The organism is Bdellovibrio sp. ZFWA1 (genome assembly GCF_056175665.1).
In genome coordinates this window covers 113343-170382 of the sequence record NZ_JBJKJH010000004.1, presented here as the reverse complement: position 1 = coordinate 170382, position 57040 = coordinate 113343, and the positions used below count along the sequence as shown (strand labels likewise).

General features: G+C 42.7%; 56 protein-coding genes, 1 tRNA gene and 1 pseudogene (2 of these 58 only partly in view). 33 read left to right on the top strand and 25 right to left on the bottom strand.

The genetic code is table 11. The features are described 5' to 3' along the window. Nucleotides 1–233, top strand: the 3' end of a protein-coding gene (locus AC04MN_RS15590) for a hypothetical protein (protein ID WP_475384132.1). The gene continues 469 nt to the left of window position 1, outside the view; 233 of the gene's 702 nt are visible here — the last part of the coding sequence; its start codon lies beyond the left edge, outside the window; its stop codon occupies nucleotides 231–233. Nucleotides 234–297: 64 nt separating this feature from the next. Then, nucleotides 298–1485 (top strand): ISL3 family transposase, encoded by a 1188-nt coding sequence (locus AC04MN_RS15585; protein WP_475381257.1) that lies wholly within the window; start codon nucleotides 298–300, stop codon nucleotides 1483–1485. A 333-nt stretch (nucleotides 1486–1818) separates the two neighbouring features. Here the strand turns inward: AC04MN_RS15585 and AC04MN_RS15580 are convergent. Next, nucleotides 1819–1903, bottom strand: a tRNA-Leu gene (locus tag AC04MN_RS15580). A gap of 152 nt (nucleotides 1904–2055) precedes the next feature. Between AC04MN_RS15580 and AC04MN_RS15575 the strand changes: the two genes are divergently transcribed. The 9 genes from AC04MN_RS15575 to AC04MN_RS15535 all read left to right on the top strand — a co-directional run bounded on the left by AC04MN_RS15575 (nucleotide 2056) and on the right by AC04MN_RS15535 (nucleotide 10473). Further along, on the top strand, nucleotides 2056–2196 hold the full coding sequence (locus AC04MN_RS15575; protein ID WP_475384131.1) for a hypothetical protein: 141 nt from the start codon (nucleotides 2056–2058) through the stop codon (nucleotides 2194–2196). A 172-nt stretch (nucleotides 2197–2368) separates the two neighbouring features. Next, nucleotides 2369–3406 carry a tRNA preQ1(34) S-adenosylmethionine ribosyltransferase-isomerase QueA gene (gene queA / locus AC04MN_RS15570; protein ID WP_475384130.1) on the top strand — a complete coding sequence of 346 codons (1038 nt, stop codon included), beginning with the start codon at nucleotides 2369–2371 and terminating at the stop codon, nucleotides 3404–3406. 30 nt (nucleotides 3407–3436) lie between these two features. Next, nucleotides 3437–4552, top strand: coding sequence for a tRNA guanosine(34) transglycosylase Tgt (tgt, locus tag AC04MN_RS15565; protein WP_475384151.1), 1116 nt, complete (start codon nucleotides 3437–3439; stop codon nucleotides 4550–4552). Between the two features lie 171 nt (nucleotides 4553–4723). Then, entirely contained in the window at nucleotides 4724–5062 is a 339-nt protein-coding gene (yajC, locus tag AC04MN_RS15560) for a preprotein translocase subunit YajC (RefSeq protein ID WP_475384129.1), read from the top strand. Beyond that, a complete protein-coding gene (secD, locus tag AC04MN_RS15555) occupies nucleotides 5062–6753 on the top strand; it encodes a protein translocase subunit SecD (protein ID WP_475384128.1) in 1692 nt (563 codons plus the stop codon). The genes yajC and secD overlap by 1 nt, the downstream gene beginning before the upstream one ends. 9 nt (nucleotides 6754–6762) lie before the next feature. Continuing rightward, a complete protein-coding gene (gene secF, locus AC04MN_RS15550; protein WP_475384127.1) occupies nucleotides 6763–7710 on the top strand; it encodes a protein translocase subunit SecF in 948 nt (315 codons plus the stop codon). A gap of 9 nt (nucleotides 7711–7719) precedes the next feature. Further along, entirely contained in the window at nucleotides 7720–9447 is a 1728-nt protein-coding gene (recJ, locus tag AC04MN_RS15545; protein ID WP_475384126.1) for a single-stranded-DNA-specific exonuclease RecJ, read from the top strand. Nucleotides 9448–9454: 7 nt separating this feature from the next. Further along, complete coding sequence (gene queC / locus AC04MN_RS15540) at nucleotides 9455–10144, top strand: 7-cyano-7-deazaguanine synthase QueC (RefSeq protein WP_475384125.1); 690 nt, start codon at nucleotides 9455–9457, stop codon at nucleotides 10142–10144. Beyond that, nucleotides 10144–10473, top strand: a complete 330-nt coding sequence (locus tag AC04MN_RS15535) for a DMT family protein (protein ID WP_475384124.1) — start codon at nucleotides 10144–10146, stop codon at nucleotides 10471–10473. Before queC ends, AC04MN_RS15535 begins: the two co-directional genes overlap by 1 nt. A 48-nt stretch (nucleotides 10474–10521) precedes the next feature. On the opposite strand, the gene AC04MN_RS15530 is transcribed toward AC04MN_RS15535, so the two are convergent. The 3 genes from AC04MN_RS15530 to AC04MN_RS15520 are packed head-to-tail and all read right to left on the bottom strand — an operon-like array spanning nucleotide 10522 to nucleotide 13420. After that, nucleotides 10522–11088 carry a DUF366 family protein gene (locus tag AC04MN_RS15530; RefSeq protein WP_475384123.1) on the bottom strand — a complete coding sequence of 189 codons (567 nt, stop codon included), beginning with the start codon at nucleotides 11086–11088 and terminating at the stop codon, nucleotides 10522–10524. 2 nt (nucleotides 11089–11090) lie between these two features. Further along, nucleotides 11091–12695 (bottom strand): Na/Pi cotransporter family protein, encoded by a 1605-nt coding sequence (locus tag AC04MN_RS15525; protein ID WP_475384122.1) that lies wholly within the window; start codon nucleotides 12693–12695, stop codon nucleotides 11091–11093. Beyond that, entirely contained in the window at nucleotides 12692–13420 is a 729-nt protein-coding gene (locus tag AC04MN_RS15520; RefSeq protein ID WP_475384121.1) for a YoaK family protein, read from the bottom strand. The genes AC04MN_RS15525 and AC04MN_RS15520 overlap by 4 nt, the downstream gene beginning before the upstream one ends. 88 nt (nucleotides 13421–13508) lie before the next feature. Between AC04MN_RS15520 and AC04MN_RS15515 the strand changes: the two genes are divergently transcribed. Further along, a complete protein-coding gene (locus AC04MN_RS15515; RefSeq protein ID WP_475384120.1) occupies nucleotides 13509–13961 on the top strand; it encodes a (deoxy)nucleoside triphosphate pyrophosphohydrolase in 453 nt (150 codons plus the stop codon). On the opposite strand, the gene AC04MN_RS15510 is transcribed toward AC04MN_RS15515, so the two are convergent. The 3 genes from AC04MN_RS15510 to AC04MN_RS15500 all read right to left on the bottom strand — a co-directional run bounded on the left by AC04MN_RS15510 (nucleotide 13944) and on the right by AC04MN_RS15500 (nucleotide 15807). Then, a complete protein-coding gene (locus AC04MN_RS15510; protein WP_475384119.1) occupies nucleotides 13944–14345 on the bottom strand; it encodes a thiol-disulfide oxidoreductase DCC family protein in 402 nt (133 codons plus the stop codon). The two genes, AC04MN_RS15515 and AC04MN_RS15510, sit on opposite strands and share 18 nt — an antisense overlap. 131 nt (nucleotides 14346–14476) lie before the next feature. Beyond that, entirely contained in the window at nucleotides 14477–15436 is a 960-nt protein-coding gene (locus AC04MN_RS15505; protein WP_475381333.1) for a DDE-type integrase/transposase/recombinase, read from the bottom strand. Nucleotides 15437–15495: 59 nt separating this feature from the next. Next, nucleotides 15496–15807 carry a helix-turn-helix domain-containing protein gene (locus AC04MN_RS15500; RefSeq protein ID WP_475381332.1) on the bottom strand — a complete coding sequence of 104 codons (312 nt, stop codon included), beginning with the start codon at nucleotides 15805–15807 and terminating at the stop codon, nucleotides 15496–15498. Between the two features lie 152 nt (nucleotides 15808–15959). On the opposite strand from AC04MN_RS15500, the pseudogene AC04MN_RS15495 reads away from it, so the two are divergent. Continuing rightward, a pseudogene (locus AC04MN_RS15495) lies at nucleotides 15960–16526 on the top strand (LON peptidase substrate-binding domain-containing protein); the annotation flags it as partial. Here the strand turns inward: AC04MN_RS15495 and AC04MN_RS15490 are convergent. Beyond that, nucleotides 16515–17453 (bottom strand): COX15/CtaA family protein, encoded by a 939-nt coding sequence (locus tag AC04MN_RS15490; RefSeq protein WP_475384118.1) that lies wholly within the window; start codon nucleotides 17451–17453, stop codon nucleotides 16515–16517. The pseudogene AC04MN_RS15495 and the gene AC04MN_RS15490 sit on opposite strands and share 12 nt — an antisense overlap. 54 nt (nucleotides 17454–17507) lie before the next feature. Between AC04MN_RS15490 and AC04MN_RS15485 the strand changes: the two genes are divergently transcribed. Next, nucleotides 17508–18485: a cation diffusion facilitator family transporter gene (locus AC04MN_RS15485; protein WP_475384117.1), complete on the top strand. Its 978-nt coding sequence runs from the start codon at nucleotides 17508–17510 to the stop codon at nucleotides 18483–18485. A 3-nt stretch (nucleotides 18486–18488) separates the two neighbouring features. Here AC04MN_RS15485 and AC04MN_RS15480 read toward each other — a convergent pair whose 3' ends face one another. Continuing rightward, nucleotides 18489–18953: a TlpA family protein disulfide reductase gene (locus AC04MN_RS15480; RefSeq protein ID WP_475384116.1), complete on the bottom strand. Its 465-nt coding sequence runs from the start codon at nucleotides 18951–18953 to the stop codon at nucleotides 18489–18491. Nucleotides 18954–18956: 3 nt separating this feature from the next. Beyond that, the gene (locus AC04MN_RS15475; protein ID WP_475384115.1) at nucleotides 18957–20372 is read right to left on the bottom strand and encodes an ABC1 kinase family protein; all 1416 of its coding nucleotides are present in this window, start codon (nucleotides 20370–20372) and stop codon (nucleotides 18957–18959) included. A gap of 63 nt (nucleotides 20373–20435) precedes the next feature. Between AC04MN_RS15475 and AC04MN_RS15470 the strand changes: the two genes are divergently transcribed. The 4 genes from AC04MN_RS15470 (at nucleotide 20436) to AC04MN_RS15455 (ending at nucleotide 24284) form a co-directional block, all read left to right on the top strand. Then, nucleotides 20436–21749, top strand: a complete 1314-nt coding sequence (locus AC04MN_RS15470) for a cryptochrome/photolyase family protein (RefSeq protein WP_475384114.1) — start codon at nucleotides 20436–20438, stop codon at nucleotides 21747–21749. Next, nucleotides 21746–23116 carry a TIGR01777 family oxidoreductase gene (locus AC04MN_RS15465; RefSeq protein WP_475384112.1) on the top strand — a complete coding sequence of 457 codons (1371 nt, stop codon included), beginning with the start codon at nucleotides 21746–21748 and terminating at the stop codon, nucleotides 23114–23116. Before AC04MN_RS15470 ends, AC04MN_RS15465 begins: the two co-directional genes overlap by 4 nt. Before the next feature lie 201 nt (nucleotides 23117–23317). Then, nucleotides 23318–23806 carry a response regulator gene (locus AC04MN_RS15460; RefSeq protein ID WP_475384111.1) on the top strand — a complete coding sequence of 163 codons (489 nt, stop codon included), beginning with the start codon at nucleotides 23318–23320 and terminating at the stop codon, nucleotides 23804–23806. Nucleotides 23807–23870: 64 nt separating this feature from the next. Then, nucleotides 23871–24284, top strand: a complete 414-nt coding sequence (locus tag AC04MN_RS15455; protein WP_475384110.1) for a (2Fe-2S)-binding protein — start codon at nucleotides 23871–23873, stop codon at nucleotides 24282–24284. A gap of 17 nt (nucleotides 24285–24301) precedes the next feature. Here AC04MN_RS15455 and AC04MN_RS15450 read toward each other — a convergent pair whose 3' ends face one another. Next, the gene (locus AC04MN_RS15450; RefSeq protein WP_475384109.1) at nucleotides 24302–24568 is read right to left on the bottom strand and encodes a (2Fe-2S)-binding protein; all 267 of its coding nucleotides are present in this window, start codon (nucleotides 24566–24568) and stop codon (nucleotides 24302–24304) included. A gap of 1 nt (nucleotide 24569) precedes the next feature. Next, nucleotides 24570–25505 carry a DHH family phosphoesterase gene (locus AC04MN_RS15445; protein WP_475384150.1) on the bottom strand — a complete coding sequence of 312 codons (936 nt, stop codon included), beginning with the start codon at nucleotides 25503–25505 and terminating at the stop codon, nucleotides 24570–24572. Between the two features lie 201 nt (nucleotides 25506–25706). Between AC04MN_RS15445 and greA the strand changes: the two genes are divergently transcribed. From greA to AC04MN_RS15430, 3 genes are all read left to right on the top strand, one after another. Next, a complete protein-coding gene (gene greA, locus AC04MN_RS15440; protein ID WP_475384149.1) occupies nucleotides 25707–26183 on the top strand; it encodes a transcription elongation factor GreA in 477 nt (158 codons plus the stop codon). Nucleotides 26184–26255: 72 nt separating this feature from the next. Next, on the top strand, nucleotides 26256–28277 hold the full coding sequence (locus tag AC04MN_RS15435) for a hypothetical protein (protein ID WP_475384108.1): 2022 nt from the start codon (nucleotides 26256–26258) through the stop codon (nucleotides 28275–28277). Beyond that, nucleotides 28274–29041: a glycerophosphodiester phosphodiesterase gene (locus AC04MN_RS15430; protein ID WP_475384107.1), complete on the top strand. Its 768-nt coding sequence runs from the start codon at nucleotides 28274–28276 to the stop codon at nucleotides 29039–29041. The genes AC04MN_RS15435 and AC04MN_RS15430 overlap by 4 nt, the downstream gene beginning before the upstream one ends. 9 nt (nucleotides 29042–29050) lie before the next feature. Here AC04MN_RS15430 and AC04MN_RS15425 read toward each other — a convergent pair whose 3' ends face one another. Together AC04MN_RS15425 and AC04MN_RS15420 are read right to left on the bottom strand one after the other, a co-directional pair. Next, nucleotides 29051–29263, bottom strand: coding sequence for a twin-arginine translocase TatA/TatE family subunit (locus tag AC04MN_RS15425; protein WP_475384106.1), 213 nt, complete (start codon nucleotides 29261–29263; stop codon nucleotides 29051–29053). Between the two features lie 35 nt (nucleotides 29264–29298). Beyond that, nucleotides 29299–29769 (bottom strand): hypothetical protein, encoded by a 471-nt coding sequence (locus AC04MN_RS15420; RefSeq protein ID WP_475384105.1) that lies wholly within the window; start codon nucleotides 29767–29769, stop codon nucleotides 29299–29301. A 198-nt stretch (nucleotides 29770–29967) separates the two neighbouring features. Between AC04MN_RS15420 and AC04MN_RS15415 the strand changes: the two genes are divergently transcribed. Together AC04MN_RS15415 and AC04MN_RS15410 are read left to right on the top strand one after the other, a co-directional pair. Beyond that, nucleotides 29968–30534, top strand: a complete 567-nt coding sequence (locus AC04MN_RS15415; RefSeq protein WP_475384104.1) for a hypothetical protein — start codon at nucleotides 29968–29970, stop codon at nucleotides 30532–30534. Nucleotides 30535–30575: 41 nt separating this feature from the next. Further along, nucleotides 30576–30914 carry a hypothetical protein gene (locus AC04MN_RS15410; RefSeq protein ID WP_475384103.1) on the top strand — a complete coding sequence of 113 codons (339 nt, stop codon included), beginning with the start codon at nucleotides 30576–30578 and terminating at the stop codon, nucleotides 30912–30914. Between the two features lie 86 nt (nucleotides 30915–31000). Here AC04MN_RS15410 and AC04MN_RS15405 read toward each other — a convergent pair whose 3' ends face one another. Next, nucleotides 31001–31876, bottom strand: coding sequence for an IS3 family transposase (locus AC04MN_RS15405; RefSeq protein WP_475384148.1), 876 nt, complete (start codon nucleotides 31874–31876; stop codon nucleotides 31001–31003). 17 nt (nucleotides 31877–31893) lie between these two features. Beyond that, on the bottom strand, nucleotides 31894–32307 hold the full coding sequence (locus AC04MN_RS15400) for a transposase (protein WP_475384102.1): 414 nt from the start codon (nucleotides 32305–32307) through the stop codon (nucleotides 31894–31896). A gap of 251 nt (nucleotides 32308–32558) precedes the next feature. Here AC04MN_RS15400 and AC04MN_RS15395 point away from each other — a divergent pair, with 251 nt between their 5' ends. From AC04MN_RS15395 to AC04MN_RS15370, 6 genes are all read left to right on the top strand, one after another. Further along, the gene (locus AC04MN_RS15395; protein WP_475384101.1) at nucleotides 32559–32828 is read left to right on the top strand and encodes a hypothetical protein; all 270 of its coding nucleotides are present in this window, start codon (nucleotides 32559–32561) and stop codon (nucleotides 32826–32828) included. Between the two features lie 2 nt (nucleotides 32829–32830). Then, nucleotides 32831–41287, top strand: coding sequence for an RHS repeat-associated core domain-containing protein (locus AC04MN_RS15390; protein WP_475384100.1), 8457 nt, complete (start codon nucleotides 32831–32833; stop codon nucleotides 41285–41287). Further along, nucleotides 41284–41745 (top strand): hypothetical protein, encoded by a 462-nt coding sequence (locus tag AC04MN_RS15385; RefSeq protein WP_475384099.1) that lies wholly within the window; start codon nucleotides 41284–41286, stop codon nucleotides 41743–41745. The genes AC04MN_RS15390 and AC04MN_RS15385 overlap by 4 nt, the downstream gene beginning before the upstream one ends. A 247-nt stretch (nucleotides 41746–41992) precedes the next feature. Beyond that, the gene (locus tag AC04MN_RS15380; protein ID WP_475384098.1) at nucleotides 41993–42451 is read left to right on the top strand and encodes a hypothetical protein; all 459 of its coding nucleotides are present in this window, start codon (nucleotides 41993–41995) and stop codon (nucleotides 42449–42451) included. A gap of 491 nt (nucleotides 42452–42942) precedes the next feature. Further along, nucleotides 42943–43299 (top strand): hypothetical protein, encoded by a 357-nt coding sequence (locus AC04MN_RS15375; RefSeq protein ID WP_475384097.1) that lies wholly within the window; start codon nucleotides 42943–42945, stop codon nucleotides 43297–43299. Then, nucleotides 43277–43735 carry a hypothetical protein gene (locus AC04MN_RS15370; protein WP_475384096.1) on the top strand — a complete coding sequence of 153 codons (459 nt, stop codon included), beginning with the start codon at nucleotides 43277–43279 and terminating at the stop codon, nucleotides 43733–43735. The genes AC04MN_RS15375 and AC04MN_RS15370 overlap by 23 nt, the downstream gene beginning before the upstream one ends. 15 nt (nucleotides 43736–43750) lie before the next feature. On the opposite strand, the gene AC04MN_RS15365 is transcribed toward AC04MN_RS15370, so the two are convergent. From AC04MN_RS15365 to sohB, 6 genes are all read right to left on the bottom strand, one after another. After that, the gene (locus tag AC04MN_RS15365; protein ID WP_475384095.1) at nucleotides 43751–44917 is read right to left on the bottom strand and encodes an ABC transporter permease; all 1167 of its coding nucleotides are present in this window, start codon (nucleotides 44915–44917) and stop codon (nucleotides 43751–43753) included. A 14-nt stretch (nucleotides 44918–44931) separates the two neighbouring features. After that, nucleotides 44932–45903, bottom strand: a complete 972-nt coding sequence (locus AC04MN_RS15360) for an ABC transporter permease (protein WP_475384094.1) — start codon at nucleotides 45901–45903, stop codon at nucleotides 44932–44934. A gap of 117 nt (nucleotides 45904–46020) precedes the next feature. Continuing rightward, nucleotides 46021–47706 carry a peptide ABC transporter substrate-binding protein gene (locus AC04MN_RS15355; RefSeq protein WP_475384093.1) on the bottom strand — a complete coding sequence of 562 codons (1686 nt, stop codon included), beginning with the start codon at nucleotides 47704–47706 and terminating at the stop codon, nucleotides 46021–46023. 13 nt (nucleotides 47707–47719) lie between these two features. Beyond that, nucleotides 47720–48697 carry an ABC transporter ATP-binding protein gene (locus AC04MN_RS15350; protein ID WP_475384092.1) on the bottom strand — a complete coding sequence of 326 codons (978 nt, stop codon included), beginning with the start codon at nucleotides 48695–48697 and terminating at the stop codon, nucleotides 47720–47722. After that, entirely contained in the window at nucleotides 48694–49665 is a 972-nt protein-coding gene (locus AC04MN_RS15345) for an ABC transporter ATP-binding protein (protein ID WP_475384091.1), read from the bottom strand. Before AC04MN_RS15345 ends, AC04MN_RS15350 begins: the two co-directional genes overlap by 4 nt. An 11-nt stretch (nucleotides 49666–49676) precedes the next feature. Further along, nucleotides 49677–50687: a protease SohB gene (gene sohB, locus AC04MN_RS15340; protein ID WP_475384147.1), complete on the bottom strand. Its 1011-nt coding sequence runs from the start codon at nucleotides 50685–50687 to the stop codon at nucleotides 49677–49679. A gap of 85 nt (nucleotides 50688–50772) precedes the next feature. On the opposite strand from sohB, the gene AC04MN_RS15335 reads away from it, so the two are divergent. After that, nucleotides 50773–51555, top strand: coding sequence for a hypothetical protein (locus tag AC04MN_RS15335; protein WP_475384090.1), 783 nt, complete (start codon nucleotides 50773–50775; stop codon nucleotides 51553–51555). A 27-nt stretch (nucleotides 51556–51582) separates the two neighbouring features. Here the strand turns inward: AC04MN_RS15335 and AC04MN_RS15330 are convergent, their stop codons facing one another. Both AC04MN_RS15330 and infA read right to left on the bottom strand, forming a co-directional pair. Further along, nucleotides 51583–52290 (bottom strand): VC0807 family protein, encoded by a 708-nt coding sequence (locus AC04MN_RS15330; protein ID WP_475384089.1) that lies wholly within the window; start codon nucleotides 52288–52290, stop codon nucleotides 51583–51585. Between the two features lie 74 nt (nucleotides 52291–52364). Beyond that, the gene (gene infA / locus AC04MN_RS15325) at nucleotides 52365–52592 is read right to left on the bottom strand and encodes a translation initiation factor IF-1 (RefSeq protein ID WP_475384088.1); all 228 of its coding nucleotides are present in this window, start codon (nucleotides 52590–52592) and stop codon (nucleotides 52365–52367) included. 188 nt (nucleotides 52593–52780) lie between these two features. Here infA and mutM point away from each other — a divergent pair, with 188 nt between their 5' ends. The 3 genes from mutM (at nucleotide 52781) to AC04MN_RS15310 (ending at nucleotide 56630) form a co-directional block, all read left to right on the top strand. Continuing rightward, nucleotides 52781–53596 (top strand): bifunctional DNA-formamidopyrimidine glycosylase/DNA-(apurinic or apyrimidinic site) lyase, encoded by an 816-nt coding sequence (mutM, locus tag AC04MN_RS15320; protein WP_475384087.1) that lies wholly within the window; start codon nucleotides 52781–52783, stop codon nucleotides 53594–53596. Nucleotides 53597–53713: 117 nt separating this feature from the next. Then, nucleotides 53714–53935 (top strand): acylneuraminate cytidylyltransferase, encoded by a 222-nt coding sequence (locus AC04MN_RS15315; protein ID WP_475384086.1) that lies wholly within the window; start codon nucleotides 53714–53716, stop codon nucleotides 53933–53935. Nucleotides 53936–54176: 241 nt separating this feature from the next. Further along, on the top strand, nucleotides 54177–56630 hold the full coding sequence (locus AC04MN_RS15310; protein ID WP_475384085.1) for an acyl-CoA dehydrogenase: 2454 nt from the start codon (nucleotides 54177–54179) through the stop codon (nucleotides 56628–56630). Nucleotides 56631–56680: 50 nt separating this feature from the next. Here AC04MN_RS15310 and AC04MN_RS15305 read toward each other — a convergent pair whose 3' ends face one another. Continuing rightward, on the bottom strand, nucleotides 56681–57040 hold the 3' end of the coding sequence (locus AC04MN_RS15305; protein WP_475384084.1) for an alkaline phosphatase family protein. It continues 468 nt past the right edge of the window; the window shows 360 of its 828 coding nt (coding positions 469–828); its start codon lies off the right edge, out of view; the stop codon is at nucleotides 56681–56683.

Sequence of the window (57040 nt, the reverse complement as noted above, 5' to 3'; positions counted from 1 at the left end):
GTGAGGATCAAGGGTATGTAAGTGGGCCTAAGTTGCACTTGAATGATCTTGATAAAGTCATCGAGACAAAAACCAAAAAACAGAAAGTTGGCCGAGTTTATACTGATGAAGAGATAAAGGGAATCTTAGAGAATTCGACGCCTATGTGTCGAATGGCCGTGATTTTGGGTCGATACCTTGGAATGCGGGGTCTTCACACTTCACTGTATAAAGCATTGAGTCAAAAAGAATAGGCACGGAATAGGTTTCTTCATAAGATTTGTTTACCACAACACATCTTTTTCAGGAGCCTAGACCATGCCCACGGACTTCAACTTAGCCGATCAAATGCTATCTGAGGAACTAAAATTTTTGTCTTCAAGAGGTTTTCGCAACGGATATCTTTGGGAGGTTAAAAAAATAAGAGCTTCCTGCGAAGTTTGTCCCAAATGCGCTACACCATCGAATACTTTAGCTGGAAAAGCATTCAGCGTCGTCCGCGATGCGCCAATTAGAGAAAGGCCATTATGGCTGCGTATTGAAAAGCATCGGTACTATTGCAAGAACTGCCGCAAGCCCTTTACAGAGGCAGTAAAAGGTATTTGGCCACGCCGAAGAAGTACGGGACATTTTCGCAATGCCGTAGCCAAAGACTGCAAAAACTACGTGAATCTAGAATTAGTGCGAACGCATCACTCTTGCTCCAGTGGATTTATCTATAAGGTCCATTATGAGGCTCTGGCTGCGAAACTCAAAGATCGCGACGGAATGAAGTGGCCGGAAATATTGGGCATCGACGAACACTTTTTCACTCGTAGAAATGGTTATGCAGAGTTTGCAACGGTGTTCTGTGATCTAAAGAAGCGTCGGTTGTTTGAGATGTGCAAAGGTAAAGATGCGAAATCAATTTTCGAAGCTGTTGAACACTATCCAGGCCGAGACAATGTCAAAGTGGTAGTGATAGATTTGTCGAACGGATATTTAAGCATTGTGCGAAGACTCTTCCCAAACGCTAAAATTGTAGCCGATAAATTTCATGCTCTCCGGCTTCTAAATCCTGCAATGATGAAGTTGAGAAAACAAATTAACGGCAATAAGTTGGAGCTAAAACAACGTCGCCTAATCCTGAGAAATCGCGAAGACTTAAATTATACAGAAAAAAGAGATCTCGATAAGTTCCTCCACAAGCACCCCGATCTTGAGGAGTTGTATTGGTACAAAGAACGCCTGCGGCAGTTTTATAATTGTCGGAACCGACGCCAAGGGAGAAGAAATCTTGAGTGCTTTATTAATGACTTAAAAAACTCAAGCCAGTCAGCTGCCAATACTCTCGGAAGAACCCTCAGAAAGTGGCTGGAACCTTTAATTGGATACTTTGAAAATCGTTGGACAAATGGATTTACGGAGGCTACTAACGGGAACGCAAAGGCCCTCCAGAAGCGGGCCAGAGGGTTTAAAAACTTTGTAAACTATCGACTGAAAACCTTAAATGCTTGTTTTTATTGAATTGCGCTGAGTGATAAACAGTTAAATGAGAAGAGCCGACGTTGAGAATCAAGCGCGTTTCCACGATCTAAGACATACTTTTGCAACTCAAACGGCGCGTGATCATTGGGCGCCTCTCATGGCTTGTCAAATGCTTGATATGTCTTTACAGGAGTACCAGCAGACATATACTCATGTGAAGAGTTCCGACATAATGGAACTTATGAAAAAGTCTTTTTCGGGGAGTCAGAAATGATTCTCGGGGGAAGTCTTAAAAACTTTACTACTTTTTTACTACCAGTGCTTGCCAGAGTCGGCCAAGTATCTATTTTTATTAGCAAAAACAATTTAGGTTGGTGCGCGGGGAGGGACTTGAACCCTCACGCCTTGCGGCATACGCCCCTCAAACGTACGTGTCTACCAATTCCACCACCCGCGCGCAGGATTTAAATTAGCGGTGAGCCTAGAAACAGTCAACTATAGCTCCAATAAAAATTATTTATGCTTATTTTTTCCGCAAATTTTAACCCCTCTGGCGGGGCTATCAGTCTTATTAACAGAAGCAAGGATGCTTCAGACAAGGAGCCAAGGATGGCCGATCTTCAAATTATCGCACTCTTTTGCACTCTCTATTCTGGAATTGTGGTCTCTTCCCTCTGGATTGCAGTTTCAGATAAGCGAGAAGAAAACTTAAAAGCAGCAGTGGTGCGATATCGATCAAAAGGGGCCTAACGGACTTGGCTCCTCAATAGCCAGCACGGATGCTGGCGCTAGAGAAAAATCAAAAAATGCCTAGGATGGGTGTTTTATGACAAGCTTCAAGGTTTTGCACAGGTTTGGTGGTTCCCTGTGTAAAGCCTGGCGGGGGTGACAAGCCCCCGCTTTTTTATTATACCTCTGCCTTATGAAAATCACCGACCTTCAATTTGAATACCCAGAAGAGCTAGTAGCGACTCAACCTCAGCATCCGTCCCGAGTCATGTGGGTGGATGCAATCGATGATGAACCTCAGGAAATCCCTTTTTCAGAGCTTCTGAATCGCATTCCCGTCGGCGATGTTTTGGTGGTGAATAACACGAAGGTTTTGAAAAGGCGGGTCTTTGCGGGCGACGTCGAGATTTTATTCTTGAAACAACAAAACGCCACAGATTGGGAAGTTCTTTTTCCATCAAAAAAATATAAAGTCGGTGAGTCTTTAGAGCTTCCCCTGGGGGTTCGGATGACACTCATCCAAAAGGGGCGTCCCCAGTGGGTGCGATTGTCAGAGTCGGTTTCTGAGGACTATTTTCAAAAAGTGGCCGAACTTCCGCTGCCCCCCTATATTCAAAAAGCAAGGCAGGATCGTCACACGGTAGATGCCGACGAGAGTTGGTATCAAACTGCATGGGCAGCAAAGCCAGGTAGTTTTGCAGCGCCGACCGCTAGTTTGCATTTTTCTGCCCAAGATATTCAGGCCCTAAAGGCAAAAGGAGTTCATGTTGCAGAGGTCACTTTGCATGTGGGGCTGGGGACTTTCTTACCCGTGACAGCCGAAGACTTGAATGATCATGAAATGCACGAAGAGTATGCCGAGATTCCAGCAAACGTGTGGGCGCTCATTCAGCGTCAAAAGGCCGAAGGGAAGAATATTTGGGCCTTGGGTACCACGAGCGTGCGGACGTTGGAAAGTGCGGCCCAAGGCCTGCTGGCTTGCTCTGAAGCTGGGGATTATTCGGGATTCACCAGGCTTTTGATTCAGCCTGGGTATCAATGGAAAGTTGTGGATCGCTTAATGACGAATTTCCATCAGCCCGAGAGTACATTATTGGCCCTAGTGGCTGGATTTTCTTCTTTAGATCGAGTTAAGACTTGCTATCGCTGGGCGATTGAGCGAAAGTTCCGGCTCTTTTCTTATGGCGATCTTTCGGTTTGGCTTCCAGTGAATAAGGCCAAGGAAAGTTAAGGAGTTCTTGTGAGTACGGTAAATACAGAAATGAAGTTAGGTGAGTTTAAAGTTCATGCGACTCAAGGGAAGGCTCGCCGAGCGACTTTGATGACTGCGCACGGTCCGGTTCAAACTCCTGTATTTATGGCTGTCGGAACAAAGGCCACTGTGAAAGCGATGACTCCTGAGGAGCTGAAGGAGTGCGGGACTCAGGTTGTTTTGGGTAATACCTATCACTTGCATTTGCGTCCTGGCGAGAAAATTATAAAAAATCAAGGTGGTCTTCATAAGTTTATGAATTGGCATGGTCCGATCTTGACCGACTCGGGCGGCTTTCAAGTTTTCTCGCTATCCCAACTTCGCACGATGACTGAAGAAGGTGTCGAGTTTCGTTCTCATCTGGATGGGGCCAAGCATTTTATTTCACCTGAAAAGTCGATGGAAATTCAGATGGATCTTGGGTCTGACATCATTATGGCTTTTGATGAATGTTTGCAGTACCCAGCAACTCCCGAGCAAATTAATTCGTCGATGGATCTAACATACCGTTGGCTGCTTCGCTCGAAAGAGGCCATGACTCGTAAAGAATCTTTGCTGTTTGGAATCGTGCAGGGCGGACTCTCTTATGAATACCGTATGAAGTCGATGGAACAAATTTGTTCTGTGGATTTGCCTGGTTATGCTTTAGGCGGTTTTTCAGTGGGCGAGCCCATTCACTTAATGCATGAATTGCTTCCTCTGGTGGCGCACCAAATGCCGGCAAATAAACCACGTTATTTGATGGGGGTTGGTACTCCGACCGATCTTATTATCGCTATCGATTCGGGCGTTGATATGTTCGACTGTGTTATGCCGACTCGTGTTGCGCGCAATGGGACAATTTACACGTGGAGTGGTAAAGTCAGCATTAAGCGCAGTGAGTATAAAGAAGATTCTTCTCCGCTCGATCCAGAATGCGATTGCTATACTTGCCGCAACTATTCAAAAGCTTATCTACGGCATTTATTTTTAAGTGGGGAGATTTTAGGGGGTCGTTTAAACACCATCCATAATATCTACTTCTATATGAAACTGATGGAAAGATCCCGAGAGGCGATAGAGCAAGGTCGCTGGGAAGAGTTCCGTGATTGGTGTTTGTCGCGATTTATTCGTAAAGAACAATAAGCAAGTCGATAGAGTGGTAAAAGAAGCGTCATAGGTAGCCGGGAATAAACCCCGGCTTTTTCGTGTCCGCCTCTGACGCGCAAAGTAAATAAGCAGCTAGACTTAAATATTGATTCCTGGATGCTTTGATGGTCAAGTTTAATTTCAGAGATTCTATGGAGGTCTTACATCATGTTTTTGTCAACCGCCTACGCACAGGCAGCAGCAGGTGCCCCCCAGCAACCATCAATGTTAGAGATGGTTCTTCCCTTCGTTTTTATTTTCGGAGTGATGTATTTATTTGTTATTCGCCCTCAAGCGAAACGACAAAAAGAACAAATGAAATTCATTTCGGATCTTAAAAAAGGCGACGAAGTGGTCTTAGCAAGTGGCATTTTTGGAAAAATCGAGGGACTGACCGAGACGGCAGTGACTTTAGAAATTGCCGATGGAGTTCGCATTAAAGTTCTACGCAGTCAGATTGCTGGTTCTCAGAAAGCGGCTACATCAACTACTGAGGAGAAAAAATAATGGAGTCTTCAAACTTACGTTTGAGAACAATCTTAGCAGTTCTCGGAATCGTATTAGCTATTATTTGGGTAGCTCCAAACATGTTGAACACCGAAAAAACATGGTGGCCATCAAAGTCCAAGCTTAACTACGGTTTGGATATTCAAGGTGGGTTGCATCTAGTTATGGGTGTTGACGTAGCAGGTGTTGTTGGGGAATCAACGGATCGTTTGGTAGCTTCTTTGAAGGCCGAAATGACGAAAGAAAATCTACAGGCCGAGGTAAAAGCAACAAATGCCGGAATGGGCGAGCTGCAAGTTTCTTTTGCTCCTGAAGCAAAGTCGGCTATTTCAAAATTTTTCACGGATAAACACGGAACGGTACTTCAGGAAGTGACTTCAACAGATGCTTCAATCACCTACCGTTATTACGATGCTTATTTAATGGATTATAAAAATCGTGTTATTTTGCAGTCGATCGAAACGATTCGTAACCGTATCGATGAGTTTGGGGTTGCTGAACCCTCTATCACTCAGCAAGGTGATAACCGCATTTTGATTCAGTTGCCAGGTATGGCCGATGCGGAACGTGCGAAGTCTTTGATTAACACGACAGCCAAACTTGATTTCATGATCGTAAGCACTGAGATGCAACCTCAACAGTTGCAGGCGCTTATTACCGAGGCTGAAAAAGCTGGTGGTTACAATATGGAGAACACGAAGTACTCCGAGTATGTAGCTAAGCTTAATAAGGATCTTGAGGGTAAAATTCCTGCAAAGACATTGGTTTATTTTGAAAAGGCCGAGAATGCAAAATCGATGGAAGTCGGCTCTATTCCGTTCTTGTTAAAACAAGACACGGGATTGGGTGGCGCGGACTTGGATGATGCAGCTGTTGGTTACGATCAATATGGAGCCCCAGAAGTTACTTTGAAGTTCAACTCTGTAGGAGCTAACAAGTTTGCAGAACTGACGGGTTCAAATGTTGGTCGTCAGATGGCGATTGTTCTAGATAAAGTTGTTAAATCTGCGCCATCAATTCGCGATCGTATTGCTGGTGGTTCGGCAGTGATCACATTAGGTGGTGGTCGTGATCGTAATAAAACGATGGATGAAGCAAAGATGATCTCAACGGCTCTTCGTGCTGGTGCATTGCCTGCTTCCCTAGAGCAATTGGAAGAAAGACGTGTTGGTCCAACCTTAGGAGCGGATGCTCTTGATAAGGCTAAGATGGGTTCTTTCGTTGGAGCCGCACTGGTTCTGTTGTTTATGATTGTTTATTACAAAGGAATGGGAACAGTTTCGGCCCTAACTTTGGGACTTAACATTTTCTCGATCTTTGCTTTGTTGACTAGCTTTGGTGCCACTTTAACTTTGCCTGGTATTGCGGGTATTGCTTTGACAGTGGGCTTTGCGGTCGATGCGAACGTTCTTATTAACGAGCGTATCCGTGAAGAACTTCGCGGAGGGGCGAGCTGGAAAGCGGCCATTCGTGAAGGTTATAACCGCGCGATGAGTGCGATTATTGATGCTAACGTCACAACAGCGGCGACTGCAGTTGTCTTGTTGTACTTCGGAACAGGACCTGTTCGTGGTTTTGCGGTGACTCTTTTGATTGGTATTGCGACGACTTTGTTTGCCAACGTTTTTGTCAGCAAAGTGATTGTTGATACTTTGGTTTACAAGTTTAACGTTAAAAAGCTTTCGGTATAGGTGATGATGATGACTAAGAATACTCATAATAATAGAGAAGGTTCTGGCCGTTTTGATTTTGTTGGAAAAGTTTGGCTTTTTGGCGGTATCTCTTTGATTTTCACTTTGGCTTCTTTGATCTATCTTGCTGTGCACGGTATTTCTTGGGGGATTGATTTCCGTGGAGGAACCGAGATTCAAGTGAAGTACGCGCAAAAAGTTGCTATTGAAGAAGTTCGCACAGTTATTGATAAAGCTGGTTTGAAAGATGCCTCCGTGCAAGCTTTCGGCGAAGGTTCTGAGTTTGTGATCCGTTTCCAAGGTGAAAAGGGAGCCACAGATAAAGAAACAAACGATAAGTTAAATGCTTCTATCGAAGCGGGTAAGACTGGTTTAACAAGCGGTAGTTTGGCTGATAAAGGTGCAGATATTCGCCGAGTTGACACTGTGGGGCCTCAAGTGGGGGCCGAGCTTAAGAAAAATGGTTTTTTGGCGGTATTTTACTGCTTGCTTGTTATCTTGATCTACGTTGGTCTTCGATTTGATTACAAATACGCGCCAGGCGCCGTCCTTTGCTTGTTCCACGATGCTGTGATCACATTGGCGATTTTCGTAGCGATTGGTAAAGAAGTGAACGTGCCGACATTGGCAGCGATTATGACACTTATCGGTTTCTCGTTGAACGATACGATTGTCGTCTTTGACCGTATTCGTGAGACCGAAAGTGAAGCCCACAGCAAGGGAATCGGATTTGTTATTAATAAATCTATTAATGACATGTTGATTCGTACGTTGATTACATCGGGAACAACTTTCGTATCGGCTCTTTGTCTTTATGTTTTTGCCGGTGGAACAGTTGCTGACATCGCATTTGCGATCTGTATTGGTATTTTCTTCGGTACTTATTCTTCGATTTACGTAGCAGCTCCTTTGGTTATGTTAATGGAGAAGTTAAAGCTTTTAAATAAAGCAGCTTAAGAAGGGTAAATGAGCCCAAGTTGGAAGGCGCGAGATATAAACGATAGCAATGAACAAATCATGGCGGGACCTTATCCTGCCTTGATTGCTAGAATTTTAGCATCTCGCGGCTTCATCGAATCTGATAAGGTTGATCGTCTTTTAAATCCTAAAATTCAAGAGCTTAAAGATCCCTACACTTTAGATGGGATGCAAACGGCTGTAGACCGTATCGTAGCTGCCTTTCTGAAAAATGAAAAAATTTGTATTTATGCTGACTTTGACCTTGATGGAACCAGTGGTTTAGCGTTGTTAAAGTCTGGTATGGAGTTGATGGGTTTTCCCGAAGTGCTTGCTTATCAGCCAAAGCGTTTGTCCGAAGGGTATGGATTTCATGCTTCGGCCGTTGAGGAGTTGGCAAAACAAGGTGTGAGTTTAATTATCACAGTGGATGTTGGTATTACGGCTCATCCAGCTGTCGAGACAGCCAATAAACTAGGTGTTGATGTTATCATCACCGACCATCATTTGCCGGCTGATACTTTACCTCCAGCGTTAACGATTGTGAATCCCAACAAGGGAACTTGTAGTTCAGGCTTAGGATATCTATGTGGGGCTGGGGTTGCTTTTTATCTATTGCGAGCCCTGCGGCGTGCCTTCCGTGACGATTCAAGATTAGAGGATCGGCCGTGGGATCTAAAAGAAGTTTTAGATTTTTTTACGATTGGAACTTTAACGGACATGGTACCGTTGGTCGATGATAATCGAGTTTTAGTAAAGCATGGTTTAATTAAGTTAGCTGAAACTAAAAGGCCGGGCTTATTATCTTTGTTAAAAGCCTTGGATTTGACTGGGCGCCCGTTAACATCCCAGGACGTGGCTATTCGTTTTGCACCTAAGTTGAATGCGCTATCGCGAATGGAATCCGGTGTTTTGCCGATCGATATTTTTTTAGAAACCGATCATCAAAAGGCCGAAGATATTGTTGAGTTTGTATTAGAGAATAATAGCAATCGAGTCCAGCTTCAGTCCGATGCAGAGAATGAAGCAATGTCTTTGTTAAAGTCCTGGCCGCATAAAGATTTTGTATTTGTAGCGTCCACTCAGTTCCATCGCGGAGTGGTGGGGCTTATAGCGACAAAGTTAAGTCAAAGTTTTAATAAGCCCGCTTTTGTGGGGTCGATCAGTAGTGATGGAAGCTTAGTGGGAAGCGCGCGCGTTCCTAATGGTTCCGAGATTTGCTTAGTTGAAGCCCTGACCTCTGCGGAAAAAGTTCTTAATCGTTTTGGCGGACATTCTGCAGCTGCAGGGTTCGAGACTCATGCTCCTCGCATGAATGATGTGATCGATTGTTTAGTGGATTACTTCACAAATTTAGAATCAAAACCTAAAAAACTTGAGGTTCTTTATGATTCAGAGGCAGAACTCGCTGAGGTCAACTCTACTTTGATGAAGTGGTATGATTTCGTGGGACCTTTTGGTGCGGGGTTTGAAGTTCCAGTTCTACGTTTTGGAAAAGTTCAGTTGGTGAACAAGAAAGAGCTTCGAGGGGGGCACTACCGTTTGAAGCTGACCTCTCCGTTAAATTCTTCATTGGTGATCGAGGCGCTTTTATTCAGCCCGATTGCTCGTCAGGTAGAAGTGATAAATTCCGGGGCTTTGCTTTTTGATATCTTGGGCGAGCTTCAATGGAATTACTTTGGTGGTAAAGAAAGTATTCAGTTACTAGTTAAAGATATTCGTATAGCAGAGGCTTAAAATAAATATGAAAAAGAAGGCAGTGGTATTGTTGTCGTCGGGCCTAGATTCGACGGTCAATCTTTATAAAGCACTTGAACAGTTTGAAGTTGTTTTGGCTCTAAGTTTTAATTATGGACAGAGGGCCTCTGCCAAAGAGCTTGAATCGGCCAAGAAGATTTGTCGACAAGTTAAAGTAGAGCATAAGATCGTTGATCTAACTTGGTTTAAGGATTTTGGAAAATCAAGTTTACTCAATGCGGGCGCTGTTCCCGTGGGGAATGAAGTTTCAATTGATGATCTTTCAAAGAGTCAATCGACAGCGAAGTCAGTTTGGGTTCCTAATCGCAATGGAATATTTTTGAATATCGCCGCGGGATTTGCCGAGAGCCTGGATGCAAAGTACGTCATTCCAGGATTTAACATTGAAGAGGCTACGACCTTTCCTGATAATTCGGAAGCTTTTTTGAGCTCTTTGACTCGAAGTTTTTCGTATTCAACATCTAATCAAGTTGAAGCGACTTGCTTTACGACCGGCATGAATAAAACACAAATTGTTGAACTTGGTGAGTCTCTTTATGTTCCTTGGCATCTGACTTGGCCATGTTATTTAGCTGAAGAAAAGTGGTGTGGACAGTGCGAATCCTGCCAGCGAGCAAATCGAGCTTTTGTAGCGGCGGAAGTTGATGCTCACTTATTATTTAAAGGAGGAGTTTGATGCTGTCCTCTATAGGTTTATTGTTTTTGTCTAATATTTTTATGACCTTTGCTTGGTACGGGCACTTGAAGAGCCATAAAGATTCTGCTTTGTGGGTTGTTATTTTAGTGAGTTGGGGAATTGCTTTTTTTGAATACTGTTTGCAGGTTCCTGCCAACCGCATCGGCTCTGGTTATTTTAGCTTGCCCCAACTTAAAATTCTGCAGGAAGTGATCACGATGATCGTTTTTGCTGGGTTCTCGGTTTTTTACATGAATGAGGGTCTAAAATTGGACTACCTTTGGGCTGGGCTATGTTTGGTGGGGGCCGTTTACTTTATCTTTAGATAAAGTATTTCTTCATTTTGTTGACCTACAAGCAGGATGCGAACTCTTTGTTTAAGGTAGGGGTCTTACCTTTTGAGTTGCCTCGACGATTTCCATGTATTCTTTTTGAAATAATGACATTAAATCTTGGGCTGTGGTGTGTGGATCTAAGTTTAGATCATTTAAACACAGGGTGGAAACTGGTGTGCCTTCATTGGTTATGTTCATGGCAAAATGAATCATAATAGAAACCGGGGATCTTGAGGCGATACTGATCGAGAGTTTTTGCTTGTTAAAGTAAATATCGTCACCGTCTCGGCGAAGGCTCTTAATCTGGGGGTTCTTAGAGCGGGATTCTACATAGTCTTTGCAAATAGATGCAAATAAGCGCTGCAGACTAACGCCGGAAAATAGATCTTTATCGAAGACTTCGATGATAAAGTGAAGCATTTTATCGCCTTGAATCGGCGACTGCGCTAACAAGTCTTCCCCGTCGGCCATATGCTCAAAAGGTATCGAGCATGAGCCTATCCATGATATTATAGAGGGTCCAAGTAGGCGATGTTCTAGATAGGCATACAACGAACGAAGCTGGCTACCATCATAAGCAAATTCATTTTTGATGAACAGAGTCTTCATGCTTATTTCCCGTTGTTATAGGCGTGATTGCAAAGCAAAGAGCCAATACGGCGGAATTCACTGAGAAGGTCTAAGTGAATCGAGCTTGTATTGATAGACATTGCGATGCCACGATTCAGGCGCGAGATGTGGTTTTCGCGGAACTGAATTTCTATTTTTGTTAAGTCGCGTTTAAGCTGAATTACGTCAGGGCAAAGCTCGCGATTAGTAAATGCCGAAATCGCCATAGCAGCCACCTTAACAAGTTCTTCGTGCATTTTTTTAATCTCGGCCCAGCCCTCATCCGAAAAGTGTAACTTAAGGGCGCCTTTTTTTACGGCCAGAGCATTGATGTTAATATCAATAGCATCCGCGGCCCTTTCAAGATCACTTAAGAACATAATCATATTCATAATGTTCTGGTGAACCACTGTATTGGATTTGTTGGCCTGATCTAGTAAAAACATTTTTGTTTCTCGGTACAGAAAATCGACTTTATTATCGCGTTCTTTGATCGAGTGAATAATGGCAGGATCTGCGCCTGTTTCTAGGGCCTTCAGGGAGTCTTGAATCATAGAAAGAACAATATCTGCCGTTCGTAAAATCTCTCGCTGGGCATAAGAAATAGCTACTGCCGAACTTTGGTAAGTGTTCATGTTTACGAATTCAGTTCCAAAGACATCGGATTGATCCTTTGGAACCAGTTTTTCAATCAACCGAGCGCCTGGCTTGATGAATGGATAAAATATGATCGCCGAGAAAATATTAAAGTAGAAATGCCCATTTGCCACATAGCGAGGGATTGTTGTTTCGAAGCTTGTGAGGAAAGTGATAAAAAGATGAGTGAAGGGGTAGAAAATTAAGACGCTGACGGTTTTGTAAAAAAAGTGAGCCCAGGCAACTTGGCGACCAATGTAGTTCGAAGTTGCCGCAGCAATCAATGCAACTGAAGTGGTTCCGATATTGGCACCGTATACCCAAAGCATGGCATCGTACAGGCTGATCGCTTTAACCGCAGCCAGTGACATGGCAAGACCAATTGTGGCTGCAGAGCTTTGCACAACAGCAGTAAATGCAATCGCAGCCAAAATTGAATAACCAGGATTGTCCCGAAGTGACTGAAAGGCATCGGTTAAAAGTGGATTTTCAACAAAATGATGAGACGCTAGGCTGATCATCTTGAGGCCTAAAAACAAAAGGCCAAATCCCATGAAGACCTGGGCGATGTTTTTAAAAAGAGTTTTCTTCGCCTTCAAAAAAAAGGCAAACGCTATCACAAAGAGGGGAAGCGCATAGACGCCGAGATCAAAAGAGATCAATTGAACTGTAAGAGTTGTTCCAATAGCCGTTCCAATGATCACACCCATAACCTGAGGAAGACTGATAACACGAGCAGAGCCTAGACCTACCAACATCGAAGTGACAGCTCCCGAACTCTGCATCAATGTGGTGAGGATCACACCAACGCCGATAGCTAAGAAATTTGACTGGGCTAGTTTGTTGAGAAGTCCTGTGATTCTTCCAGACATGATTTTTTCAAGGGAAGAATTAGAAAGACTCATTCCGTAAAGGAAAAAAGCGATACCACTAAGAAGTATAATAAAAAATGAATTGCCAGTATCTATCATGTTGATTTCTCGCTGAGGCTCCAGAAAAAGAGTATCATAGCAACACTTGCGGGAATGAGAAAGCCCCAATACTGTGCGTGAAGATAAATATACGCAGACAGACCCGAGCCTAATACAAAAAGACCTATAATTGAGGCTCTCATCGTATTGGCTCGTATTTCGTTTTGGCGAGTGTTCAGTTTATGAGCGTGCCGCAGAATGCGAATAACTCCGATGGCTAGATCCGTAGTGATGCCTGTTAAGTGGGTGGTTCTTACCACCGTTCCGAAGGCCGAGCTGACCGTGGCATTTTGGAGCCCACAAGCAAAAGACAAAGTCGCTAAAAGAAAGTAGTCGGCATAAATATTTGCAGGTGCGCCAAATTCGCCGAACTTGTTAAAGACGCCAAGCAAGGCGACGGAAATTAATAGGGCCGAAAGAATAAAAAAGACCAAAGAGTACAAAGGCCGTTGGTCCTTTTGGATGCGAGTATCTACAAGAAATGCGGATAGCATAGCTCCTATTAAAAAAAATCCCGGGACAGAGAGTAGGCCAGCCGCAGTGACCCAGTCTGCCTGAACCATTTCGGCGGCGAACATTGTCGCAAATCCGGTAGTGTGCGAGACAAAGCGGTGGCAGGCTAGAAAGCCGCCGATATTAATAGCTCCGGCTTGGAATGCCATCGAACCCCAAATGGTCGCATTTTCGGCAGAGTAATGAGAGAGTGTTTTATTCTTTGAAAACATGCATTGAGTTTATCGTCATTTAGCTTAAAATTCGTTAGAGTTAATGCGAATTTAGGCATTATTTTAAAAAGGAAAATAGGAGTTCTGTTTGAAATTAATTACTGTGGTTGCTGCGGCTATCGTCGAAGGTCTGGATATTCTTATCGTTCGTCGAGGTCCAGGTCAAAGCGGTGCAGGGGAGTGGGAGTTCCCGGGTGGCAAGCTCGAGCATGAGGAAAGTTTCGAGACCGCTTTGCATCGTGAAATTACTGAAGAGCTTGGCATTTCGATTATTATTCAAAGCAAGATTGGCGAACACAAACATCTTTTTCAGCAAATCGGCAGCAGTTCATCCAGTGGTTCTTCGAATAACAAAATGATTCACTTGCATTTGTATCTTTGTAAGCTTGCTCCACAAACTCGACGCGACGACATAGTGCTCACCGAGCACGACGGACAGCGATGGCTGCCGATTCAAGACTTGAGTGAAGAGGGGCTATCAGAGCCCGATCGTCCCTTTGTGAGACAAATAAAAGAAAATTGTTTAATCCAAGAAAAATGATTTTTCATGAGTCGTGGGGAGTCTGCAGCTATCACGCTTCCCCCATATTTTATAGCGGCGTGTGGCCACCATATCATAAACGAAATCCCGAAAAAATCGCGGGAAAAGCAGCAGAGGCATTAACAAAAATCCCCAGCTGACAGCGTCGTTAATAACGTAAAGTGCGGCTTGACTCTTGATGAGATTTTTTCCGTTTCGATGATAAACAACAGTATTTAGGCTCCTGTATTGTTCTTCAGAAAGCATTTTTTGAGCCGTTATTCCTTGCAAAGAAGCAAAAAAAACTTTGTTTGATCTTTGATGACGGATCAAAAAATCTACAAAATTATTGCAGAGATTGCATACTCCATCAAAAAAAAGAACATTACAGTGATTTGAGGCCATCTTGCTTCCTTTCCTACTATAATGGGGTTAACGAGAGGATTTGTCATGGAAGTTTTTGTGTTTCCCATTATGAACGTCACATTGTTTCCATTGTCCTGTCCGAGCAACCCCCGCACAGAGTGGGCTGAAGTTTAAGTCAACACTGTGTTTGAAGGTGACTGATCCTGTTCCCAGTGTTTTCTTCTCAGTTCTTGGGCTTTCTGTCTAGCCCTTTCTCTTCGCTTCATTAGTTCGTAGCGGCCTTGGTGATGAACGGAGTTCGGGGCAAAGCCACCGTTGCCTTGATTGGGCCGGTGGAAGTTGTAGTCATAGATCTTTGCCCCGATCAACTTGTGAGCCACCTCTTCATTCTCGTACTGTTCTTGAAGATAAATTTCTTCTCTCTTTAACGTGCCGATGACTCGCTCTGTGCGAGCATTGCCTGTGGGTCTACCGATGCCACTGAGCCATAGCTTCAACCCCTGGATCTCGATGTTGTTCTTGGTATAAGCCGCCGTATTAGCACTGCCATGATCGGCAACGACGATTGGACGAAGTGCCCCATGCGGCAAAAAATCAATGCGCTCTTTGGCAACGGCTTCAGTGACAACTGTTACCACTTCGTGTTGAGTGATTTTGTGATAAAGGCCCCAAGACAGGATTTTTCTTGAGTGCCAGTCAAGCAGCACGAGTAAAAACATAAACTTGCCGTTCACATTGACCCACGTCCAATCCATCCCCCAGATTAGATTACTTCGCCAAGGTTCATGCAACAGCATGTCCTCTGGTGGGACGATGAGCTTGGGCGGCTTTTGTTCAAACGGATGATTCAGGCCGTGGGCCTTCATAATCTCGGCGACTTTGGTTTTACCAATGAAAGCCTTGGCGTTTTTCTCTAAGTGGTAAGCAATACGTCGGCAGTGCCAGTCGGGATTTTTCTTGGCGAGCCTTACCACGGCCTTTTCTTCTTTCGGTGTGATCTTGTTTTGGCCGCCACCGCCACCGTGATTCTCCTTTAAGCCATTTTCCTTCCATCGATAATACGACCGAGGATGCACCTCAAGCGCATCACAAATCTTCTTTACTGAGTGATGCTTAATATGCTCATCCACGAAGGCCCGGAGGGCCTCTCGTTGATCCTTGGTCAAATGACGGCCATATAGTGGCCCCTCTAAACCAAGCGACTCTTTTTTTTCATTGCAGCGAGTTCTATTGAAGTTTCGAGTAAGGCTTGAGCCAGCACTTCTTTTTCGGCTTTGAGTTCTGCCATCGCTGGATCTTCTTTTTGCTTTGGACCGCGCTTGATATCTTTTAGACCCGCAATCCCGCTTTGAAGGAACTTCTGCTTCCAACGCGAGAGTTGCGCTGGCGCAATGTTTTCTCGGCGACAAACGGCGCTTGCGCCCAGGCGTTCGGCCTCTAACACCAACTCCGCCATTTTCTCTGCTGATCTTCTTGTCCGCTTTTTCTTTGCTTCGCTCATTGTGACCCCTTTGTATCATGGTTTGTTCTCCTTTGAGAACTAGGGCTACCTTCGAGATTTCAGCTACTTAGCTCAAAATCCGCACACTTTTTTGACTTAAATTATCCCGCCATCTGTGACGAACGAGCCCGGACAGCACACCATCGACCGCGAAGCCATTAAATGTCTTTGAGGCTCGCTATGTCGAGATGATTAAAGAGTCCGTAAGAACGGGAACTCCTGTGGCTTTGGTGTTTGTAGAAGATCCGATAATAGGGTTGAGTGCGATGGATGGGCGCAGTTTAGACGGCACCCGAGAGATCGCAGGTTATGGCCGGCCCATCATTGTCGATGAAAAGAATAATGGCAGCTTGCTTGTGATGATTCAGGCACAAGGCAAAATGCGTATTGATCGTATTAAGCCGGGGACCGAGCACCCGTTTCTTGTTTGTGAAGGTGTTGCGATAGAGGAAAATTCTCTTCTTGAGGATCGTAATATTGAAGTTCTTGCGGGTCTTTATCGTGTTCTTCGCCGCTGGGTTCATCATCACGTCGCAGATCCAATGCAGAGAGAGATCTTTATGAGTAAATTAAAGACTCCCCAAGACATCGTTGGACATTTTTGTGCTTACTTGGTTCGTGATAATGATCTTCAGCAGTACCTACTAGAAGAGGACAATATCAATAACAAAGTATGGACCTTGGTTCGCTTGCTAGAGTCCAACGAGTTATCGGCTTGATTTGTATATAAATGTCCATCTTATAAGAAGGGCCCACAACGTGTGGGCAATTGCTAAGTGGATCAATTTCATCCAAGTTGGCGACAGCGCAAGTAGAGTGCTGGCGCCGAATGCGATGGCGATTAAGAATGCCAAAGCAGTTTGCCCCGAGACCTTGCGAACAAGTTCTGAATTGTTTTGATCTAAATTGTTTTTCCAAAGTCTGTAAATCAAAAACCCACCAACACTCAACGCAACGAGCGGGTGGAGAATTCGAAGTCGGACCAAATAGTGGGCGTCGCCCGAAAAATCATTCATTAATCCAGATAACAAAGACTCCGAAGGGAATAGAGTCGTTGAAAGGGAGGCCCAGGCGCCCGTGACCGCAAAAACAAGAATCCAAAGAGTTTGAGACTTAAAGAAATTCTTTATTTTCAGAGAGCTGTCTCCAGCCTCTAAGGCAACCCAGCAGATCGCGATAGCTCCCGACAATAAAAGACTATTGATTTGGTGAAGTGCCATGACAAAAGCTCGAAAAGGTGTGTCGTTCGATGTAACCAATCCAAAGATGACCAGTTTTGCTCCTAAAAGCGCTTCAGATATAGTAAAAATAAACGTCATCAAAGAAGCGCGATATGCTAATAAATTTCTATTTAAACTTTTTCGGCATTTCCACCAAAAGTAGGCAATAAGAATACCATAGATACCTGACATCAAGCGATGACCGTATTCGACCCATGTTTTTCCACGTTGAGCTTCGGGGATCAGTTTGCCTCCGCAAAGAGGCCAAGTGTCGCCACAGCCATCTCCAGAGTGGGAAATTCGCACCCAGGCACCCCAAAGAATAACTAGTAAGGTGTAAAAGAAAATAAATGCGGCCCACTTCTTCAGGGTGTCTTGTTGGGCTCTGGCATCTACTTTTTTTGTTTGATCGCAACTAGATTGCATTTAAACACCTCTCTAGAGTTGACTTCATTGATGTAGATGAGCTTTAACAAATATATGGGTAAAAATCACGAACACACGCATTCCGGCGCTTGCAGTCATAATCACTCTAAAAGTGGTCATAGTCATCACCATCATCATGGGCACCACCACCACCACCATCATCATGGGGCCAGTGGGCGTATGGGGTTTGCATTATTTTTAAACTTGGGTTTTGCCATTATTGAGTTGATCGGAGGATATCTTTTTAATTCGGTGGCGATTCTGAGTGATGCCCTTCATGATTTCGGAGATTCTTTTGCTCTGTTGTTGGCATTAATCCTAGAGAAATATTCGCAAAAAGGGAGCGATGCTAAATATTCATACGGCTATCGCCGTTTTAGTGTGCTCGGAGCCATCATTACCGGGATGATTCTACTGATCGGTTCGGTTTTTATAATCATCGAAGCGGTTCCGCGGTTGTTTACCCCGCAAACTCCGAATACGACGGGGATGTTGGTCTTGGCGGTTTTAGGGGTTGCCGTAAATGGTTTTGCGGCATGGAAGGTGTCGAAGGGTGAAAGTCTGAACGAGAAAATGCTGATGTGGCATATGCTCGAGGATTTGATGGGTTGGGTTTTGGTACTTATCGGTGCCATTCTAATGAAGCTTTTCAATCTTCCGCAGATCGACGCCGGTTTGGCGATCGTTTTAGCTTTATGGATATCGTTCAATGTGTTTAGAAATCTTCGCGAAGCTTTAAAAGTTTTCTTAATGGCCTCGCCAAGTTCGGTTCTGATCGGAGATATCGAGGCAGTCATTCTAAAAACTCCGCAAGTGTTGAGTGCCCATCATTTGCACATTTGGAGTCTGGATGGAGAAAAGCATGTCTTTACTGGGCACGTGGTTGTGGCCTCTGGTACAGACCAATCGCGTGTTGATGAAGTCCGGGCGACCTTAAAAAAGGCGTTGAAGGAGTTCGGTATTGTTGAGGCGACGATCGAAGTCGAAACGACAGAGACTCACTGCGAAGATCCCCAGCACGAACCCAAATAGCAGCTACTCTAGGGCAGACTCGATTTCTTTGAGGCGGTTTTTATGGAAGCCTTGGATGCGAAGCTTGAGGCTTCCATCCGCATTAAAAATAAAAAGAGTTGGAAGGGCTTTGACTTTTAGTTCTTGTGCCAGGATTCGATTTTTATCATAGTAGACCATCAGGGCGAGGGGATTGCTCTTTAAGAAACTTTCAGCGTCGGCCTTAACGTTATCTTCGTTGATCGCTATAAATTCAATATTTTTATTTGAAAACTTCTTTTGAATAGCATTGTACTCACTAAAACTTTCCTTACAAGGTCCGCACCAAGATGCCCAAAAATCTACAAAAAGCTTTTTGTTTTTTGGAATTTTAGAATCAAAGGTAGAGTTGGCAAGATCGTAGGGGAAGTTAAGAGTTGCATCGGAGGCAAAGGCATTTCCGACCAGAATCAGGCTTGCAAGGCAAAATGCACTCATTTGGTTTTTCATAACTTATATTCTTTCAATGTAGGGGAGCAGCAGGTCTCTTCCTTTTATCTTCGCTCGAAGGACCGATAAAAAGATAAAAACACCGCCAGTTTTTCTATCTAAAAAGAGTATTTCTTTTGGCGGCGTTCGCCAAGTGAACTCTCTTATAATTTGAAAGACCTTTTTTGAAAGGCGGTTGGGGAGGTCGGTATTCTTCCAATCATAAGTTCCATCTGCGGCAATTTGGCCGTGATTGTTCCTAGGATCTTCGTAGGCAATAAAGGGTTCTACGGTTTCAAAGCAGAACTCTTCAAATACCTTAATTAGGCGAGGATCGTCAGAGTCTTGAACGAAGCCCAGTTGTTTAGCTGCATTAAGGAAAAACTCTTTATCGTTAATCAACGAGCCTTTGACCATTTGGCAATAGGGGCCTAAAAAGCTCTGTTCGTACTTACGAGTGGCTCCAAAATCAAGTAAGACAATTTGGTCTTGACCGTTGGGGTTGACGCGAATTTTATAGTTTCCGTTGTGTGGATCCGTTTGCACGATACCCCAGTCGAAAAGTTCTTTAAAATACAGATCTAAATAAGACTGGGCTAGTTTATTGCGGCGTTCTTGGGGGAGGTTCTGAATTAAGGAATCGTCTACTCGAAGGCCTCTTTCGAAGGACGTGGCCAGAATTTTTCCCGAACAATAGCGGCGGTAAACTCGGGGGACAATGAAGCGTGCATCTTTCTCTAGAAGTTTTCCGTACTCTTCGGTTAAATCAGCTTCCATCTTGTAATCACACTCTTGATTCAACATCTCGCGCACTTCTTCGAAGACGGGGTCTAAGCTGATGTCCTTAGGGAGGAGTTTTAGAACATTTAAAAGAGTCTTTATTGCTCGCAAATCACTGTCGATGGCTTTGTCGACATCGGGATACTGAATCTTCAAGCAAATACTTTCGTTGGTTGATTTTATACGGGCGCGGTGAACTTGTCCCATCGAAGCGCAAGCCAATGCTTCTTTTTCGATTTCAAGTTCTGCCAGCAATTCTGGCGAAAGATGCTTCTGCAAGATAGGTTCAATTGCTGACCATTTCAAAGGCGGCGAGTCTTGTTGCAGGCTTTTCAAAAGCTCATTGGCCTCGGGCGGCAGGAAATGCTCTCCATACATTGATAGCATTTGACCAGCTTTCATCAAAGACCCTTTAAGTTCGCCAAGTTCAGAACTGAAAACTCCAGCCTGAGACTTTAAAAACTCTTTCCAGTTTTCTTTTTTATCTGCCGAAGATTTGCCGACGCTCGTTAGTCCGTGCCCCGCCATCTTGGCGCCTGTCGACAAAGTAAGCTTTGCCATAGCCAAACTGCGAGAAAAGACCGAAGATTTGATTCGATCTAAGCCGTCTTTATTTGAAACTTTAGAATTTTGCTTTTTGTCATCTTTAGAGTTCGTCATTGCTTTAAGTTTTACCTGAAGTTTAAAACTTATTAAACTTAAATCGAAATTGAGGTTGAATCTATGTCTAAAATCACACTCTATTGGATGAGGCGAGATCTTCGTATAGAAGACAATGCGGCTCTTTTTCATGCTCTTAAAGAGCAGTCGCAGGTTCAACCCTTGTTCATTTTTGATACAGAGATTCTTTCTAAACTAGAGCGAACGGATTCTCGAGTCACCTTTATTTACCAAGTTCTCGAGAACCTGAGAGGGCAGTTGCGAGCCATGGGGGCTGATCTGTGGGTGTTTTTTGGTCGCCCAGAAGAGGTCCATAAAGAGATTGCCAGCAAATATCAAATTGCCTCTGTCTATTGCAATCACGACTATGAGCCCTATGCGCGAGCCCGAGATGAAAGAATTCAGAAATTATGGGCTTCTAAGGGGGTTGTATTTAAGACCTTCAAAGATCAAACACTTTTTGAAAAAGATGAAATCCTGACGGGCAATCAACGTCCCTACACGGTTTACACTCCTTATAAGAAAAACGTGTTTTCCAAGTTGAATGACTTCTATCTTAAGTCCTATCCCGTTGATCTGTATCTATCTTCACTGCGTAAGACTTCCCATGAGTCGTATTGGCTTTCTTTGGATCAAATGGGATTTAAGGAATCCACGTTAGAGTTTCCCCCTCTAGAGATCTCGTCTCAGTTGTTAAAAAAGTATGCTGAACAACGAGACTTTCCTTTTATCGAGGAGGGGACGTCGCGCTTAGGATTGCATTTAAGGTTTGGCACTCTGAGCGTTCGCGAGCTGGCACGGGAAGGTCGAAAGCTTTCAGAGACTTTTTTGTCCGAGCTTGTGTGGCGAGACTTTTTTATGCAGATTCTTTGGCATTACCCTCATGTTGAAAAAGAATCGTTTCGTCGGGAGTACGACAAAATTGCCTGGCGTAGTAGCGGCTCGGACTTGCAAAGATGGAAAGAAGGTCAGACGGGCTATCCTATAGTTGACGCTGGCATGAGGGAGCTGAACGCAACTGGGCACATGCACAATCGTGTTCGTATGATCGTAGCAAGTTTTTTAACCAAACATCTTTTAATTCATTGGTACGAGGGGGAACGTTACTTTGCCAGTAAGCTTTTAGATTACGATCTTTCGGCGAATAATGGAAATTGGCAATGGGCTGCAGGTTCGGGCTGTGATGCGGCTCCATATTTTCGAATATTTAATCCGGAAACTCAGATGAAGAAATTTGATCCCGATTTGAAGTATGTTAAAAAATGGGTGCCTGAATACGGCGGTTTTAGGTACGTCAAACCTATTATTGATCACAACGAGGCGCGAGGCCGATGCCTACAGGCCTATACATTGGCATTGAAGGGGAAAAGCTCATGAAAATTTTAATCACTGGTGCAACGGGTTTGGTTGGTAAAGAACTTGGCAAGGCTTTAGTTGATAAAGGACACGAGCTGGTTGTTGTGACTCGCTCTAAGAGGAAAGCATTTTTGGAAGTTCCTTTCAAGGCCACTTTTATCGAGGCCAATCTAGAACAAGCCCCCTTAAGCTCGACCAAGTTAGAAGGGATCGAAGCCGTCATTCATTTGGCCGGTGAAAATGTCGGTGGAGGGAGATGGAATGCGGCGATGAAAGAGCGAATCTACAATAGTCGAATTGTTGGAACTCGGCATCTTGTTCAGAGTCTTCCTTCGTCAGTGCATACTTTTATTAGCGCTTCGGCAACTGGATTTTACGGTCACCGAAGTGATGAGTCGCTAAACGAGAGCAGTTCGGCGGGCCAGGGTTTTTTATCGAAAGTTTGTTTAGATTGGGAGTTCGAGGCCTCTCGGGCTAAAGCCAGAACGGTCCTGGTGCGTACGGGTTTAGTGTTGGCACCAGCGGGTGGTGCTTTAGATAAAATGATCTTGCCATTCAAGGCGGGGGTCGGAGCTATCCTAGGTAGTGGTCGGCAATGGATGAGCTGGATTCATATTAAGGATTTGGTTCAAATTTATTTGCATGCTCTTGAGTCTGAAGAAGTTCGAGGCGCGATCAATGCGGTCAGTCCAGACCCTGTTCAAAATGCACACTTTAGTCGGGTTTTGGCGGACGAGCTTCAAAGGGGATTGGTGCCGGCGGTACCGTCGTTCGTTTTAAAAACGGTCCTTGGCGAAATGAGTTCTTTGGTTTTGGATTCACAAAAAGTTTTTCCAGAGTTTCTATTGCGCAAAAAGTTTAGTTTCAAATTTGCTGATATTCGGGAGGCATTGAAGGATTGTTTGAGTGATCGGAGGGGGACCTCGGAGGTGATGTATGCCGAGCAGTTTTTGCCTTTGCCGATCGAAGAGGTTTTTAAATTCTTCGCCGATGCTCACAATCTTGAAAAGATAACCCCACCCTTGTTGAATTTTAATATTAAACAGGTTTCCACACCGGAAGTCGTTAAAGGAACCTTGATTCAGTATCAACTCAAAGTACATGGTTTGCCGATGAGATGGTTGACCGAAATCGCTGATTGGCAGCCACCTTTTCAGTTTGTTGATAATCAATTGAAAGGACCCTATTCGCTTTGGCATCACACCCATAGTTTTAAATCAGTTCCTGGCGGAACATTGATGATTGATCGTGTTCGCTATCGATTGCCCTTGGGATATTTAGGTTGGCTAGGTGGTTACTGGATGGTTCGTCGCGATGTGGGAGCCATTTTTAGTTACAGACGAGAAAGTATCTTAGGCTTTCTAAACCTGAAACAGTATATTAACTAGGCTTAGTTTGTGAATTCCCGATAGTTTATCAAGATAGTGTTTTAATTTTGTCATAAACTACGACTCTGTTTCTTTTTAGCTGTCTTAAAAGGGGATTCAGTCCAGCGCATAGTTTAGAATTGATAAAAATATGAGCCAACTGTTGGATTCGATGTGTTCTTATATTAGCATTGTTTAAAGTTCATAAAACTAGGGGAAGCAATGAACACATTAGATTCGCGCGTTTTGGTGGTTGAAGATGATTTGGATCTTTTGGAAAGCCTCAAAGAAATTTTATCTTTAGATTTTAAGCATGTGATTACTGCTGTAGACGGAATATCGGCGTATCTTGCTTTAGAAGAGCAAGAGCCTGACTTAATTTTTTCGGACATTAAAATGCCAGGTTTTGATGGTTTAGAGCTAATCACAAAGCTTCGGGCTGAGGGGAAGAATATTCCTGTCATTCTTGCGTCTGGGACCGCTGACAAGGCCGATTTGATGAAAGCCTTACGCCTAGGCGTGCATGATTTTGTCGAAAAACCATATACAACCGAGACGGTGCGGACAGCTGTCTTCAGGGTTCTAGAAATTGCAACTCGAGAGCACGATTTGCAAAACCTTATTAAACAATACGGCGAGGGTAGTCCCGTTGTGAAACGTCAGCAGCGCATGATTGGATTGTTTCAGGTCGTCAATGCCTCTAGAAAATAGAGTCTCCGTGTTTTAGGTTAAATCTGGTCTTTAATCAGAAATCCCATTCAGTTAAGATAATTGAATGGGATTTTTTCGTGTAGGCCTTGATGGCCGTGATTCAATTGAAGTGAAGTACAACGAGCAGGGCGTGTTTGAATCAGGTCGGGTGAAAGCTTGTCTAGAGATCACGCGGCAAATGGCGTTGTTAAGAAAGAATTTTGGCGCTGATGTAAAAAAGTGGCCTATACCAGATGGCAACGATCATGGGTCGATGTTAATTCGCGAACTGATTCTTAAAGTCACTGGTCAGTGGCAGTTTCCATATTCTCACGATGAGGTTTGTCATTGTCGAACCGTAAGCACCCACACAGTGGATCAGGCAATCGTGGCGGGGGCGTCCAGCGTCGAACAGATTCAGCGAGAAACTTTAGCTAGTACCAGCTGTGGAACTTGTCGACCAGATGTTGAAAGTATTATTCGTTATCGACGCAAGTAGGGAGCGCAAAAGTGGATTTATGTAGACGACCCCTCTGGGGTCGTTTTAGTTTTTTTATCTAAAAGATATTTTTCCAACATAGGACCAATTTTACGACGGCAGCTGCCACCGCAAGGTCCCACTCCAGCGGTTGTTGCATCAAAAATTTCATTTAAGGTGTGGCATCCATTTTCGAAGGCATTTTCGATTGTTTCCCTGGAAACATTATTGCAGCGACAGATAATCTCTTTGCGAGTTCTTTGGTTGGAGTGTTTTTTTTGATCCTTAGAGTAGGGATTGTTCATTTTACTGAAAACACCGACTCATAGATTCGATCAAAGATTTTTTAATTTCATTATAATCGCCTTTAACAAAAGCGCCGGCTGAAAAGGCATGTCCTCCGCCGCCGATGGATTCCGCTACCGGTAGAATTTTTATCCGTCCTTTAGAGCGCAAACTAATTTTGAAAGCATTGCTAGCATCTTCACGCACTAAAACAGCAGCTTCGATACATTCGATATTCATAATCATATCAATGATATCTCGGGATTCGTCCATTTCCAGTTGGAAGCGAATCATATCCTCATCGCGAATTTTTAGAAAAGCCAAAAGACCATTATTGTGATACTCGATTTGACCTAGGGCCATCGCCAAGAATTTTATTTTATTGATGGTGTGGTTGCCGAACAGGTGGCGGTGTACTTCTTCGGTATCGATTTGATGTCCTAAAAGTTCTGCGGCAATCAAATGAGATGTCGGGCTGTTGCGAATGTATCGATAAAGCTGGGTATCAAAGGTGATCGATGTGTAAAGTGCGGTGGCAATTTCTTTATCTAGAGCGATGCCTAAATGATTGATTAATTTATAGGCCATTTCTCCTGTGCTCGCACAGCTGGTGTCGATCCAAGACTCTGGAGTTGGTTGAGGGCCCTGTGACAGAACAGGGTGGTGGTCAATGAAGACGATTTTTTTGCTGTGCTTTTTAAGTTCAGGGAAAAGAGGATTTAAAAGTCTTTCATCATTGGTGTCAAAAATAATGACTAAATCAATATTGTTTTCAACGGCAGGATTTGATTCGAAGTACTGAATGTAATTATCTGGCTTCAGAAATCGGTATTTTCGAGGTGTCGAATCGACGTTGATAATTCGAACATCCTTGCCTGCTTTTTTAAGTGCGAAATACAGGGCCATCTGCGCGCCCAGGCCATCGCCATCACATTGTTTATGCGTGCTAAGTACTATTTTTTGGGACGAGCCGATGATCTGTTTGAGTTGCTCCAGAAAAACTCCCTGTTCTTAAACAATCCCCTTAACGATAACCTGAATAATATCCAAAGAGTAGGCCAGCTAGACGCCGCGCAACATAATGTTTGCAATATGCCCCCGTCTTAGGTAAAGTAAGTGGCCTCATTTTTCGGGCAAATGGAGATTATAATGGCTAACATGAACGACAAACTTCCTATGACTATCCGTGGAAAGGCATTATTGGATGCCGAGCTTAAAAAATTGATCCACGAAGAGCGTCCAGAGATTATCAAGGCCATTGAAGAAGCGCGCGCTCAGGGCGATATCTCTGAAAATGCTGAATACGAATCCGCTAAAGAGCGTCAGGCGATGATTGAAGGGCGTATTGCTGAAATTCAAGGCAAATTGGCTGGGGCTGAAGTGATTGACACAGCTGCCATCAAGGCAGACCGTATTGTTTTTGGTGCGCATGTCACAGTAGTTGATTTAGAAACAGATGAAAAATCGTCTTATCAAATTGTTGGCGGTGACGAGGCAGACGTTAAAAATGGCATGATCTCAATTATGTCCCCTTTATCTCGTGCTTTGATCGGGAAAAAAGAAGGTGACGTTGTCACGGTTCAAAGTCCTAAGGGCGACCGCGAATACGAAATCGTTTCTTTTATGTATAAGTAAGCGCCCTCATTTTCATTTTTTGACTCGATGAAAATGAATTGCCCCTTTTTCTAGACATGGCAAACTAGTTCCATGGCGAATAAAAAAAAGGGTTTTGATTTTACCGACGACAAATATCTGATATCAGAACAGCCCGCGATGATGGTTATTTTAACTGGTCTCATCGCGGCTTTTTTTATTGGTTTTAGCTTAAAGGCCTTATTCAATCCGGTTCGCCTGACCGAAAGGGTCGCACAGGCCGCGGGGCGAGTTCACCGAGACGTCTCTATCACATTTGAATCAGCCGAGATGAGTTTAGCAGACGGAATTTTTCCAGATCTTGCGGTAATTATCAAAAATGTGCGTTTAAGTTCCGAAAAGATTTGTTGGGGACGTCCCGAAATCTATGTCGATGAAATCCGTTTGCCGATTTCAATTATTTCTTATCTGCGGGCGAAAGTGCCAATTAGAAAAGTGGATATTCACGAAATGGTAGTGAATATTCGTTCTCGCATTGAAAAGTGCGAAGGGGAAGTGCGCATTGCTCCCTCGGTTCGCGTGGCCGAAGAGACAGCCGCCGGGGCGTCTTTGGAAGCTTTGTCTAAGACCATGGGGGAAGAGTCCGAAGTGATTCAGCAGATGACTGAGGATACCCGGGACTTAAAGCGAAATCCTATAGATCGAGTCTCTATTTTTGCAATGCGGGTGAACTATATTCCAGAGCCTCGATACAAAGCTCAGTTCGATGCCATTCGCTTAAAAACCAAGGGGAATACGGGAAGAGGTTTTGTTTTAGATGCGAAAACTCATTTGTTTAAGGACGAAGCGGTCGGGGATTTTTTGTCCTACGCAAATTTGCACGTAGAATATACAGAGCAGCCTGAAGATAAAATCTTGGTGCATTTTTTTGGAAATCTTCGAGAAGGCTATTACAGTCTTATCGGGAACTACTCTTTTGCGGATCATTTGGTTAGTTTTGAAACCGAGTTAAAACATATTCCTTTGTCTTCGGTCGTAGGATTGAGTTCAAAAATTTCCGGCGAGCCTCCAAAAATTCATCCTAAAAAACTGTGGTTATCGATGAAGGCGCACTCAACGGGATTGGTTGAAGATCTAAAAAAGTCTGCTTTGCAAGTAAGAGATGTTTCTGTTGAGGGAGATCTCTTGGAGCTTAAAACGGACTTGATCGAATTCGAGAGCATCGAGCCTTTAAAATATAAGCCTATTCAGTTGCAGGTTAAAAATTTAAGCCTCAGCGAACTCTTCAACATCTACAGTAAAAAACTACCGTCAAAAACATTAGGTCGTTTGGGTGATTTTTCGGGGGTTGCGGACATTCGTAGTGGACAGGATGTTTCGTTAAAAGGGGAGCTTCGTGGTTTAGAACTTAATTTTTCGAATCGGGGAGATCGCGAAGTTCAGGTGGTTGAAAGAATGAATACTGAAATTCATTTTTCAAATTCTGGTTGGTTGGGTAAGGTGAATCGAATCGAATTGCAAAATGGAGTTCTGTCGGGCGATGTTGAAATTCAAGCTGACAAAGATTTTAAGAAAGTAAAAATATCGACTCAAGCCGAAGAAATTTTATTCTCTGAACCTGTTCAAAAGTTAATGACCGGCGGTGGTTACGTGAAGCCAATGAAGGCCGTCCTAAATACGGAAATCAACGAAGGTCGAATATTTGCAATGCGTGGTTTTATTCGCAGCGAAGGTTTTTTAATCGATAATTTAGAAATCAAAGCGATGGATTTGCAACTGGGTTTAGAAAAGTCTCAGATCACCATCAACGCTAAGTTGGGAAATCTAGATATTCCCAAAGACTCTGAAGCGTTTACGTTACTGTCCTCAGTGGTTCCGTCAAAGTGGGTTTCGGACCAGAGTTTAGAGTTTGCAGATATTCGTGGTCGGTTTGTTGTGCAAAGTCCGACCGAGCTCTCGTGGCATAATGTCAGTGGGACGAATAGCAAAAACCGTAAGGTGATGATTGATGGGGGTTGGAATAGCTCTGGGCAGGTTTATGGTCAGGTGCTTTCTAAAGAAGGTAATAAGACATTTAAGCGCTATCAAATTGGTGGAACTCGTGCCGTGCCGGTTCTGAAGGAGTTAAAACAATGAAGCCTTTACTTCAAAGTTTAAACTGGCAATCTCTGGCTTGGCCTGCGACGGCTTTTGAAGTTCCGGCTTTTCAGGCGCATCGTGGATATTGGGCAGGTGGAGCGCAAGAGAATACCTTAGAGGCCTTTGCTGAAGCTGCGACATATGGCTATGAAATGTTCGAGTGTGATGTGCAGTTAACAAAGGACTTGGTGCCCATAGTTTTTCACGACCGGGACACTTCGCGATTTCTGGCTCAGAGTTATGAAATTCGCTCTTTGACTTTGTCAGAGCTTAAAGAAATTTTACCAATGGTGCCGACTCTTGAAGAGGTTTTCCTTACCAAAGAGCGTCCTCGATTGATGAATCTTGAAATGAAAACAGATAAGTACTTTGAAGCCTTTTTAGAAAAGAAAGTGGCTGATTTGGTTAAAAAGTATCGACTGCAAGACCAAATAATGATTTCAAGTTTTAATCCACTTTCGCTTTGGATGATGTCCCAGTTTTTACCTCAGACATCTCGGGCGTTATTGGCAACGACGCAAAGTGAGCCGGGTAATAACTTTCTTTTAAAAAATATGTTATTGGCCCCAGTGGCGCAGGTGCATATGTTGAATCTTTGTCATGAAGATTTTTCGAGCGCTCAGATTTCACAATTTATCGATCAAGGATATAAAGTTTCATTGTGGACCTTAAATGATGAGGCCCGAGCTGTTGAAGAATTAGGGCAGGGCGTAGAAAGTATTATAACGGATATGCTTTCCCCGCAGCTAGTGAGTAAATAAAAAAAGGGCTTAAAGCCCTTTTTTGTTTTTACGTTGTCTTTCGATCAGATCGGGATCGTCGACGATATCATGTGCACTCACTTCGATTTCATTTTTGCTTTGGCGATAATTTTTTAAAGCCTTTCCTAAGGATTTGGTCACATCAGAGACCTTGTTTGGACCAAAAAACAAAAGAAATAGAAAAATAATAAAAAGCCAGTGTGTAAACGAAAATCCCCCCATGCGGGCCTCCCATTTTCAAGCTGACTTAGGCTACCTTATTCAACAGGCATGTCAACGACTTCAACGTCCGAGTCTGCGGCTTCTTGTTCTAGTGAAGATTCATTGGCAGCTTTCATTGGAACGACAGCTGTTTCGGTGTTGATCTCTTGCACATTGCCAAGCCCTTGGCTACTTTGTTTTTTAGGTAACTCTTTCGCTATTCCTTTCACAGGAACGGGGGCTGGGCTTGGAGTTAATTTAGCCTCTGTGCGTTTTTGCGGAGCTGCTTGCTTATCGCCTGAAATATCTTTTAGTTTTTTATCGTATTTAGCTTTTAATGCGGCCAATTCACTTTGATAGTCAGATCTGACCGATTCGATCTGCGCGTTCTTGGTTGTGGTGATACAGTCGGCGTAAGTCTGAACTGCAATTTCCTTAGCTTTAATGCGACAAGTAAGCTCTGCCGATGATTGGGCAATAGCTGCGGAACTTAAAAAAGTCATCGCGAAGAAAAAGAAACTATTCATAATAAACCTCATACTTTCAGGGGGTATTCCCCTACGGATCTAGGACTCAGAGTACCAAGAATCGTGCCGGTCCAGGTCCTCATTAAGGGGCTTTTGAGGCGTTCAAGGATGAAAGTTCTACATGTATGCTACGGCGATTGACAGTTCCAAGGGGGGCTTTTAGGATGCCGTTCTTTCCGCATTTTGAAGGGGGATATTATGGTAAAGGCGTTGTTTATTGCCTTGTTATTTGTAGGTTCAGTTTCACAGGCACGCTCTTTAAATGAACTCTTTGATATGCTTAAAGACAGCGGTGTTGATTACGAACCGGCCGGAGCCATTTGCGAGCAAGTGGCTATGATCGAGCTCAAAGTTCTTTACCCCGAATCTCAGTATCGCTTGGTGAATAGTATTGAATACACAAAGGGAAGCGAAACTATTGGCGAGCTGGATATCGTCGCAATAAATTTGCAGACCAATCAAGCGGATATGGTTGGCGAAGTGAAGTGTTGGACCTCTTTTAAGGGAGGACTGAAAAAGGCTGGCAACCAACGTCAGCGTTTTCAAACTTACCTAAATAAAAAAATCACGATCTTCGATAAAACAGGCAAGCGCTACTCAAAAGACCAATTTAAAAACGTTCAAAAATATATGTCTATTTCAACCAAAGGGGCGGTTGAAGAAGGTTACGACTACGAATTAGAAAACTCGTTAGACGAAATGAACGAACTTCGTAAGGCTTTATTAATCTGCCAAGATCAAGGCCGCTGCCCGCGAAAAAGATAAAAAATCGCTTTTAAAAGATGTAGATTACTTAGGGAGTATTTATGAAAAAAATTATTTTTACAGCCGTTCTTTTGTTGTCAGCAGTCGCTGAAGCCAAACGCGTAACTTTTGTTTTGATTAATCGGGGAGGCTTTGTGACCCGAATGAGTTTAGCCCTTCCGGGGCAGCCCATTTTTTGGACAAGCGACATGATTAAAATTGAAGAGCAAGCTAGACACGAATTTGAAATCGATGATTCTTATACTCACGTACGAGTCATGAGCGATGTATATATGGGTTATCCATGTGTTGTCGATGCTCCAGTTCCAATGGACGGCTGGACGACTGTGGTCGTTACCGAGGGAACGACGCTTTCGAATTTCTGTAAGGTATTATATTAGTAATACAGCGTGGAGTGTTGAGATAACCTTTTGACGCTGAAAAAAAAAGAGATGCCCTTTGATCTGTACCCAGAAATTGGTACAGGTTAAATAAAAGAGGTCCCTTCGATAAAACCCCTGTGTTCTGCAGGGGTTTTTGATTTTAAGCCCCATTGAGGGCGTTGCTTGTTATAGTAAGAGATGTAATTTCTTACCCTATTTTTTACTTCTTCATAGTTTTTACACGTGGATAAATCAAGCTCATCCTTTAAGTGACCAAAGAAGCTTTCTATTGGTGCATTGTCGAGGCAGTTTCCTCTGCGGGACATGGATTGCTGAACCTTATAACTCTCTAAGACATTTCTATATGCATAATTCGTGTAGTGAATACCTTGGTCGGAATGCATTGTTAAACCTGCCAGTTTTAACGGAGAAAGCTTATTCAAGCACTGCTTCGCAACCTCAGTTGATAAGTTCATACCGAGATATAAGGATGTAGAATAGGCGACTATTTCTTTTGTGCAGAGATCTTTAACTGCCGACAAATAGACCTTTTGAGAGTTACCGAATTTGAGCTCTGTAATATCTGTACTGTAAACCTCATCGGCCTTAGCGGGAGAGAAGTTCCTTGCCAGTGTGTTCTTCTTCACGGCATGTTCTGTTTGTTTAAAGAGATACCCATTAAACTTTCGTTTTCTTCTTATCTTCGTTACAAGGCCATATTCTTTTTTTAAACGAGCCACTTTCTTCGGATTTATGACTAAGCCGAACTGTCGTTGGATTTTCATCACCGTCGTGCGGATACCCGCCTTAGCATAACTCTTCTCGTGAACAGTTTTTACGAGTTTTAGAATTGGTTCGTCTTTATAAGTTCGATCAAGCTCATGTTCTTTCCAGTAGTAAAAGAGCGATCTTTGAAGATTCGCCACTCGACAAAGTTCTGAAATTCTAAGACGTGGTTGTTTTTCAATAGCCTTGGCAATTAAGATGCAACGCGATTTTATTCGCCCTTTTTTGCCAAGGCATGGAGCTTTTTTAGGAATTCGTTTTCCGCCTCCAGGTAGGCTAATCGTGCTTCCATTTGCTTAAGGGAAAGTGGTTCTTTTTTATTTGAAGAGCCCTTAGGGCGGCCCGTTGCGCCTTTTCCTCGGCGCTCTTCGGAAAAACCCTTTGTCCCGTGTTTTTCTTGGTTTTTCAACCAGCGAGCAATAGATTTGGAGCAGTAATTTTCAGGGAAAAATTTAGGATCTAAGCCTGCGTCAGCGAATATTTCTGCCGGGGATCGACCAATTTTATAAGCTTTAGTTGCTTTGATTTTAAACTCCGGAGTGAAGCTGATTTGCTTGTCTCCAAAACTAGAAATGCTAGAGCTATTGCCAAAAGCAGCTCTAGCGTTTTTTATCCAGGCTTTCATGATCTGTCTCCTTCTTGGAAGGATACCCCTAAAACCTTAACAGGTCTTTTTATTTTCCTGTCCTATTTTTGGGGTACAGATCACTTGGGGCATCTCTTTTTTTATTCTTAAAGCAAACTAACTAGACTTTAGTAAACTTAAAATAATTTAAATATGTAATTTAGTGCCTTTTCTCAAAATAAGTCGCTAGTTGTAATAAAGTTTCATAAACAAAACTCCGTATTGTTTAACGACAAAACTGGAGGTTTCCTTTGTTGAAGCTATTATCTGCCACAACTTTGATTTCTACAACTTTGCTTTTAGCCGCCTGCAGCTCTGGTAGTTCAAAAGGTGGGACAGGCGCAATTATCAGCCCAGCACAACCCATTGCAAATACGCCCGAAGCTGCGCAGAAGCAAATTTTGGAAGTTAAAGAGCAGATAAATAGCGATGTTCAGTATGCACTTCATGAAGATGATCTAGAAACCTTGGTTTCCGAGGGCTTAGTCGAGGATACTGAAATTAAGGCGTGGGTAAAATAGTTATGAGATCATTAACTCATTTTATCTTCGTAGTTAGCACCTTTGTTTCTACTTCTGTTTATGCCGATAAAAGCTATTTAGGTCGGGCTCCGGAGCGCGGTGTACTAGTTATAGTGAATCCGGATAAATCTGCAGTAAGGACCGGAGAGGTTGTTGATTTCAAAGGGGTTATAAAAGTAGTTGGTAAGTCGAAGCTTGAAGAGCTGATTGATAAACTTAAAGGGGCCCATGGTAAAAAAGAAAATCTTCTTCAAGAGTTTCAACGGGAAGGGCTCGATATTCAAGCTTCGTTTCCTAGCGCAGCGGTCGATGTTTCAAGTAAGTTGGTTTTAACAGGAGTATCAGACAGCGAAATTCAGTTTTCGTATAAATCATCGCCGATTAAGACTACTGATCTGAATCAGTTTTCTTTAAAAGTGTTTAATAATGTTAAAGATAAGCAGCTTTTAAAAAGTCTTGTATCTATTCAAGCTAAACTTGAAAAACGAATTCAAGTTCTTCAAGAACTATTAAAGAAATGTCAGAATAATAAGGCTTTAAAAGAGGTCATTGCGGTATTTCAAAAGGAAATTGATAAGCTTTCTGCCGTGGTGGCTCGGATTCAAGACCGCATTAATTCGGATGAAAATGTTTTAGCTAGTCATCAGTACGCACTGCAGGTCGATAACCTGCTTGCTCAGGCAAGTAGTGTATCAACGGTGATGAGTCAGTTTAGATTCGCTATCGATGCGGTTCCAGGAAATGCAATGGAGGGCATGAGAACTCAGTTTTCTTCAAAAATAATCTATTTATCTAAAAATTTTTCAGATAACTTAAGTTTAAAAAATCAATCTGAATCATTTTCAAGTTCCTATCATGACGAGGATATCGATAATCTAGATGATGGGGAGTGTTATTTAGCTGAATTTGTATTTAATGGGCAGAAACTTTCATCACAAAAAATAGCTGGTTCGCCTTCAAAAGTTCAGGTCGTATTTACGCATCTAACAAATCGGCTTATTGCTCAGAACTCGAATCAATTTGACGTATCCTTATACAAAGTAGATAGGCACGAGCGAAAAAAGAAAATCGGCTATCTGAATTATGTATTACCGACTCAGCCAGATACAGTGGCCCCCGTACTGACTCTGGTTAATCCTGGCCCTAGTGAAATCTATTTAAAGAACCTTTCGAATATCGAGATTTCTGCTGCTGATAGAGTGGGTATTGTTGATGAACAGAGCTTTACGTCTTCCCTTCAGGGTAAAACTTTGGACAATCAAGACTATACAGTTGATCTTAAGGGTCTACTTACGTCTACTCGCGTAGGGGATGGCGAGCGTATAGTTTGGAAGGGAAGTCTGCAGACTCTGCCCGAAGGAGAGTATAAGATTACTGCTAATGTTGCAGATCCCAAAGGTAATCAAGCATCGTCCCTAGTGCATAGCTTTGCGATTGATCGAACAGCTCCATTGGTTTCAAGTCCCTATCCAGGCGGTTTAGCTATCGCAAGCTATTCAGTAGACATTCCTGTTAAAGTGGAGGACGTTAGCCCTACATTTACAGATATTATTGTGAACGATGAGCTATTTTTTAGTACTGGTGCAAAAGATTTTAATGCCAGCATTGGCTTAAATAAAGAAGGACTGAATAAAATTAAGTTTGTTAGTGTGGATGCCGCTGGAAATGCTAGCATTGCTAAAGAGCTGACAGTTTTTCGGGATACTACGCCGCCTCAGTTGACGTTCGTGATGCCTCAAAATTTAGATTATGTTGATGGTGTGCGTTTCAATATAGAAGTTCAATCTGATGAATTTTTGGGAAGCTCTGCCTTTATTAATACGACCGAGTTGGAAATCCCGGAAAATTCTAAGTCCATTAAAACAAGTTATACCCTTGATAAAGAAGGGGAAGTTGAATTGACGGTAAGGGCCCAGGATTTGCTCGGTAATCAAAGTGAAAAGACTATTAAGGTCACTTCGCTGTTAAGAGCATTGGTTCCGTCGTTGGTAGGTTTGTATCTTGACGAGCAAAGAAATGTAATGATCGTAAAGGGGGCGGTTGGTGTAACTCGTCCTGGGTTGAATGTGAAGGTGTCTGGTGGATTCTTTAATTCGAAAAAAATAACAGCATCTGCTCAGGGTTCTTTCGAGGTAGAACTTGACCCAGAATCCTCGTATGAGGTTTCCGTCTACGATCCAGTCGTGGATAAAGACTTTAGCACTCGTATTTCATACGGAGTTGATCAGCCATATATATTGGCTGGAACTATTAAAGATATTTATAATAATCCAATTGTTAATGCTAAGGTGAATGTTTTAGGTTCGACTTTAGTAACTTATACGAACGATAATGGCGTATTTGAATTCAAAAAAGTAGACTATCCAAATATAAGCCTAGTTGGTGATCAGACCCTTTCAATTGATGGAAGTACGGTGATTCAGGCCAATTTAGGTGATAAGAAAAAGTATTCGCGGGTAAGTTTGCCGATTTCAGTGGGACTTAAGCAAAACAACGTTTTGCAAACCCCAATTTATCTTACCCCTGTATTTTTGGATGAAAGCTCTACTGAAATTGCAAAGGCATCTGGTGGCGTTGTTATGGATCCTCATGCGCCCGATGTGGTACTAGAGATCCCGGCCAACAGTGTTCAATTTCCATCGGGACAGTCACAAGAGAAAATTTCTTTGGTGGAAATCCCAGCTGACCGAGTTAGTATTCCGGTCCCAGGTTCTTCAGCGCCAGAGACAGTTGTTTCACTAGAGCCCAGCGGGACGAAGTTTACAGAGCCAGTAAAGATTGAGCTTCCAAATTCTAGCAGCTTTTCTGCTGGAACCGAGATGTTATTGGTGCTTTACAATTCGGCAACGGGACGGTGGGAAATTGGCGGGTCCGCGCAGGTGTCTGCAGATGGCAATAAGGTTGTTAGTAAACCAGGGCAAGGGCTTCGACATTTTAGCTTAGTCTATGCAACTCCAATGGGGCCAGAAATTACCAAAGTTGGGGCCCAGGATAAACCTGGCGCAAACACCTTAGACGGTGCTGTTTCGACGTCCATTGCTCTTCCTGGATTTAAAATCTATGGCAATGATGTCAATTTGGGGCTTACTTACAAAAGCACTTGGGCAAAACCAAGCTTAGAAGTGACAAATATCTTCAATTTTCCGGATAGAAAAATAAATGTCGATTATTTGGCAACATCTGGAAGCGGCAGTTCAACTGGCACTCAGCGAATTGATGAATGTAAAACCATAATAGGAACATGGAAGACCTGCGTTCGCGGAACCTTGAATTATTATTCGAAGTATTTCTACGATATAGCTTATCGAAATTTAGAATTAAATGTAAAGCCAACTAAGATTGAAACGCAATTGTTCACTCAGGATTTGGTCACAGAGCCTTATATTTTTAGCGATAACAAACAAACCCCCGAGAACGAAATTAAGCCGCTTTCGATGGTTTCATTTATGGCTCCTTTGAAAGATAAAAATGGAGATTACTTTAAATCGGGTCTGTATCCGTATTTTGTAGATTACAAGGTTTCATTTGATGGGATCGTACTTTCTGGAAGTAAATCGGGGACATTTTACCAAGAAAACAATACCGAGTTCAAGGGTGTGAAGTCTGTGTCTTATGACACTAAGATCATTAATTCTTCGGCTGTTGACGAAATTATCGGATTAGGTTCGCAGAATCAGGTCTTAGCTAATCACTATATCGTTCAAAATAAAATAGATTCGGTTGGGGGGCGAGGTTGGAAGATCAATGGCACTCAAAAAATATTAAATCCTCAATCCAGTAAGATCGTGATCGAAGAATCTAATGGAGAACTGAGTACCTATTCTGTTGCAAGTACGATGCAGACTGTATTTTCAGGTGATTCGCAGGAAGTGTCGCTTAACGATGGGATAGCTTTAGAGCAGTATCCATTGATTATAGCTAAAGATAAGAACTCCAATAAAGTTGTGAAATTAGATCTTTCAGGTTCTTCGGCTTATAAAACAGATTTCAGCAGCTTTAGTTCGCTTTCTGGTAACCTTCACGGCCATGATTTCTTTGCTTTTAGTAACACCAGAGGTATTAAAGAAGAGATTAAATATTTTTATGGCAAAAGATGTGAATGGCGTACGCGCACCGTTACGGATTATTATTGCTCGCAACACAATCAGTCCTATTCTTTTGATGCTCGACCAAAACAAATGGTTTTTAATGGCTCTGAAGTGATTGGCATTGATAATTTTAGACATAATATTTTTAGCTCGGTTATGGGGGCGACGGAGCTGAATCTCTTTGGATCAAAGACGTCCGTGCCTAATTTTTCGCATAACTACAATACGAACTCAGTGACGCATTCAACAGAGATGTATAATTTCTGTAATTCGCAGGGCGGGATTAAGTGTGGTGCTCTTCAAGGTAAAGAAGAGATCTCATATAGTGGTTATGGATGTGGTCATGCGCCGACATTTTATTACTGCTCTTTAGATGATTATTCAGGGCTTAATCCGGGCAATAATCTAATCCCTCAAAGAGGAACCATCGTTAATGGTGTACTCACATTAAATTCTCCAGAGGCCATTGTGGCTTCAAACAATCCAAACGAATTTATTATTGCTGACACTGGAAATTATTTGGTGCGCATTTATAATCGCCAAAATTCTACAATCCGCACTGTGGCTGGAAAAATTAATCAAAACAATCCTACTAGTGATACTGGGGATGGAGAACTCGCAGTAGAAGCTTCGATTTCGCGTCCCTTGGCGGTCATGCAAGATTCTGCAGGGAATATTTATTTTACGACTGAAGGCGGTCGAGTGCGTAAGGTCGATAATGCGGGGATTATTTCAAGTATTGCTGGATTTGGCGATCCAGAGCTATCGATATCGGGACTTAGCGCTAACTTAAGTCTGCTTCGCCCTAGTGGAATAGTTTTAGACGAGCCTCGTCAGATTATGTACGTGGCCGATACTGGGCATAATCGCGTTGTATCAATAGATCTTCAATCAGGCGAATACACATCGGTGGCAGGGACCGGAGATTCCTCGTCCCAGGATAAAACTGTACTAGCGTTAGAAGGGGCTATCTATGCACCGACGTTAATGAAGTTTGATTCTGATGGTAACATAATAGTTGTCGAGAGTGGGGCCAACAAACTTAAGAAGTTATCATTGAACTACAGTCGTCAGGGAAGTTTAACTTTCTTGCCGTCAGTAAAGGACAACACAAGACTTGTTCGGGAAAGTGATGGTTCTTGGGTTCGTACGTATCGTTCGGGTGATAAATCGTATTTTGATACCGATGGATATCATTTAAAGGACGAAAGTTTAATTGGTCGAGTTGTTCGATATGAATATGAAAACTTCACGACGGGTTCAGGTAATTTAGAAAAAAGATTAACCAGAATCCTAATGCCGAACTCGCAGGTTGTTCAGTATAATTATTCTGGACGCTTACTAAGCAGCATTACGGATCCAGCCGGTAGACAAACCAGTTTTTATTACACATTTAGTGATGATCTAAAGCGGGTAGAGTTTCCTGATGGAACGAAAAGGGAATTCGAGTACGCATTTTCGGGGCTTCTAGTTAAAGAAAAAGATGCTAAGAATTCCGAGACTCAGTATGTGTACAATGCTCGGGAGCGATTATTAAAAGTGATAAATGCCAATCAAAGCGCAGTGCAAATTGGTGATGCCGCTTCAAATATTGTTAACAAAAATGAATCAGGTTCAATGCCAACAGCTTTTGATTCTGCCAATACTATTGTTGATGCCAATGGAAATTCCACTAAGGTAGAAAAAGACTTTATGGGGTATATTTACACCATAACCGATGCTAAAGGTCAGGTCACAACACTGCGCCGTGATGAAGAGGGGCGAGTGACCGAAGTTATTGCACCTGATGGTTCACACACTAAAAATACCTATGACCAAGTGACGGGGGATCTTTTAGTCACCGAAAGTGTGGATTTAGGTATTCGCGAAGAAAAAGCCTACAACCAGTTTGGGCAAATCGTTGCGCAAAAAAATGGAAATGGCTTTGTATTTACGAAGCAATATAATGCCCAGGGGCAACTTATTAAAGAAACCGCGCCAGATGGATCTTTTGTTAGCTATGCCTACAATGCGCAGGGTTTGCTTGCTGAAAAATCAATGTCCGTTAACGGGCAGATTCTGACGTCAAGTTATGAATACAATAATTTAGGTCAGTTGGTGAAAACCACGGACTCGTCAGGAAAGTTCGTTGAATATCAGCCAGATTTAGCAGGCAATACCCTACGTAGTAAATCGGGCGAATCTTTAACAAATTATGAATACGATCATTTTAATAGATTATTAAAAGTGACTTCGCCAAAGCTTGAAATCACGCAGTATCAATATTCTGTAACTGGAGAGCTTACTAAGATTATTGACCCCAAAAACAATGAAACCAATTTTAGCTACAATAATTTAGGTCAATTGGTTCAAAAAGTTGATATGAACGGGAAAGTCCATAGCTTTGCGTATGATGCCAATGGGAACACTGTTCAGGAGACTGATCCAAACGGAAATATAAAAGTATTTGCCTACGATAGCCTGAATCAACTAATCAAGGCGCAGCTGCCTGATGATGTAATTCAGTATCAGTATAACACCAAGGGTGAAGTTTCAAGTCAGTCAAACTTGGTATCCCAAATTAGCTATCAGCGGGATACGAAGGGGCGTGTAACTCAAGTAGGTTTTGTTGGGGCTGGGGAGCTTTCAAACTTTGTCAGTTACAATTTAAATCAAGACTTTGATTTTAACGGAAATCGTATAAGATTAAGAACAGAATATGGTCATCTAAATTATGTTTACGACAGCCTCAATCGTTTAACAACACTTGTTGGTTTTGGTGGCGAGCAATTTGGATTTAACTATGATTCTGGATCACGCTTGACTCGTATAAACCGTCCAGGTGGTTCGACAGAGTTTGATTACAATACGAACGGGACTGTTCAAAAGATCAGTCATATAGGGGCAGGATCAGTGAAAAGCTATCATGAGTACACGTACAATGATCGCAATTTCCCAGTTCAAAAGCGAAGCATCGCTGGTGATCTGTCTTACGCCTATGACCCGAATGGACAGTTGTCTTCCGCAAGTTCAGTGTCTACTAATGAAGCTTATAGCTATGATCCATTAGGTAATCGTATTACCGATCAAAATGGACTTTATGTTTATGATGATAAGTCGCAGTTACTTAAAGAAGACTATCAGTATCTTTATAACTACGACAATAATGGGAACTTGATCTCAAAAATCCCCAAAGATAGCAATAAGAACGCCTGGGCTTATCATTATTCAAGTAAGAATCAACTTATGAAGGTCCAACAGATGGATCGTCCATTAGGACAAGTGATCCGTCAGGTGGATTATCGATACGATGTTCTTGGTCGCAGAATACAGAAGTCAGTTTGGACCAAGGATGCAGAGTCTGATCCTAAAAAGACCTATGTTCGTAAGTATATTTACGATGGAGATAATATCTTTGCAGAGTTTGATGGTAACAACGTACTGGTTGCAAGATATACGCATTCCCCATTAGGTCCAGATGATATTTTAGAATCAGAGATCACCAATGCTGGTGTTACGGCAGGTCTTGCTCAGAATGATGGAAAGTATTTCTATCTTAAGGATGCCTTGGGTTCTGTTTCTGATATCGTCGACGGAAGTGGTCAGATCGTTCAGCGCTATGACTATGAATCCTTCGGAAAAATCAGGTCCATTACATCAGTTGGTGGTGGTGATATTACTTCAAGCCCGCTTGTGAATACGAGCTTCACATACACAGGGCGAGAGTGGGACGAAGAAGCTGGGTTGTATTATTATCGTGCGCGATACTACGATGCGAATGTGGGGCGGTTTATCCAGAAGGACCCGCATCCGGGTGAAATTGGTCGCCCTCTAACCACAAATAATGCTTATACATATGTAGTTAATAATCCAAATATTTATCGTGATCCCGATGGAAGATGGTTATGGATAGCACTTGCGGCTGTTTTGAATGGTGTTTTTATTGGAGCTAAAAACTACAGTCAAATTAAAGGTTCAGGTGGGTCTGATGCGCAGGCATCAGAGGCGTTTTGGACAGGCTTTGCTATAGGGACGGCTCAGGTTATAGCTACAGTAGCCATGCCTTCTTTTGGTTTTGAAATCGCGGGTGCAGCCGAAGCATTAAATAATGCGAGTTTGCAGTATATCTTGGCAGATCACAAGTGGTCTAGAGTTGACATCGGTACTATTGCATTAGCAGGTGTCGTTGGTTATGGATCTGCCTATTTTGGAGGGAATCTTGGTAGCCAAATCGGCAAAGCGATGAATCCATATAACGGCGAATTGATAAAAACTTTTTCTGAGACGTTTTCAATAGGGTTCGGGCACATTTCTAATAGTATTGTTCCCAGTGAACCCAAAAAAGCAAGTGGCTGTGGAGTTTCATCTCCATGTGGAGGCAGGTTGCCATGAGTATATTCTCGGTAATATGTTTAGTTTTATCGGTTTCATTTTTCTATATCTATTCGCAAAAGAAAGTTGTACGAGTTGAAAAATCTTCTTTAAGATCAAATATTGGTTACAAAGCGAAATCTCCTTTGGATAAGATAGTCGATCCTCTAGTTAGGTACTCTTTTCCTCTTTCAGCGATTATTATAGGATTAATATATCGTTTCTTTGTGTCTGATTTTTTAAATTATCACAAAATTAATTTAGTATATATTATGTCATGGACTGTTATTATTGTTGCTAGGTTGAAAAATAAGGAGTTTAGGTTTTTGTTATTTTCTGTTTATTTTATATATTCAGGAATTCTTAGTTTAGATTTTCTTAACGACAAGCGTGAAATCTATGTTTTGTTAATGCTCAGTATTTTTCCAGCATATTTTAAAGCTGTCATTTATGATCAAGAAAGTAGGATATTAAAGTGAACTAAGTTCCCCTCGCTCCGCTCAGGTCACAGCTTTGTAGAGTGTAGGTAGGTGAAAAGAAGTTAAGTTTAGTGTGCGACAAAGTTTTGTTTGAAAGTTGTAGAGTTAAAGGCTTCGAAAATTTGAGTACGATAGGTATAGCGGGAATAAATAGTTTTTAAAACAATAGTTCCTTAAAACGAGCTGAGGTATATAATGTGCCCGAACATGGTTGAAAATAAAAAGGAGTGCGTGATGCCGTATTACAATGAAAACCATTGAAGTGCCGAATAAAATAATTATTTTGGGGTCAGACTTTGGATCCAAAGTAATACATTCTTTTGTTGCTGCCTTCTTTGGAGTTTTTTTAACTAAGGATCCTTCTGGTAACTCTGTTTTTGACTGGATACTATATTTATCTTGCTTTGTTTTGTCAGCGGGCTGGCTTTTCATAATCTGGTTTGAAATGAAGCGGAAAATGACAATTACGAATTCGACTATTGAGGTTCAATGGGTACGAAAGCACTTAGTTTTTAGGGAGGAACCGCTTCAAATATCAATTGAAAAAAAGAAATATCCAGGCTGGCAGGTCAGCATTCAGGGTATTGATAATAAGCAACGACTATGCCTCTATCATTTCGCAAGGAAGAAAAGGGCTAATGAGTTTGTGGATTTGATTAAACAGCGATATGCATTCGCTATTCAAATCAGTTCTGAAAAATACTAGTGGCGGTTATTAAATTAGAATTGAGAAGTTGTTTTTTTATTGGTGCAATTCTTGAGATTGAATACAAAAATCATCGCTATAAGCTTCGGATTACAAGCGGCCCCATTTCACTTGTAATCCTTAAAAAAAAATGAACTAAGTTCCCCTCGCTTCGCTTAGGTCACAGCTTCGTAGGTAGGAGGCAAGTGAAAAGAAGTTAAGTTTAGTATGTGACAAAGGTTTGTTTGAAAGTTGTAGTGAAAAAAGGATTCGAAGATTTGAGTACGTTAGATATATTGGGAATAAAATTGACCTGAACCCAATTTCAGTACCAATTACAATGCGACTGGACGTCTTTCATAATTTATCGGCGTAGATGAAAAGGTATCTGGTGTAGGTGGCTTAAGTTAAGATGTTCAGGTCATTCTTTCAGTGACCAGATGGTTCATAGTCCAATGGTGCATCGCCTGGCAGTTCAGGGCCAAATTTAATACCTCCATGAGGGGGCGAATATGAAATTCAAAGTTCGAGATTGCGGAATGAATTGGTTTTCTTATGTCTTACATAGGCAAAGCTATGCGGTCATGTTTATCATTCTATTGGGTTCAATCGTCTTATTTGGTGGACTTAGGATAATTAGATTTTCTTTGCAGCTTGGAGGGCTTAAAGCTGGACTCGAGTTTATTTTAAATGACATTATATACACTTGTGTTCTCGGTGCAGGAATCGGACTTGGCGTTATTCTATTGGGAGCTTTCTTAAGAATCTTCATTTGGCTTCAGGCATTTGAATTTAATGGAACAGAAATCACGGATCTATTTTCTATTAAAATAATAAGGAATAGGTATGTTAATGAATTTATTGGCTAAGAATTATAAGCAGTATACTTTTAATAATGAGTTCATTGAGATCTGGACAGATTTCTCTTCTAAGGTATCTTTTGAAAAAAAAGAAATAATTGATTTATACTTTTATCTTAATTGGCGAAGAGTTATTTTTGTATTAAGAAATATCAGAGTTTGTTTAGAGTTCGATTCAGAAGAGGGACAAAAAAAATTTCTTTCCGATTTTGGATTTTTCTTTACCGAAGAGGATTATATATTTTTGAGATCGAAGACTCGTAGGCAGGCTTTAAAGTGGTTTCTTTTATCCGTATTTTTTAATTTGATTGCCTACCTAACTCAAATTAGACAGTTAGAAATAGCTGCTAATTTGAGTTTGTTATTTGTGATTTATTCATTATTGTTAACTTTTTCACATATGAATAATCTTGATAGAATTTTGAAGAAAATTCGCTCCAGTTGAGCGAATTATTCTTTTTTATCTTCGAATAGCTTTCGGGTCGATGGCGTCTTGGAGGCCGTCACCGAGGTAGTTGAACGAGACCACAGTAAGTAGGATAAGGACTCCTGGGATGATTGCTAAGAAGGGAGCTTGGTAAATCAGCTCTTGGGCGTTGTTAAGCATATTTCCCCAGCTCGGCATTGGAGGCATGATACCTAAACCTAAAAAGCTTAGGGCCGCCTCAAAGAGGATGGATTCGCCAACACCTAATGTGATGGAAACCAACATCGGAGCAATGACGTTTGGAAACATGTGGCGTACAATAATTGTAAAATCACTGGCCCCTAAAGTCTTCGCGGCTAGTACAAATTCGCGCTCGCGGATGGATAGAATACTTCCCCGGACCAAACGCGCCACCGTCATCCACGAAAACAGACACAAGATAAAGACCATCTTCCAAACACTTTCATTGCCGGCGCTGATAAAGCTTTTCAATGCTGGCAACTTGGACAAATCAATTGCAGCCATGACAATCAATACCGGAATCGTTGGCAGCGATAATAAAGAATCTGTCAGACGCATTAAGATATTGTCGATAATGCCGCCGTAGAACCCTGCAATACTACCAATCAAAAGACCTATCAATGCCGAAGCGATGGCCACCAAGATACCAACTCCCATCGAAACGCGAGTGCCATAAATTAAGCGAACAAAGACATCGCGGCCCAACTCATCGGTGCCTAGGATGTGATAAGTCCCAAATTTTGAAAACATTGTCTCGAGTTCTTGTGTTTCTGGAATGGAGATAGATTTAAGACTGGAAATGGCCTCAGAATTTGTTTTGCTGCTTAAATCATAGATCGCATCAAGCTCGCCGACAGAGACAACTTGCTTTTCGACCAAAAGCTTTTGAATTTTATCCGCGGCGGCTGGATTTGCATTGATCCAGTTTTCGATTGTAGTTTCCTTAACGTCCTGCCCCGCATCGGCTTGGCTTAAAGGCGCCATATAACGATTGGCCACGTTTTGCTCGTTTGGATCAATACCCATCATTCCTGATATGACTGGAGCTAATAAAGCAAGACTGACAAAGATTAAAATGGTGATTGCACCTGCGACGGCAAGTTTGTGCTCTAGAAACTGAGAGAACACAATTTTGGTCATAGATTGAGCTTGTTCAAGCTGTTTTTTATTATCGTTCATTACAAGCTCCTTTCTTATTTATAAGTGATTCGTGGATCGGCAACACCGTAAAGAATGTCAGCGACGAAGTTAGCAAGAAGTACCATGCTCACACTAATGACAAAACTGATCATGGCAACGTTGTAGTCATTCCCTACAATGGAATCGTAAACAAGTTTGCCAACCCCTTGATAAGCAAACACGGTTTCAGTCAGGATCGCCCCGGAAAATAAGGATGAAAATGATAAGGCCAAAATGGTAATCAATGGAATCAACGCATTTCTGAAACCGTGATTCCAAATCACGGCCTGACGGTTTAGGCCCTTGGCTTTTGCCGTTCGGATAAAATCATTGCGCATCACTTCAACCATTGTCGATCTAGCAAATCGTGAAAAACGACCAATCTGTTGAATTGATAAACTGAGCACCGGCAAAATCAAATATTTACTGCGATCCAAAACCTCCGCCCAAAAGCCCAGCGGCTCGTCGGTAATTGTCACTGTTCCGCCGGCAGGAAGAATCGGGATTTTCACTGCAAAAAGAATAATTAAGACAAGTGCCAACCAAAAACTTGGAATTGAAATACCCGCAAACGAAAAAAAGTTAACAATATAATCAAATTTACTTCCAGGCTTTAAAGCAGAGTAAATGCCCAAAGGAAGTGCAATGGCTAAAGAAAGAACAAGCGAAGCCAATGAAAGCCAGAATGTGTTCATTAATCGAGGTCCCATGATTTCTTCAACAGGAACGCGATAAGTACGACTGTAACCTAAGTCGCCTTTTACGATATTAGAAACCCAATTCACGTAGCGAGTGGTTACGGGTTGATCCAATCCGTACAAAGATTTTAAACGGGCAACATCGGCTGCCGTGATTTTAGGATTGGACGAGATCATGATATCAATAGGGTCGCCCGGCATTAGGGACATAAGATAAAAGCAAACAAATGAAAGTACGACAATAACCGCAGCAGTTTGTAATAGTCGTCGCAAAATATAATTAGTCACTTTGTTTAAGCTCCTTCAAAAAAACCGGGAGGAAATTCAATATCAAACTTATTAACAGGGTCCTGTTTTCAGGCCCCGATAACCGTGCGCTACCGAGGCCTTATTTTTTCTAAAAAACTAGAATGCCCAGTCTTCTACATTATTAGTTTCGTAGAACTGGTGGCCAGCAGGGCGGTAGCCTTTAATACCCACTGGAGTCACAGAGATATCAGATCGGTAGTACAGAGGTAAAACCGGTACTTCTGCCGTGTATTCTTTTAGAACTGATTGAATCAATTCTTTGCGTTTTCCAGCGTTGAATTCTAGATCCAAAGAGGCCAAAGATTTATCGACGCTAGAGTTCTTCCAGCCCGTGTAGTTCTGACCGCTCCATCCATTGCCATCGTTTGGAATAGACTCTGAGGCCAAATTTGATTTTGGACTGTTTTCAGGTGAAGATACCCAGGCAAACATCGCCATGTGATCAAATTTTCTTTTACGAGTTGTTTCGCCAAAGAAAACACGAGCAGGCTCGTTCTTGATGATAACTTCGATACCAGCTTGTTTCCATTGGTTCTGAAGGTAAACCTGAACTGTTTCACGAGTCTTGTTTCCTGCCGTCGTCATGAACGTCAAAGATAGTTTTTTACCATCTTTTGCGCGGATGCCATCGGGTCCCATCTTCCAGCCTGCCTCGTCAAGGATCTTGCTCGCTTCACGCTTCGAGTAGCGATAGATGTTCACAACTTTAGGGTCACGAGTAAACCAAGAGTCTTTAGGGGAAATATTGTGCAAAGCCACTTCTTGGCGTCCCTCAAAAAGAGCCTTTACTAGGTCTTCACGGTTGATGGACATAATCAAGGCTTTACGAACACGCACATCTTTTAAGATTGGGTTGTCTAAATTTAGGTCGATATGTTCGTAAGTCACAGAAGGTGTGAAGTGAACTTTGAAAGGCAATTTTTCAGCTTTAACCTTTTTTTCAAACGAAAGAGCTTGGTCAAAACCAAGACCTAAAGTTGAAATCATATCAATAGTTCCAGAACGAAGGTTGGCTTCCATGGTTCCTTCGTTAGGAATCAACTTCACCACGATTTTTTGGATCGCAGGCTTCTTGCCGTAAAAGTGTGGATTCACAGCAAACGCCACATGAGAACCTAATTTTACGTCCGTGATGACGTAAGGACCATTGTAAAGACCCAAAGTTGCTGGGGCTCTTACGTAAGTAGAGTTCTTTTCATAGCCTTCTTTTTGTTTGCCATATTTTTCAAAAACCGCTTTTTCAATATGAGTTGGCACTGGGAAGAAGTTTCCAAGTTGGAAGAAATCCCATTTTGCTTTTTCGTAAGTGAAAACGCATTTCTTAGGAGTGGCAGCATCCCATTCAATTTTTTCAACCTGTGTCCAAGTCTCTTTTTCGCCCACTGATACGTTGTCCGAAGATCCAATCGTATGTGCCGTTTTAAAGTCTTCACAGATCACGGGTTTGCCATCAGACCATTTGGCATTATCAAGGATTTCCCAAGTGGCAACGATCTTCTTTTTTCCGCCAATGTCTGCAATCTTTGCATTGCCATTTTCAATGGAAGGAATGCTTTTTGCCAATTGTGGAACCCATTTTCCGTCTGGATTTAGTACAGTCAAAGATCTGCCAACCATACGATACATGTAAGATGAAGCTGACATCGACATGATCAATGGATTTAGATTTTCGAACTCTTGAGAGATACCAATCTTGAGTTCTTTATTGCTGGGGGCAGCTTGTGCCGTCAGGGTCAATGCCGAGACTGCGATCAATGCTGTTGCGACCTTGAAAAGTTTCATTCCTAACTCCTTGTTATTTGGAATTTTGATTAACATAAAAACATGCTGATTTTTGTTGCTCAGAACCCATCAGTTCCGGTGTTTTTTGCGAGCAGACGTCCATTTTGTGAACGCAGCGAGGGTGAAAACTACAGCCCGCTGGTGGGTTCAAGGGACTTGGAACCTCGCCGGAAAGTGATTTTTTCATTTTCTTTTTTCCCTCGCCCATTTTGGGTATCGCACTAAGCAAGGCCTGGGTGTAGGGATGTTGCGGGTTTTGAAACAAGGTGTCTCGGTCTGCGACTTCAACAACTTTACCTAGATACATCACAGCAACGCGATCGCAGAAGTGTTCAATCACGCTTAGATCATGAGAAATAAAGATATAAGTTAAGCCTAGTTGATTCTGAAGGTCTTTTAGAAGATTCAGAATTTGCGCTTGAATCGAGACATCCAAGGCACTGACGGGTTCATCGCAAATAATCAATTTTGGATTTAAAGCAATAGCCCGGGCAATGCAAATTCGTTGGCGCTGACCGCCGGAAAATTCGTGAGGGTAGCGATTGATGTGAGCTGCCCGTAAGCCAACCTGCTCTAAGAGTTCTTTGACTCTTTTTTCTTTGGCTTCTCCGGATAGGACGCCGTGGATGTCAAACGGCTGGCCAATAATTTGTCCGACTGTCATGCGAGGATCTAACGAGGCATAGGGATCTTGGAAGATCATCTGAATATCTTTACGAAGCTTGCGAAGATCGTTTCCACTTTGTTCTAAAAAATTTTGACCTTCAAACTCGATTTGGCCAGCTGTAGGTTCGTAAAGACGGATGAGTGTTCGTCCGAGGGTTGATTTTCCGCAGCCAGATTCGCCAACCAGTCCCAGTGTTTCGCCTTTGCGAACCGTTAATGAAACATCGTCAACGGCTTTTACTTGGCCAACAGTCTTTAGGAAAAAACCTTTTTTAACAGGGAAGTATTTTTTAATATTTTGGGCATTTAAGATAATTTCGCTCATGCGGGCTCCGGGTTAAAGCAGGCGATAGAGTGTCCAACTTGAACTTCGACCAATGGTGGCTTTTGTTGATTGCACTCGGATTTGGCACGATGACAGCGATTGACGAACGGGCAGCCTGGTGAATACTCATGAGGTGCCGGGACCGAGCCTTCGATTGTCTTTAATCGGTGCAGGCGTTCCCCAAGTTTGGGACGAGATTGAATCAAAGCTGCTGTGTAAGGGTGACGGGGGGAACGAAGAATATCGGTCGTCGTACCCACTTCACAAGTTTGGCCGCCGTACATTACCATCACTCGATCGGCAACTTCCGAAATCACTCCAAGGTCGTGAGTGATAAACTGCACTGACATTTTCATTTTTTCTTGAAGCTCTTGAATTAGTTCCAAAATTTGAGCCTGAATTGTCACATCTAAGGCTGTCGTGGGCTCGTCCGCAATAAGAAAAGCAGGTTCGCAGGAAAGCGCCATTGCAATCATAGCTCGCTGTCTCATTCCGCCTGATAGTTGGTGAGGATAATTATAGTATCGCTCTTCAGGTGAAGGAATTCCTACAAGTTTAAGCATTTCTATTGAGCGGGCTTTTGCTTCTGTCGGACTGCATTTTTTATGGCGGATCACTTGTTCGTCAATTTGATAGCCAATAGTTAGGACGGGATTTAACGCGGTCATTGGCTCTTGAAAAATCATGGCCATTTCCCCACCGCGAATGTCTTCCATTTCCGACGAAGAGAGTTTTAAAAGGTCACGGCCGTCTAAAAGAACTTCGCCACCGGTGATCTTTCCAGGTTTTTCAATCAATTGCATCAATGAAAACGACGTTACGGACTTGCCGCAACCAGATTCGCCGACGATGCCCAGGGTTTCGCCTTCGAAAATTTTGTAAGAAACATTATTGACCGCTTTAAAAGGGCCAGACTTTAAAAAAAATGTCGTTTCCAGATTATTAACTTCGACAAGGGCCTTTTGCATTTTCACCTACTTTAAAAAGGTCTTTGTTGTTGAAGCTCGTCTATAATCGACAGACCTGCTTTTTTTGCAGATTGCCCCAGAACCTCAGAGATTTTTTCGCTAAACTTTTGTTTTTGTTTAAAGCTCAATTTTAAAACCTGGTGTGACTTGATATGCTCCATAACAAAATCATCCGAGGTGCTAATTCTATCGACTAAATTTAAATGAATCGCTTGTTCCCCGTACCAGTATTCACCAGTGGCCACTTTGGCGGCATCGATTTGAGGGCGATATTTATTCACAAATGACTTAAACAAAAGGTGTGTATCTTCAAGTTGTTGGAGGAATTTTTCTTCGCCTTTTGGGGTGATTTCACCCAAAACCGATATCGTTCTTTTAAACTCGCCCGCAGTATATTCTTTGTAGTCAACATCGTGCTTTTTTAGGAAGCGGTGAAGGTTTGGAACCTGGGCGACGACTCCAATCGAGCCAACGGCCGCAAAAGGAGCGCAGAGGATTTCGTTGGCTACGCAGGCCATCATATAGCCTCCACTGGCGGCGACTTTATCGACCGAAATAGTTAAAGGAATTCCTTTTTCACGGAGGCGATTTAGTTGGGAAGCTGCAAGTCCGTAGCCCATCACCATGCCGCCAGGGCTTTCAAGTCTTAGTAAAACTTTGTCGCCAGTTTTGTAGGTGCAGATTATAGCACTGACTTCTTCCCGCAAATGATCGACGGCGGCGGCTTTAACGTCTCCCTTAAAGTCGATGACAAAAAGACGAGGGAGTGAGGTCTCTTGTTTTTCTAATTCTTTGGCCTCAGCTTTTTCGGCTTTAGAGACTTCTTTAAGTTCTTTTTCGCTTAATGTATTCAGGCGAATGAAGCGCGAGAAGTTTTTAAACTTATTGTTGAGGTTTTCAATTTCAAGCTCTGGTTTTTGTTGAGCTTTCGCTGCAAGAAGCGCAATCAGAATCAACAGAGATCCGATAGCAAGAACGACAATAAATAGTTTGGCCGCAAAAATAAGTATTTCCATAAGGATAAAAACGCTAACATGAACCTGAACCTTGGTCGAGTCTCAATTCGAGTCCTCGTTATTTTTTTTTATTCACGTTAAGATATCGATTATGCATAGCATTTATCATCCATCATCTTCATTAAAACTTCTGAAATGTTTTGTGAGTGCACTTGTGTTGCTGCCAATCTTTTCAGCAGCTTTAGCCGCCGATTCTTTTCCTGATGAAGCTCGATTGCGGGGGTTCGCCGAGCATCAGCGTGAGCAGACGTTGTTTGATAAACAAAGGGATGCGGGTCGGGTCGCTCATGACGAAGATTTTGAGCGTTGGGAAAAGCTGAGAGCCAAGGGGATCGAGGACTATCGAAAGCAAAGCAAGGTAGAAGCGCCCAAGGAAAATGGCCCAGAGCATAAAGAATTTTTAGCCGAAAAAGAAAAATTCGAGAAACAGCGTTCGTTGGATCGTATTGAATATTCAAAAGGTGTTAAAAAGTTTGATCGAAGTATAGCCAAGGGTTTGGTGAGCGAAGAGGAAGAATATGGTCTGTACACCACTCGGCCTCGCTTTGATTATAAGAAAAGATGCAGTCTTGGTTTTAATCATAAATATTGTAAGCCCGGCGCCGGCGCTGGAGGTTCCTCGATGGGTGGAAGCTCTGGGGGTGGAGGGGGAAGTTACTTTCCACCGCCACCAAGCTTTGATGATTTCGGTGGGACTGATTCGGGATATATACCGCCGCCCAATTTAGGAGGCGAAGGCGATGCTGAGTTTCCGCCGCCCCCACCACCGCCGCCGATGTTTCCAGAAGGTGAGGGAGGTTTTAATGACTTCTCAAATGGAATGTCGAGTCCGCCACCTTTTGACGGTGGCTCTGATGGGGGAATCAACTATTAAAAAAAGACCGACATTGTCGGTCTTTTTTTATTTTTGAATCATGAGATCTTCTACGCTGAGTCCTGTATGTTTTTTTATGCCTCTAAAGAGGTACCAGAAGATGGCCAACAGAAGAATTATCGAGGGAACCATGATGACCACAAAGGACCAGCTGGTCATTGAAGCTATCTGTTGGTTAAGAACATCATTTTGAGCGGCGGCATCTAATAACGGATCAATATCGACAAAAATTCTTCGCGCCAGGACAAAGTTTAGAATGGCGCTGGTCGCAAAGGACAATGATAAGAACATAGTTGCGGTTTTCAAATGTCCGTGGAACTCAGTGCTTGAGTTTTTTTCTGCCAAGGCTGATTCCAATTTTTCGATATCGATAGTTGAAGGGTTCAAGAAAAGAGTTTCAATAAAAGGTTTTTTTGTAAAAGCAGATCCCAGAACAAAGAGACCAATGATTGCTGGGAAGGCCGCTTCTTTAACGGCAAACCATATTCCCGTGAGGCCGCTTAATGCCAAGCCACCAGTGATACCCACGTTAAGTAGGCCAAGGACCGATATGAAGTTGGTCTTTTTACGCTTAAAAAGATCGTAAGCGCCATAACCGATTGGAAACGCCAGCGCAATCACCAAGGCCCAAAGTGGGACGACAATCTTGCTTCCTTTATTTAAAATCATCACTGGAAGTAAAATATTAAAAAGGATATTCAGGAATGGGTTTTCAGCGCTCTGGTTTTTTTGCATTGTTGTATTAAAGAAAGAGTCCCTCAAAAAAACAAGTGCTTAATTTAAAAAGTGCACGGCGTTTGCTGAGGCTTTTATCTCGATAGTTTATGTCGAAGTAAAATAAGCCCGTGGCTGGGGTCGTATGGGCTTATGCCGATACTCACTCGATCGCCAATAACCACTTTAATGCTAAACTTTTTCATTTTGCCGCAAAGAATTCCTGTCACTTCGTGGCCATTATCAAGAAGTATTTTGTAAGAGCCTCCGCCAGAGACCGCTGTGATTTTTCCATCGATATTGACTAGGTCGTTTTTTGACATTCTATATGACTCCTTAAATGATTCAGTGGTGGGGTGCGCCATTTAAAGAAGACAGAATGGAAGTCTTTTGAATTGTTTTAATGACAGAGGCTTTAACTAATCATGCTCGAGCAGGAAAAGATACAAAAATCCGAATCAGAGTGCTATTTAAAGAGCATTTCATATTCAATTAATTTAAGTAGGTGGGTATGCCAGAGTTGCCAGAGGTTGAGGTTGTTAAGCGCGGCCTGGAATCTATATTGGGAGATCAAGCGAGAATCGCCAAGATCGTTTGTACACGTAAGGATTTACGCGAAGAGCTTCCCGTGAACGATTTCAAAAAAATGCCAGGGGCGAAAATTTTAAGTTTAAGTCGGCGCGCAAAATATATTTTGATCAAAACCGATCGCGGGACTTTGTTGTCGCATCTAGGTATGACTGGCACATGGCGTTTAGCCCCCGAGGGGCAAGAGCAAAAACATGATCACGTCTATATATATTTAGAAGACGGCCGTCGCTTGGCCTATCGAGATCCGCGCCGTTTTGGTTATCTTGGTTTTATTAAAAGCGGTGAGTCGCATGCAAAATTAGATCATTTGGGGCCTGAACCCTTAGATTCAGAATTTAATGCCTCTTATCTTTTGGGGGCTCTTTCAAATAGAAGCACTGCGATAAAAATTGCGATCATGGATCAAGAAGTTGTGGTGGGTGTGGGGAATATTTATGCCAGTGAGGCTTTATTTGCTTCTGGCGTGAATCCATTGCTTCCAGCCAAGGATTTACTCAAGAAAGATGCTCAAAAATTAATCAAAGAGATTAAAAAGATTTTAACTCGCTCTATTGAAGTTGGTGGGTCAACGATTAGTGATTTTCCTAAAGCAGATGGTGAAAAAGGCTACTTCCAAAATACATTTTTTGTCTATGATCGAGAGGGAAAAGTCTGTTTTTCGTGCAAAAAAAGTAAGATAAAAAAAATGGCGATTGGTGGTCGATCGAGCTTCTGGTGCCCAACTTGCCAAAAATAAATTTTTAATTTCTTTAGAAAAAATGTTTGGCAAGACAATTCGCTTTGTGTAATTTAGCGATCATTCATATAAAACAGTTTCGATTGTCGACACTGAAAATTAATGAAGGGAACAAAAATGAAAAATATCGTTTTCGCGGCTTTGATCGCTTTGTCATTCACTACTGGTTTCACTTGCTCTAAGAACACTCCTGCTGAGCAACCTGCTGCAGAAGCTACTGCAACTACTGAAGCTGCTCCAGCTGACGCTGCTGCTGCTACTACTGAAGCTGCTCCTGCTGCTGACGCTGCTGCACCTGCTGCAGACGCTGCTGCTGCTCCAGCTGCTGAAACTAAGTAATTGGTTTCCTAGACGTAATTGTCTAGAACTGAGAAAGGCTTTCTGGTTAACAGAAAGCCTTTTTTGCGTTTTAACGGGTCTAAAATCGAGAAAACGGCTGTTTTCTTGTCAACTGCTAGGGCCTAGCCCAAGATTTTGGTCTTCCTCATATTTCCAACACTATGTTTCTTAACGGTTCTCCTTGCGCGTTAGGCTTAACAGGAGTCTAATTATATGCGTAGTCATTACAAGGAGATACAACGTGGAATCATACGGCAGTTTTTATGGCATGTTTCTGCAAGATTGGACTTGGGCCTGGAGTTTAGGCTCACTTTTCTTGCTCTTATTTATCGGCTTTTTCAGCAGCCCTTTAATTATTTGGGCCCTTGCTGGAGGTTTGATCCTCTTTGGCTTCGGAGCCCCGATTTGGTTGCTGGGCGCCTACGCAGCGATCATGCTGGTATTCTTAATCAAGCCAATTCGTACGGCTTTGGTTTCATCAGCGGTGATGAATCTTTTTGATAAACTTAAATTGATGCCAAAAATTTCAGAGACAGAGCGCACAGCTTTGGATGCTGGGGTTGTTTGGATTGAAAAAGATCTATTCTCGGGTAAACCAAACTTTGATTCAATGATGGCAGAACCTTATCCAACTTTGACTGCAGAAGAAAAAGCATTCATGGATGGGCCAGTCGAAGAGCTTTGCCGCATGATCGATCAGTGGCAGATCCTTAAGCACCGAGAAATCCCTGAACATATTATGAACTTCATCAAAGAGAAAAAATTCTTGGGTATGATTGTTCCTAAAAAATATGGTGGTCTTGAGTTTTCTGCATTGGCGCACTCGGAAGTGATCATGAAAGTTTCTGGACGTTCGGTGCCAGTTGCTGTGACGATCATGGTTCCGAACTCTTTGGGTCCCGCAGAGCTTTTGGCTCACTACGGTACTGAAGAACAAAAGAATTATTATCTTCCTCGCTTGGCGGACGGTCGCGAAATTCCTTGCTTTGGTTTGACCGAGCCTTTGGCGGGATCAGATGCGGGCTCTATCACTTCTTATGCCGATTTGTTTAAAGGCGACGATGGTAAGCTATATCTGAAAATGAATTGGAACAAACGCTACATCACGCTTGCTGCGATCTCGACTTTAATTGGTTTGGCTTTCCGTGTGCGTGACCCTCAAAATCTGTTGGGCCGTGGTGAAGATCTTGGAATTACATGTGCATTGATTCCAGCGACAACTCCGGGTGTGGTTATCGGTCGTCGTCATGATCCTTTATTTATTCCGTTCTTTAACTGTCCTACTCAAGGTAAAGATGTTGTCGTATCTGTAGATGCTGTCGTTGGCGGCGTCGATGGTATCGGTAAAGGTTGGGGCATGTTGATGGAGTGTTTGGCTGCGGGTCGCGGTATTTCATTGCCAGCACAAGCAACGGGCGGCGCGAAAATGGTGTCTCGAGTAGTGTCCGCTTACACCATGGTTCGTAAACAGTTTGGTATGAGTATCGGTCGATTCGAAGCTATTGAAGAGCCGATGGCACGAATTGGGGCTGCTACCTACACTCTCGAAGCGATGAGAAAGTTCACGCTAGGTGCTTTGGATAAAGGTATTAAGCCACCGGTAATCACGGCGATGCAAAAGTACTACTCTACAGAGATGGGTCGTAAAGGTATCAACGATGCGATGGATATCGTTGGTGGCGCGGGTATTTCAATGGGGCCTCGCAATTTGTTGGGAGAAACTTACATTGCAACTCCAATCGGGATTACAGTTGAAGGCGCGAATATTATGACTCGTACTTTGATTATCTTTGGTCAAGGGGCTTTGCGTGCGCATCCATTTGCTTATGCTGAAGTTAAAGCCATGGATGAAAAAAACCTAAGTGCTTTTGATACAGCATTTTGGGGTCACGTCGGGCACGTGGTTCGTAATACTTGCCGTTCTATCCTTCTTTCTTTAACACGAGGGTATTTGGCATCAGCACCATCGGGTGCCGGTGAAATGGCTGTCTACTATCGTCGTCTTGCTTGGACGTCTGCAACTTTCGCGTTGTTGTCTGACGTTGCGATGGGGGTGCTAGGTGGACAATTAAAGGCGAAACAAAAGATCACAGGTCGTTTTGCTGATATCCTAGCAAATATGTACATGGCTGTTTCTACTTTGCGCCGTTTCGAAGCTGAAGGTCGCAAAAAAGAGGATCTTCCATTCGTTCATTATGCTTTGAAACAAAATATGGCTGAAATACAAAAAGGATTTGATGGTATCTTTGATAACTTGAAAATCCCTGGACTTCGTTGGTTCTTCAAAGGCTGGATCGGTGCTTGGTCTCGTATCAACTCTATCGGCTCTTTAGCTTCTGACGGCTGGTCGCATGCTATTTCTTCTGCAATGTTACAGCAAGGTGGTATTCGTGAACGTCTGACAGAGGGTATTTACATCCCTAAAGACCGCACTCAACAGTTGGGTCGTTTGGAATATGCATTTGATATCGCTCATAAGACTGATGCTATCGAAAAGAAAATCCGTACGGCAATTCGTACCGGTGCGATGGCTAAGAAAAAAGGAGCAGCTGGCGTTGAAGAAGCTAAAGCCAAAGGCATAATCAACGACGAGGAATATAAAATCATGCAAGAGGCTGACAGTATTCGTCTTGATGCCGTGATGGTGGATGATTTTTCGGAAGAACAATATAAAGCAAATAAAGTGATTCACTAAAGAATCAAAAAAAAGGCAGCCTTTTGGCTGCCTTTTTTTATTCTAATATTTTATTTCAATAGTTCGGGGATCGCCGTGGCTTTACTATCATTTTTTTGAAGACTTCCAAGATCCCACATTTCCTCGAAGCTTCGAAGTAGCGAGTAGTGATTATACTTTTCTTTAATCAAACTTCCCGGGGCGATTCTAGGGCCCACCACTAAAGTGAGAATATGATAATCACGACCGATACTTTCGTCGAAGGTGAAGATCCAAGTGATCTTTTTGCCCTCATCAGTGTTCATCAACGGGAAAAGCCTTTTTGAAATCCACTGGGCAGCAAATTTAACGCCTGTATCATGCCCATCGTTATCCATATTCGGAGTGTATAAAGAAAATGCTGGCAGACGGCCGTCGCTGATATATTTATC

Coding starts and splice junctions, on each gene's coding strand:
- queC (WP_475384125.1), top strand. CDS start 9,455: ATGAAAAAGAAGGCAGTGGTATTGTTGTCGTCGGGCCTAGATTCGACG.
- AC04MN_RS15485 (WP_475384117.1), top strand. CDS start 17,508: ATGGGTAAAAATCACGAACACACGCATTCCGGCGCTTGCAGTCATAAT.
- AC04MN_RS15455 (WP_475384110.1), top strand. CDS start 23,871: ATGGGATTTTTTCGTGTAGGCCTTGATGGCCGTGATTCAATTGAAGTG.
- secF (WP_475384127.1), top strand. CDS start 6,763: ATGACTAAGAATACTCATAATAATAGAGAAGGTTCTGGCCGTTTTGAT.
- AC04MN_RS15470 (WP_475384114.1), top strand. CDS start 20,436: ATGTCTAAAATCACACTCTATTGGATGAGGCGAGATCTTCGTATAGAA.
- AC04MN_RS15435 (WP_475384108.1), top strand. CDS start 26,256: ATGGCGAATAAAAAAAAGGGTTTTGATTTTACCGACGACAAATATCTG.
- AC04MN_RS15425 (WP_475384106.1), bottom strand. CDS start 29,263: ATGGGGGGATTTTCGTTTACACACTGGCTTTTTATTATTTTTCTATTT.
- AC04MN_RS15500 (WP_475381332.1), bottom strand. CDS start 15,807: ATGAGCGAAGCAAAGAAAAAGCGGACAAGAAGATCAGCAGAGAAAATG.
- AC04MN_RS15490 (WP_475384118.1), bottom strand. CDS start 17,453: ATGCAATCTAGTTGCGATCAAACAAAAAAAGTAGATGCCAGAGCCCAA.
- AC04MN_RS15480 (WP_475384116.1), bottom strand. CDS start 18,953: ATGAAAAACCAAATGAGTGCATTTTGCCTTGCAAGCCTGATTCTGGTC.
- AC04MN_RS15585 (WP_475381257.1), top strand. CDS start 298: ATGCCCACGGACTTCAACTTAGCCGATCAAATGCTATCTGAGGAACTA.
- AC04MN_RS15530 (WP_475384123.1), bottom strand. CDS start 11,088: ATGAAGACTCTGTTCATCAAAAATGAATTTGCTTATGATGGTAGCCAG.
- mutM (WP_475384087.1), top strand. CDS start 52,781: ATGCCAGAGTTGCCAGAGGTTGAGGTTGTTAAGCGCGGCCTGGAATCT.
- AC04MN_RS15535 (WP_475384124.1), top strand. CDS start 10,144: ATGCTGTCCTCTATAGGTTTATTGTTTTTGTCTAATATTTTTATGACC.
- yajC (WP_475384129.1), top strand. CDS start 4,724: ATGTTTTTGTCAACCGCCTACGCACAGGCAGCAGCAGGTGCCCCCCAG.
- AC04MN_RS15465 (WP_475384112.1), top strand. CDS start 21,746: ATGAAAATTTTAATCACTGGTGCAACGGGTTTGGTTGGTAAAGAACTT.
- AC04MN_RS15385 (WP_475384099.1), top strand. CDS start 41,284: ATGAGTATATTCTCGGTAATATGTTTAGTTTTATCGGTTTCATTTTTC.
- AC04MN_RS15575 (WP_475384131.1), top strand. CDS start 2,056: ATGGCCGATCTTCAAATTATCGCACTCTTTTGCACTCTCTATTCTGGA.
- AC04MN_RS15400 (WP_475384102.1), bottom strand. CDS start 32,307: ATGAAAGCCTGGATAAAAAACGCTAGAGCTGCTTTTGGCAATAGCTCT.
- AC04MN_RS15525 (WP_475384122.1), bottom strand. CDS start 12,695: ATGATAGATACTGGCAATTCATTTTTTATTATACTTCTTAGTGGTATC.
- AC04MN_RS15335 (WP_475384090.1), top strand. CDS start 50,773: ATGCATAGCATTTATCATCCATCATCTTCATTAAAACTTCTGAAATGT.
- AC04MN_RS15370 (WP_475384096.1), top strand. CDS start 43,277: ATGTTAATGAATTTATTGGCTAAGAATTATAAGCAGTATACTTTTAAT.
- AC04MN_RS15375 (WP_475384097.1), top strand. CDS start 42,943: ATGAAATTCAAAGTTCGAGATTGCGGAATGAATTGGTTTTCTTATGTC.
- infA (WP_475384088.1), bottom strand. CDS start 52,592: ATGTCAAAAAACGACCTAGTCAATATCGATGGAAAAATCACAGCGGTC.
- AC04MN_RS15330 (WP_475384089.1), bottom strand. CDS start 52,290: ATGCAAAAAAACCAGAGCGCTGAAAACCCATTCCTGAATATCCTTTTT.
- tgt (WP_475384151.1), top strand. CDS start 3,437: ATGAAGTTAGGTGAGTTTAAAGTTCATGCGACTCAAGGGAAGGCTCGC.
- AC04MN_RS15350 (WP_475384092.1), bottom strand. CDS start 48,697: ATGAGCGAAATTATCTTAAATGCCCAAAATATTAAAAAATACTTCCCT.
- AC04MN_RS15420 (WP_475384105.1), bottom strand. CDS start 29,769: ATGAATAGTTTCTTTTTCTTCGCGATGACTTTTTTAAGTTCCGCAGCT.
- AC04MN_RS15345 (WP_475384091.1), bottom strand. CDS start 49,665: ATGCAAAAGGCCCTTGTCGAAGTTAATAATCTGGAAACGACATTTTTT.
- AC04MN_RS15450 (WP_475384109.1), bottom strand. CDS start 24,568: ATGAACAATCCCTACTCTAAGGATCAAAAAAAACACTCCAACCAAAGA.
- AC04MN_RS15430 (WP_475384107.1), top strand. CDS start 28,274: ATGAAGCCTTTACTTCAAAGTTTAAACTGGCAATCTCTGGCTTGGCCT.
- AC04MN_RS15380 (WP_475384098.1), top strand. CDS start 41,993: ATGAAAACCATTGAAGTGCCGAATAAAATAATTATTTTGGGGTCAGAC.
- AC04MN_RS15520 (WP_475384121.1), bottom strand. CDS start 13,420: ATGTTTTCAAAGAATAAAACACTCTCTCATTACTCTGCCGAAAATGCG.
- recJ (WP_475384126.1), top strand. CDS start 7,720: ATGAGCCCAAGTTGGAAGGCGCGAGATATAAACGATAGCAATGAACAA.
- AC04MN_RS15390 (WP_475384100.1), top strand. CDS start 32,831: ATGAGATCATTAACTCATTTTATCTTCGTAGTTAGCACCTTTGTTTCT.
- AC04MN_RS15475 (WP_475384115.1), bottom strand. CDS start 20,372: ATGACGAACTCTAAAGATGACAAAAAGCAAAATTCTAAAGTTTCAAAT.
- secD (WP_475384128.1), top strand. CDS start 5,062: ATGGAGTCTTCAAACTTACGTTTGAGAACAATCTTAGCAGTTCTCGGA.
- greA (WP_475384149.1), top strand. CDS start 25,707: ATGAACGACAAACTTCCTATGACTATCCGTGGAAAGGCATTATTGGAT.
- AC04MN_RS15415 (WP_475384104.1), top strand. CDS start 29,968: ATGGTAAAGGCGTTGTTTATTGCCTTGTTATTTGTAGGTTCAGTTTCA.
- AC04MN_RS15315 (WP_475384086.1), top strand. CDS start 53,714: ATGAAAAATATCGTTTTCGCGGCTTTGATCGCTTTGTCATTCACTACT.
- queA (WP_475384130.1), top strand. CDS start 2,369: ATGAAAATCACCGACCTTCAATTTGAATACCCAGAAGAGCTAGTAGCG.
- AC04MN_RS15510 (WP_475384119.1), bottom strand. CDS start 14,345: ATGGCCTCAAATCACTGTAATGTTCTTTTTTTTGATGGAGTATGCAAT.
- AC04MN_RS15355 (WP_475384093.1), bottom strand. CDS start 47,706: ATGAAACTTTTCAAGGTCGCAACAGCATTGATCGCAGTCTCGGCATTG.
- AC04MN_RS15365 (WP_475384095.1), bottom strand. CDS start 44,917: ATGAACGATAATAAAAAACAGCTTGAACAAGCTCAATCTATGACCAAA.
- AC04MN_RS15410 (WP_475384103.1), top strand. CDS start 30,576: ATGAAAAAAATTATTTTTACAGCCGTTCTTTTGTTGTCAGCAGTCGCT.
- AC04MN_RS15460 (WP_475384111.1), top strand. CDS start 23,318: ATGAACACATTAGATTCGCGCGTTTTGGTGGTTGAAGATGATTTGGAT.